This window comes from Pseudoclavibacter caeni, assembly GCF_008831125.1.
Taxonomy (GTDB): Bacteria; Actinomycetota; Actinomycetes; order Actinomycetales; family Microbacteriaceae; genus Pseudoclavibacter_A; species Pseudoclavibacter_A caeni.
Genome location: NZ_WBKA01000004.1, coordinates 56234 through 112908 on the forward strand (window position 1 = coordinate 56234; position 56675 = coordinate 112908).

Sequence of the window (56675 nt, forward strand, 5' to 3'; positions counted from 1 at the left end):
TCGGTCGCGGCGAGCCGGGGCGCCTCCGGGGCACCGAGCCAGGCCGGGTCGAGGTTGCCCTGCACCGGCACGTCCGGGCCGAGCAGCTCGATCGCCCGGTCGAGGGGCGTGCGGTGGTCGACGCCCACGGCGTCGGCGCCCGCGTCCCGCAGGTCGGCGAGCAGCCCCGGGCACACGAGCCCGAAGTGGATGCGCGGCACGCCCCGGCCGGCCGGGTCGACCAGGTCGGCGACGCCGGCGAGCGCCCGGGCGGAGGCGTCGCGCACCCGCGAGCGGTAGACCTCCGGGGCGAGCGAGCCGGCCCACGAGTCGAACAGTTGCACGGCAGAGGCGCCGGCGAGCACCTGGGCGCGCAGGAACGCGGCCGAGTAATCGGCCATCCGGGTCACGAGCGCCCGCCAGGTCTCCGGCTCGGCGAGCATGAGCGTGCGGGCGGCGAGGTGATCCTTCGACGGTCCGCCCTCGACGAGGTAGGCGGCAAGGGTGAACGGCGCCCCTGCGAAGCCGATCAGTGGCACGTCGCCGAGCTCGGCGACCGCGAGTGCCGCGGCCCGGGCGACCGGGGCGAACGCGTCCGTGGGCAGCTCGGGCAGCGCCCGCACGTCGGCCATCGTGCGCACCGGGCGGGCGAGCACGGGGCCGCGACCGGGGACGATGTCGACGTCGACGCCGGCGAGCCGCAGCGGGATGACGATGTCGCTGAACAGCACCGCCGCGTCCACGCCGTGCCGACGCACCGGCTGCAGGGTGAGCTCCGCGGCGAGGTCGGGGTCGAGGCACGCGTCCAGCATCGGCACGCCGTCGCGTGCCCTGCGGTACTCGGGCAGCGAGCGGCCCGCCTGGCGCATGAACCAGACCGGGACGCGGTCGGGTCGATCGCCGCGCAGCGCGCGCACGAGCGGGGCGGACGCGGTGCCGCCGGGGCGGACGAGCGGATGGGATTCGGGGAGCTCCACGAGCCCCATTGTGGCAAACATCTGACGATTTCGGGAATCGACGTCAGACGGCTAGAATCCCACACGTGCTTCTCTGCGTGTCGTCCAGTCACAAGAACGCCCCGTTCTCCCTGCTCGGGAGCCTCTCCGGCGCGCGGGACGCGGCGCGCACGCTGGCGGCCCGGCACGAGTTCTTCACCGGCGCGGTCGCCGTCGCCACCTGCAACCGCTTCGAGGCGTACCTGGACGTCACGCAGCCGACGGGCACGGACCCCCGGTTGGCCGTCGCCGCGGCCTGGCAGGCGATCTCCGAGCACACCGGCGTCGACGTCGCCGATCTGCGCGCCCACTCGGCCGTCTACGTCGACGATGACGCGGCCGAGCACCTGTTCTCCGTGGCCGCGGGGCTCGAGTCGCTCGTCGTGGGAGAGACGGAGATCTCCGGCCAGGTGGCCGACGCGCTCGCCCGCGCACGCGAGCTCGGCACCACTTCCCCCGGCCTGGAGCGGTTGTTCCAGACTGCCGCGCATACCTCGCGCGAGGTGAAGAACCGCACCGGGATCGGCCGGATGGGCCGCTCGATCGTCCGCCTCGCACTCACCCTCTGCGACAGCCGCATCGTCGACTGGTCGGCGCTGCGGGTGCTGCTCATCGGCACCGGCCAGTACGCCCGGGTGACCGTGGCGGCGCTGCGCGACCGGGGCGTGCGCGACATCGCCGTGCACTCCGCGTCGGGGCGCGCCGAGACGTTCGCCCGCCCGCGCGACCTGCGCCCGGTGGACCCGGCCCAAGTCGGCGACGAGGTGGCCGCGGCGGATCTCATCGTCACCTGCACGACCGCCCCGCGGACGGTGCTCGATGCCGCGACGCTCGTCGCCGCGCGCGACGCCGCCGCCCAGCCCGCGGTCGGCCCGACGGCGGTGCCGGAGCGTCCGTCCCGGCAGCTCGTGATCGATCTGGGGATGCCCCGCAACGTCGCCGTGGACGTCGCCGACCTGCCGGACGTCGACCTGCTCGACCTCGAGACGATCCGCCTGCACGCCCCGCTCGACGAGCTGCGCAGCGACGAGGCCGCCCGCGAGCTCGTCGACGCCGCCGCCCACGACTTCCACGAGCAGCGCAACCAGCAGCGGGTCGGCCACGGGCTCGCCCGGCTGAAGTCGCTGTACTTCGACGTGCTCGATGAGGAGATCGCCCGGGCCGCCCACCACGAGCCGAGCGCGCAGGCCACGGAGAAGGCGCTGCGGCATCTCACCGGGCGGCTGCTGCACGTGACCATGCGCCGCTCCCGCGAGCTCGCCGCCCGGGACCGGCACGACGAGGTGCTCGCCGCGCTCGACGCCCTGTACGGCATCACCGCCGAGCAGGCCACCCCCGCCTCGCGGTGCGGAGCCTGCCCGATCGCCCACGAGCTGGGCGGCGGTCACCAGGCCGACGCGACCGCCGCCGAGGACGACGCGGCCGCCTCCGCCTGACCCCGCTGCCTCCGCGAGGCAGCGCGTGGGGCGGCTCGCTCAGTCGCGCGCGACAACCGGGTTGACCAGACTGCCGATGCCGGAGACCGTGCAGGTGACGACGTCACCAGGGGTGATCGGCCGCACGCCGGCGGGCGTGCCGGTGAGGATGACGTCGCCGGGCAGCAGCGTGAACGCGTCGCTGATCGTCTCGACGAGCGTGCCGAGGCGGAAGATCAGGTCGCGGGTGGAGCCGTGCTGGGCGGGCTCGCCGTTCACCTGCGAGCTGACCGTGACGTCCTCGGCGTCGAGGTCGGTCTCGACGACGGGGCCGAGCGGGCAGAACGTGTCCATGCCCTTCGCGCGCGCCCACTGCCGGTCGTCACGCTGCAGCGTGCGCGAGCTGACGTCATTCGCCACGGTGAACCCGAACACCGCCTCGCGCCAGCGGTCGGCGGGCAGGCGGCGGGTGGTGCGACCGATCACGAGCGCCAGCTCCGCCTCGAGCTCGACGGTGCCGGCGAACGGCGGGATGCGGATCGCGTCGCCGGGGCCGATCACCGCCGTGTTCGGCTTGAGGAACAGCAGCGGGTGATCGGGCACCTCGTTGCCCTTCTCGGCGGCGTGCGCGGCGTAGTTGCGGCCCACGCACACGATCTTGGAACGGGGGATCACTGGGGCGAGCAGCCGCACGGCCGTGATCGGCACCCGCTCCCCCGTCGTCTCGTACCCGTCGAACAGGGGATCGCCCCGCAGCACCACCAGGTCGGTGTCGTCGAGCACGCCGAACCGCGGTGCGGCGTCCTTCGTGACGAAGCGGGCGATCTTCATGGGCGGACCTCCAGAGACGACGCGGGCCCGGGCGGCCCGGGCGGGAACGAGGTCATCCTAGTCGCCCGGACCCCGAGGCGCGGCGTCGTCCGGCCGCCGGCCCGGAGAGACGGGACGGGCCCCGGACTCCGCGGGGAGTCCGGGGCCCGTCGACGCGAGCGGACGCGATCAGCGCGCCGGCGCCAGCTGCACCATCCAGCCGCGCCTGTCGGGCACGCGGCCGAACTGGATGTCGGTGAGCGCCTTCCGCAGCCCCATGGTCACCTCGCCGCCGGTGTTCCGGGCGGCCGGGATGGAGACCGTGCGGCCCTTCAACGCGGCGAGCGGATTGATCACCGCGGCCGTGCCGCAGGCGAAGATCTCGGTGAACGTGCCGTCGGCGACGCGCTCGCGCCACTCGTCGAGCGACACCGCACGCTCCTCGACCTTCAGGCCGAAGTCCTCGGCGGCGATCGTCAGCAGCGACTCGCGGGTCACGCCATGCAGGATCGAGCCGGTGAGCTTCGGGGTGACGAGCACGTTGTCATCGGTGACGAACATGATGTTCATGCCGCCGAGCTCGTCGACGTTCGTGTGCGTCTCGGTGTCGAGGAACAGCACCTGCGCGCAGCCGTTCGCGTGGGCCTCGTTCTCGGGCTCCAGGCTGGCCGCGTAGTTGCCGCCGCACTTCGCCTCGCCCGTGCCGCCGAGCGACGTGCGGGCGAAGTCCTCGCTCAGCCAGATGTCGACGGGCTTGACCCCGTCGGCGAAGTACGGGCCGGCCGGCGAGGCGATCAGCACGAACTTGACCTCCTGCGCGCTGCGCACGCCGAGGAACTGCTCGGTGGCGAACATGAACGGCCGCAGGTACAGGCTCTTCTCGCCCTCGGGATCCGGCACCCAGTCACGGTCGACGGTGCCGAGCTGGCGCAGCGACTCGACGAACAGGTCGGTCGGCAGCTGCGGCAGGGCCAGCCGCTCGGCCGACTTCTGGAACCGGGCGGCGTTGCGCTCGGGACGGAACGTCCACACCGAGCCGTCCGCGTGGCGGTAGCCCTTCAGCCCCTCGAAGATCTCCTGGGCGTAGTGCAGCACCGAGGCACCCGGGTAGACGGCCAGCGGCCCGTACGGGAGCACCTGGGCGTCGTGCCAGCCGTGCTCGACGTCGTAGTCGATCGTGACCATGTGGTCGCTGAAGTGGACGCCGAAGCCGGGGTCGGCGAGGATCTCGGCACGCTTCGCGGGGTCGGTGGGATGGGGGTTGGGGGTGTGCGCGAACGTCAGCGCATCCGTCGTGTCGCTCATGTCTTCCTTCACTTCGAACGAGGTCTCGTCACGCCGTGACACGCGAGCTCTGTGTGCGGGCCGGGGCGCGGGGACGGGGGCGCGCGATCGTGTCGCGCGGGAACGGCTCAGCCGTCCGTCTCTCAGGATACTCTGCCCCGGCCCCGGACGCCCGGTGATCAGCCGAGTCGGGCGAGGATCGCGTCGCCGATCTCGGCCGTGCCGCGGGCGGCGTCCCCGCGCGCGGCCGTGTCGGCCCGCACGGCCTGCCGGATGCGCTCGGCCGGCCCGGGGTGGCCGAGCGTGTCGAGCATGAGGGCCACCGACAGGATCGCGGCGGTCGGGTCGGCGACGCCCTGCCCGGCGATGTCGGGCGCCGACCCGTGGATCGGCTCGAACATGCTGGGCGCCGTGCCGTCGGGGTTGATGTTGCCCGAGGCGGCCAGTCCGATGCCGCCGGTGATGGCCGCGGCGAGATCGGTGAGGATGTCGCCGAACAGGTTGTCGGTGACGATCACGTCGAACCGGCCGGGGTCTGTGACGATGAAGATCGTGGCCGCGTCGACATGCAGGTAGTCGTGGGTGACGTCCGGGTGCGCGGCGGCGACCTCGTCGACGAGCCGCTGCCACATCCCGCCCGCGTTGACCAGCACGTTCTTCTTGTGCACGAGGGTGACATGCCGGCGCGGCCGTCGCTCGGCGAGGGCGAACGCGTGCTCGATGAGCCGCCGGGCGCCGAAGGCGGTGTTCACCGACACCTCGGTGGCGACCTCGTGGGGCGTGCCGACGCGCAGGGCGCCGCCATTGCCGGTGTACAGCCCCTCGGTGCCCTCACGCACGACGACGAAGTCGATCGGCCCGGGATCTGCCAGCGGGGAGGCGACCCCGGGGAACAGCTCCACCGGGCGCAGGTTCACATAGTGGTCGAACGCGAAGCGCAGACGCAGCAGCAGCCCGCGCTCGAGCACCCCGGCGGGCACCCGGCGGGGATCGCCCACCGCGCCGAGCAGCAGCGCGTCATGCCGACGCAGCTCGGCCATCGTCTCGTCCGAGAGCACCTCGCCGGTGCGCTCGTAGCGCCGCGCGCCCAGGTCGTACTCGGTCGTCGTGATCGCGAGCCCCGCATCGCCGGCCACCCGCGCGAGCACGCGCAGCCCCTGCTCGACGACCTCCGGCCCGATGCCGTCGCCGGGGATCACCCCGAGATCGATCGTGGTGTCGCTCATCCTCTTGAACCTCCCTCCGCGCGCCCGCTCGGACGCGCCCACGCCGCTGCCCGGACACGGATCCCGGGCTCCCGCCCACGCGGGCCGCAGCGGCTACTGCTGTACGAGGACGTCCTCGAGAAGCGTCCCCAGAATCAGATCGTTCACGGCGGGCACGGACATGACCGCCTGCTGAGCTGACACGACCACGACGGGCACGAGCGCGAGGCCGGCGAGCAACACGAGCGCCCGCTGCCACCACGCCCGCCCGCGCGACACCCCCCAAGTGCCGACGAGCAGCCCGACGGGCACGAGTGCCGAGACAGCGAGCAGCGCCCACCGCGTCCACCCGAACGTGGCGAACACGAGCTGCCAGCCGGTGTCATCGTTGGCGAACGCGAAGGCGAACGCCTGCCACACCGGGTAGGCGAACGCGAGCGCGCCGATGACGAGCCAGACCACGTCACCGCGGGTGACGCGGGCATGCCGTGCCCCCGACCGCGCGACCAGCCCGTCGGAGCGGGCGTCGGCCGGCCGGGAGCGGTCCACTGCCGCCGCGACGGCTGTGTCGTCACGCTGCTCGTCCATGGTGCTCTCTCCGCGCCCCCGTCGCGCGCTCAACGGCCCGCTCCCGCCGCGATGATCAGCGTGAGGATCCACGGCCAGGGGGCCAGCAGCACGAGGCCGGCGACGCCCCACAGCGCCTTCCACGGCCAGCGGCGGCCGGGCAGCAGGATGAGCCCGGCGACGCCCCACAGCAGCGGGGCTCCGACGCCGAGCACGAGCTGCACCCGGTCGAGCCCGTCGAGCAGGGGCTGCGGCGGGGTGTCGAGCCGGCCGAGCAGGATGCTCGCCCAGGCGACGGTGAACAGGACGAGCACGCCGAGGACGACGCCCACCCCGATCAGCGCCGGCGCGGGCAGCCGGTCGAGCGCGGCGAGGCCGCCCGCAGGGGCGTCCTCCGCCGCATCGGTCGCGCCCGAGACGTCATCCGCCCCCGGGACGTCATGCTCACCGGCCATAGCCAGCTCCTCTCCGATCGCGGCCCGTCCGGACCACTGTCTCAGGTCACCATGATACGGGCCCAGCCGCGCGGCCGGATGGCAGCGCCCCTGACCGCCGCGGGAGGGACGCCGCCGAATCCGTCCCGAGACGGACGATGGGCCGCACCCGTGAGGGCGCGACCCATCGGACCGGCGTTGCAGACGACCCCGGTCATGCCGCTCGAACCCGGCGGATCAGGCGTGGCGGTCGACGTGCCCCTCGACGTAGTCGGAGTCGACCGGCTTCGACCAGGCGAACAGCGCGCGCAGCTTCGGGCCGACCTTCTCGATCGGGTGCTCCTCCTCCTTGGCGCGCAGCGCCTTGAACTCGGGGGCGCCGGCCTTCTGGTCGTCGACGAAGCGCTTGGCGAACGCGCCCGACTGGATGTCGGCGAGCACGCCCTTCATGTTCTCCTTGACGTGGGCGTCGATGACGCGCGGGCCGGAGACGTAGTCGCCGTACTCGGCGGTGTCGGAGATCGACCAGCGCTGCTTCGACAGGCCGCCCTCGTTGATGAGGTCGACGATCATCTTCAGCTCGTGGCAGACCTCGAAGTAGGCGATCTCTGGCTGGTAGCCGGCCTCGGTGAGGGTCTCGAAGCCCGCCTCGATCAGGTGCGACACGCCGCCGCAGAGAACGGCCTGCTCGCCGAACAGATCGGTCTCGGTCTCCTCGGTGAAGGTCGTCTTGATCGCGCCGGCGCGGGTGCCGCCGATGCCCTTGCCGTACGACAGGGCCGTCTCGAAGGCGTGACCGCTCTCGTCGCGCTCGACCGCCACGAGCACCGGCACGCCGCGGCCGGCCTCGTACTCGCGGCGGACGATGTGCCCCGGGCCCTTCGGCGCGATCATCACGACGTCCACGCCCTTGGGCGCGTCGATGTAGCCGAAGCGCACGTTGAAGCCGTGTGCGAACAGCAGCGTCTTGCCGGGGGTCAGGTTCGGCTCGATGTCCTTCTTGTACAGGTCGGCCTGGTACTGGTCGGGGGCGAGGACGACGATGACGTCGGCCCACTTGGTGGCCTCCGCGTTGCTCACGACGGTGAAGCCGACCTCCTCGGCGTGCTTGCGGGTCTTCGACCCCTCGCGCAGGGCGATGCGGACGTCGACGCCCGAGTCACGCAGGTTCATCGCGTGCGCATGCCCCTGCGAGCCGAAGCCGATGACCGCGACCTTCTTGCCCTGGATGATCGTCAGATCCGCGTCGTCGTCATAGAAGATCTCTGCTGCCATGGTGTCTCCATTCTGTTGATGTGGTGGTGGGTGTGGTGGGCCCGTCGTCGCGAACGCGCCGGCGGACGGTGTGCCCGGCCCGCACCGACCGGGCCGGAGCGGCGGGTCAGCCGCGGGCGACCCGGTCGGTCATCGAACGGGGCCCCCGTGCGATCGCGAGCAGCCCGGACTGGACGAGCTCGCGGACCCCGTAAGGCTCGAGCAGGCGCAGCAGCGCGCGATTCTTCTGCGCGTCGCCGGTCACCTCTATGACCAGAGCGTCCTGCGAGACGTCGACGACCCGGGCCCGGAACAGCTCGGCGATCTCGACGATCTGCGAGCGTGAGCCGGCGTCGGCGCGCACCTTCACGAGCATGTGCTCGCGCAGCACGGAGCTGTCGGCCTCCAGTTCGACGATCTTGATCACGTTGACGAGCTTGTTGAGCTGCTTGGTGACCTGTTCGAGCGGCTGGCGCTCGACATCCACGACGACGGTGATGCGCGACAGCCCCTCGACCTCGCAGTTGCCGACGGCCAGCGAGTCGATGTTGAACCCACGCCGGGCGAACAGCCCCGCCACGCGGGTGAGCAGGCCGGGGCGATCCTCGACCAGCAGGGAGAGCACGTGCTTGCTCATGGTCATTCCTCCCCTTCGAACGCGGGCGACTCGTCACGCGCGTACTGGATGAAGTCGTTGCTGACACCCTGCGGCACCATCGGCCACACCATCGCGTCCTTCGACACGACGAAGTCGATGACCACCGGCCGGTCGTTCACCGACAACGCCCAGGTGATCGCGTCGTCGATCTCGTCCGCCCGCTCGACCCGGCGGCTCGCGCAGCCGTAGGCCTCCGCGAGCTTCACGAAGTCCGGCACGCGCTGCGTGCCCGCGCCGGTGTTCAGCTCGGTGTTCGAGTACCGCTCGTCGTAGAAGAGGGTCTGCCACTGCTTGACCATGCCGAGCGACGAGTTGTTGATCACGGCGACCTTGATCGGGATGCCCTCGATCACGCAGGTCGCGAGCTCCTGGTTGGTCATCTGGAAACAGCCGTCGCCGTCGATCGCCCACACGACCCGGTCGGGCTCGGCGACCTTCGCGCCCATCGCCGCCGGCACCGCGTAACCCATCGTGCCCGCGCCGCCGGAGTTGAGGAAGGAGTTCGGCCGTTCATAGCGAATGAACTGCGCGGCCCACATCTGATGCTGGCCGACGCCGGCCACGTACACCGCCTCGGGGCCGGTCAGCTCGCCGATGCGCTGGATGACCCGCTGCGGGGCGAGCAGCCCGTCGCTCGGCTCCGTGTACCCGAGCGGGTAGTCCTCGCGCAGCCGGTTGAGATGCTCCCACCACTGCGAGAGGTCGGGGGCGCCCTCGGCGGTCTCCGCCTCGTACTGAGGCAGCAGCTCGTCGAGCACCTGGCGCAGGTCGCCGACGATCGGCACGTCCGCATGCCGGATCTTCGAGATCTCCGCCGGGTCGATGTCGACATGGATGATCTTCGCCAACGGCGCGAACGTCTTCGCGTTGCCGGTGACCCGGTCATCGAAGCGGGCGCCGAGGCTGACGATGAGGTCGGCCTGCTGCAGGGCCAGCACCGCCGGCACCGTGCCATGCATGCCGGGCATGCCCAGATGCTGCGGATGCGAGTCGGGGAACACCCCGCGCGCCATCAGCGTGGTGACGACCGGGGCGCCGGTCGCCTCCGCGAACGCCTTCAGCTGCGCGGCCGCACCCGAGCGGATCACACCGCCGCCGACATAGAGCACGGGACGCTGCGCGTGGGCGAGCAGCTCCGCCGCCGCCTGCACCTGGCGGCCGTGCGGCTGCGTCGCCGGGTGGTAGCCCGGCAGAGACACCTGCGGCGGCCACTGGAAGTCGGCCAGCCCCTGCTGGGCGTCCTTGCTGATGTCGACGAGCACCGGGCCGGGACGACCGGTCGTGGCGATCTCATGGGCCGCGGCGATCGCACCGGCTACCTCGTCTGCGCTGCGCACGAGGAACGAATGCTTGGTGATCGGCATCGTGATGCCGACGATGTCGGCCTCCTGGAACGCGTCGGTGCCGATCAGGGTCGAGAACACCTGGCCGGTGATCGCCAGCAGCGGCACCGAGTCCATGTACGCGTCGGCGATCGCGGTGACGAGATTCGTCGCGCCCGGCCCGGACGTCGCGATGCACACGCCGATGCCGCGGCCGGTCGAGGCGTACCCCTCGGCGGCGTGGCCAGCGCCCTGCTCGTGGCGGACCAGGTAGTGGCGCAGCCCCTTCGCGTCCATGAGCGGATCGTAGGTCGGCAGGATCGCCCCGCCGGGAAGCCCGAAGACGTCCGTGACGCCGAGTCGACGCAGGGAGGCGATGACGATCTCGGCACCGGTCATGCGCGTGTGCGCGGCGCCGGGTGACGGTTTCGGGGTGGGAGTCATGATGGAACGCTCCTCGGAGATGATGATGGTCCTCGTGGGCTCGATCGGTGCTGTCACCCGCTGGCCGGAACGCTGGGCGAGGAGATCAGCGCCACCCGGTCAGCGGCCGAGAATGAGCAGGAGGACGAGAAGAAGGACGACCAGGGAGGGAATGATGAGAGAGGAGACGAGCGCTCGTGGCGAGACGGAGGACATGCGGCCAGCGGAGAGCACGGCACGGGTCATGGCTTCCGCTCACTCTCCTCGTCTGCTCACCGCGCGCCTGATGCGGCGCGGCTCCCTCTGATCGATAAGCGGGGACCTCGGCGGATCTCGCCGACCCCGCGATATGCCACCCTAGCACACCGGGACGAGCCGGCTCAGTCCCGCAGCATCGCGTGTCGTCGGCGCAGCCCGCTGAGCGTGAGGAGCACCCCGGCCAGGGCGCGGGGCCCGACCACCCGGTAGGCGGCCAGCGACTCCCCCGGCCCCACATGCACCCCCACGTCATGTGGCTCGAGCACACGGAAGACGTCCTCGTCCGTGCGGTCGTCACCGGCGTAGAAGACCGTGTCGGCCCCGGTGCGCTCGCGCAGCGTCCGCACCGCCCGCCCCTTGTCCGTCCGCCGCAGCGAGAACTCGAGAACGTCGTGGCCCGGGATCATGCGCGCGGCCGGCACCCGCTCCGCCACCCGCTCGCGGGCCAGCAGCTGCAGCCGCTCGGCCGCGGAACGGTGCACCGTCCGGGTGTGCAGCACCGCGCCCACCGGCTTGTGCTCGACCCAGGCGCCCGGGGCCTCGGCGGCGACCTGCTCCAGCAGCTCGCCGACCGCGGCCACGTCACTGATGCCCCCGGCGCTCAGCGGCTGCGGGTCCTCCCCCTCGCCCAGCTGCATCTGCGCGCCGTGCGAGCCGACCAGCAGCATCCCCGGCGGGGCGTCGCTGACCTGGCGCAGCGAGTCGAGCGCACGACCGGAGACATAGGCGACATCCGTGTCCGGGGTATCCCACAGCCGGATGACGGCCAGATGCGCGTCCGCCAGCGAACGCGAGTCAGCCGGGTCGTCGGTGAACGGTGCGACCGTGCCGTCGAAGTCGAGCGCGACGAGTAGATGCGGCACCCGCGCGATCCGACGCAGCGCGGCGTCCAGCTCCGGGGTCACGCGCGCCCTCCGCCGTCGGCCCGCGATCGCGCCCCACGCCGTGAGCCGTCCTCGGCGGCGAGCCCCTGCCGGTTGTCGTCGCTGACCGCGCGCAGCCGGGCGAGGAACGCATCCGACCACCGCTCCACGTCGTCCTCGCTCACCCGTCGCCGCATCGCCCGCATCCGCCGGGAGACCTCCGCCGGGGACATCTCCATCGCCTGCACGATCGTGTCCTTCAGCCCGTCGATGTCGTGCGGGTTGATCAGCAGCGCCGTCTTCAGCTCGTCGCTGGCTCCGGCGAACTCGCTGAGCACGAGCACCCCGTCGTTGTCGACATGCGTGGCCACGAACTCCTTGGCCACGAGGTTCATCCCGTCACGCAGCGCCGTCACCAGCAGGATGTCGGCGGCGAGGTAGAACGCGGCCATCTCGCGGCGGGGGAAGCTGCGATGCAGATACTGGATCGCCGGCCGGCCGATCACGCTGTGATCGCCGTTGATGCGCGCGACCGTCAGCTCGATGTCGTCGCGCAGCCGACGATACGTCTCGACCCGCTCGCGGCTCGGCACCGCGATCTGGATGAGCGTCGTGTCCTCCACGTGCACGCGCCCCTCGTCGAGCAGCTCGCCGTACGCCTTCAGCCGGTGACGGATGCCCTTCGTGTAGTCGAGCCGGTCGATGCCGAGCAGCACCCGGTGCGGGTCGCCCAGGTCGTGCCGGATGCGCCGTGCGCGCTCTCGGATCTCGGGGTCACGGCCCAGTTGCTCGAACTCGTGGGCGTCGATGGAGATCGGATAATCGTCGAAGACCGCCAGGTGCGCGCCCATGCCCGACTCCGGATCGGCGGGCACCTCGATCGTGCCCCGGCGTGAGGACAGCCCGAGCAGGCTGCGCACCGCACGAGAGAAGTTGCGCGCGTCCTCCGCGCGCTGGAATCCGATCAGGTCGGCGCCGAGCAGCCCCTCGAGGATCTGACGCCGCCACGGCAGCTGGGCGAACAGCCCGTACGGCGGGAAGGGGATGTGGTCGAAGAACCCGATCGCGAGATCTGGCCGCAGCCGGCGCAGGATGCGCGGCACGAGCTGCAACTGGTAGTCCTGCACCCACACCGTCGCCCCCGGTGCGGCGATCTCGGCGACCCGCTCGGCGAAGCGGCCGTTGACCGACCGGTAGCTCTCCCACCACACCCTGTGGTAGAGCGGCTGCGCGATCACGTCGTGGTACAGCGGCCACAGCGTCGCGTTCGAGAACCCCTCGTAGTACCGCTCGAGCTCCTGCTCGCTCAGCGAGACGGGGAAGACGTGGAAGCTGCCGCCGCGTGAGCCGCCCTGCGCCACGAACGGCTCGAACTCCTGATCCGGCACCCCGGGCCAGCCGACCCAGGCACCGTGGGAGAGCTCCATGACCGGCTCCAGCGCAGTGACCAGACCGCCCGGCGAGCGCCGCCACCCGGAGGTGCCGTCGGGGCCGACCGTGCGGTCGACGGGCAGCCGATTGGACACCACGACCAGGTCGAAGCGATCCGCTGATGCGCTCATGCGATCTCCCCTTCCGTGGGCGGCGTGGGCCACCACGATGGTATCGCACCCCTCTGACCGGCCTGCGTGCACCCCCTCCGGCGCCCCCGCGGGCCGCAGACCTGTCTCCCCCGGCTCCCACAGACCCAGGCGGTCCCGGCGGAGGACGCCTCGGACCGCCCCGACGCCCCACGGCGACGGGATCAGCGTTCGCCGGCGTCCGACCCCATCTCCGCGGGGGCGCGCCGGGCGTGCACCCGGTGCACGACGAAGACCGCCACGGCGACACCGACCACGGCGAGCACCACCCACTGGAACGCGTCCACGAACGCGATGATGCGGTCCAGATGCTCGCCGAGCAGAAACCCACCCAGCACCAGCGCCGTGTTCCAGACCAGCGACCCGACCGCCGTGAGCGGCACGAACACCGCCATGCGCATCCGCTCGACCCCCGCCGGGATCGAGATCAGGCTGCGGAAGACGGGCACGAGCCGCCCCACGAGCACGGTCGCCGGCCCATGACGGACGAACCAGCGGCGGGTGCGCTCCACATCCTGCCCGCTCAACAGCGGGATGCGGTCGGCCAGCCGCACCAGCCGTTCGTGCCCCAGCCAGGCCCCAAGCCCGTACAGTGCGAGGGCGCCCGCCACCGACCCCACGGTCGCCCAGACGATGACGGCGACGAGACCGAGCTCGCCTCGCGCAGCCGCGAACCCCGCCAGCGGTAGGATCGCCTCGCTCGGGATCGGCGGGAACAGGTTCTCCAGCGCGATGAGCAGGCCCACACCCGGGGCGCCCAGCGCCGCCATCACGTCGGCGACGAACGCGGCGATCACGCCCGCATCACCCCCGGCGAGCACGGCGGCCGCCGGCACCGCGGACGGGGCGAAGCCCGCGGGCATGGCGGCGGGCGCGAGCGGGGCGGAGACGGACATGCGGCTTCCTTCGATCGGGAACGGGGCGTCGGCCTCACGATAGCAGAGGACGGGGCCCCGGCCATGCCCGAGGCACCCGCGGGCGCCGGCGGCCGGGGCGGCCGGGGACCGATCCCCTCCCGCGAGACGCCCGGCTCGCCCGACCCCGCTGCGCTAGGCTACGAGGCGGTGTCGGCACGAGTCCGGCGCCACCGGCACGCCGCTCCGCTCCCCCGGCGCGGACGCGGGCGCCGGGGGAGCGGAGCACACGGAGGCGAGATGTCGGACGGACGGTCACCCTGGCAGCTGCGGACGGCGGGGACGCTGCTCGCCCTCGAGGGCCTCGGTGCGCTCGCGCTGGCCGTCTGGGCGCTCGTGGAGGCCGTGACCGGCGGGGGCGCCATCGCGTCCACCATCGCGCTCGCCGTGATCTGCGCCGGATTCGGCACGTGGATCCTGCTGGCCGCCCGCCGGCTGCGCCGCGGCCGCTCCTGGGCGCGAGCAGCCGGGGTGTTCGTGCAGCTCGTGCTCGTCGCGATCGCCGCCGGCAGCCTCGGCGGCCCGGAGAGCAGCCTGCCCGCGTTCATCGCGCTGCTCGTGCCCGCGCTGCTCACGGGCGTGCTGCTGTTCACCCGGCCGGTCATCGAGGCGACCCGCGAGCGCTGAGCCCGAGCAATCGCGGCGAGGTCGCCGCGTCCCGGTCCTCGGACCGGATGCGCCCGGCCACTGACGCCCCAGCGCTCGCCCCGGGGTCTGGTCGCCCGGGCCGGGTCGAGGCTCAGACCTCGGGGATCTCCAGCGCACGCCGCAGGGACGCGACATGTCCCTTCGCGCGCACGTTGTACCGGGCGAGGGTGATGATCCCTTGCTCGTCGATGACGAAGGTGGAGCGGATGACGCCCTGCACCTCGCGGCCGTACAGCCGCTTCGTCCCATAGGCCCCGTACGCGCGGTGCACGTCGAGTCCCGGATCGCTCAGCAGCGGGAACGACAGCGCATGATGCTCGCGGAAGCGCTGCAGCTTCGCCGGCGCGTCCTTCGACACCCCGAGCACGGTGTACCCCTGGGCCTGCAGCTCCGCGAGACTGTCGCGGAAGTCGCAGGCCTCCGTGGTGCAACCGGGGGTCTCCGCCGCCGGATAGAAATAGAGAATGACCCGGTGCCCGCGCAGCCCGGCCAGCGACACCTCACGGCCATCCGCATCGGGCAGGGTGAGATCGGGGGCCGGCTGGCCGGCCTGCAGACGCTCGGGATGCTCCGTCTGAGTGCTCATGCGCGTCGCCTCGTGATCCCTCAGCTGGCCCGCCGAGCGCGCGCCGCGCGGCGCTTCAGCGCACGCCGCTCATCCTCGCTCAGGCCGCCCCATACCCCGGCGTCCTGGCCGGTCTCCATCGCGTAGTGCAGACAGGCGTCGGTCACCTCGCACTCCGCGCACACGATCTTGGCCCGCTCGATCTGGTCGACGGCGGGACCGGTGTTGCCCACGGGGAAGAACAGCTCGGGATCCGCGGCGAGACATGCGGCGTGATCGCGCCAGTCCATAGCACTCCTTGTCTGAGAACGAACGCTCGCGGTCGCGGCGCGGCCGCGGAGATGAGTCCGCGACGGGAACGCTTCCGCCCGTGGAGCATCTGCATCTTTTCACAGCGGGGTCATCGACGCAAGAGGTCGGCGAGGGGCCCCGCCGCCCCTCGGAGGCCATAGACTGGCCGCTGATGCCCCCGACTCCCGTCCGCGCCACGCTCGCCCGACTCACCCCCGCGCTGCGTGGATTCCGCGCACCCACGGCCGCCGCCGTCGTCTGCACCGTCGGCGAGGTCGCGGCCGAGATCGCCATCCCCTTCCTGATGGCCTCGCTCATCGACGACGGCATCCAGGCCGGGGACCGGACGCATGTGGTGCGCCTGGGCGCGGTGCTCGCCCTGCTCGCTGTCGTCGCACTCGCCTGCGGCGTGCTCGCCGCCCGGTTCGCCGCCCGCGCCGGCGCCGGACTGGCCCGAAACCTGCGCTCCGACGAGTTCGCCGCGGTGCAGCGCTTCTCGTTCGCGAAGCTCGACGACTTCTCCGAGGGCAGCATCATCACCCGGCTGACCACCGACGTCACCAACGTGCAGACCGCGTTCATGATGGGCGTCCGCATCGCCGTGCGCGCGCCCGCCACGCTCGTCTTCGCCCTCGTCATGGCCTTCGCCGTCGACCCGGGGCTGGCCGGGGTGTTCCTGCTCGTGGTCCCCCTGCTGGGCGGCGCGCTGGCGCTCATCGCGACCCGGGCCCATCCCGTGTTCACCCGTGTGTTCCGCACCTACGACCGGCTCAACACGACCGTGCAGGAGAACATCCGCGGCATCCGCGCCGTCAAGGCGTTCGTGCGCGGCCCCGAGCAGGAGGCCCGCTTCACCGCCTCGTCGGCCGCCATCCAGCGTGACTTCACCACCGCCGAGCGCATCCTCGCGTTCAACATGCCGACCATGCAGTTCGCGATCTACCTGTGCCTGCTGCTGATCGCCTGGATCGGCGCGCACCAGATCGTGGGCGGGGCGCTCACCACCGGCGAGCTGGTGAGCATCATCTCGTACGCCATGCAGATCCTGATGAGCCTCATGATGCTCACGATGGTGCTCGTGCTCGCCACCATCTCCTGGGCGTCAGCCGAGCGCATCGGCGCGATCCTCGCCGAGCGGCCCAGCCTGGTCAGCCCGCCCGAGGCGGTGGACGTCGTGGCCGACGGCTCGGTCACCCTCCGCCACGTCGGCTTCGCCTACGACTCCGACGGCGACGAGCCCGTGCTCGTCGACGTGAACCTCGAGATCCCCTCGGGGCAGACCGTCGGCATCCTCGGCGGCACCGGCTCGGGCAAGTCGTCACTCGTGCAGCTGATCCCCCGTCTGTACGACGCCACCGCCGGCCAGGTGCTCGTCGGCGGCCACGACGTGCGCGAGTACTCGCTCACCGCCCTGCGTGACGCGGTGGCCATCGTGCTGCAGAAGAACGTGCTCTTCGCGGGCACGATCGCCTCGAACCTGCGCTGGGGCGCGCCCGACGCCGACGACGCCGCGCTCACCCGCGCGCTCGAGACCGCCCAGACCGCCGAGTTCGTCGACGCGCTGCCCGACGGCCTCGACGCCCGGGTCGAACAGGGCGGCGCGAACTTCTCGGGCGGGCAGCGTCAGCGGCTGTGCATCGCACGGGCGCTGCTGAAGACCCCGCGCATCCTGATCCTCGACGACTCCACCAGCGCGGTCGACACCGCCACCGAGGCCCGCATCCGCGCCGGCCTGCGCCACGCGCTGCCCGGCACCACCAAGATCGTCATCGCCCAGCGCGTCAGCTCGGTGCAGCAGGCCGACCAGATCGTGATGCTCGACCGGGGCCGCGTGATCGCCTGCGGCACGCACGCGCAACTGCTGGCACACTGCCCCGAATACCGCGAGCTGCACGACTCCCAGGCCGCGCAGGTGCCGGCATGAGCGGCATGATGCGCGGACCCCGCGGCGGGCGGGGCGGACGAGGCGGACCGCTCACCCGCCCGGCCCCGGGCACGGTGCACCGGCTGCTGCGCCTCATCCTCTCGGCCGGCGGCTGGCGCGGCCCCGTCGTGCTCGCGGCCATCCTCGTCAGCGCGGCCGCGGGCGTCGCGGGCGCGGTGTTCACCCAGGCCCTCATCGACGACTTCATCACGCCCCTGCTCGACCGGGCCGACCCCTCGTTCGCGCCCCTGGCCCGAGCGCTCACCGGCATGGCCGTGCTCTACGCCGTCGGCGTGGGCGCCACGCTGCTGTACAACTGGCTCGTCGTGGCGATCGCCCAGCGGCTGCTGCGAGACGTGCGCGACCGCATGTTCTCTCACCTGCAGCGCCTGCCGCTGCGCTTCTTCGACACCACGAGCCACGGCGACGTGATGAGCCGGTTCACCAATGACACCGACACCCTGCGCCAGATGGTCGCCCAGGCCGCCCCACAGCTCATCTCGTCGGCGGCGACGGTCGTCACCGTGTTCGTCACCATGGTCGTGCTCAGCTGGCGGCTCTCCCTGTTCGTGCTCGTCGGCGCCGCGGTGCTCGTCATCGCCACCCGCCTGCTGCTGCGGCGCAGCGGCGAGGGGTTCCGCCGCCAGCAGACCTCCATCGGGGCCCTGAACGGGTTCGCCGAGGAGACCGTCAACGGCCAGCGCGTCGTCAAGGTCTTCAACCACGAGCAGGCCAGCCAGCGCCGGTTCGACGAGCTCGACGAGCGCTGGTACCGCGACTCCGACCGCGCCAACGCCTTCGCCAACGTGCTCATGCCGACGGCGGGCGGCATCGGCAACCTGCTCTACGTGGTCGTCGCCGTCGGTGGCGGGATGCTCGCGCTCGGGGGCGCGCAGGGACTCACCGTCGGCGTGATCGCCGCCTTCCTGCAGCTGACCCGCTCGTTCACCATGCCACTCGCGCAGATCTCCCAGCAGTTCAACGCGGTGGTGATGGCGCTGGCCGGCGCGGAGCGCATCTTCGCCCTTCTCGACGAGCCGGTCGAGCCCGATGACGGCGACGTCCGCCTGGTCGAGGTGACGGATGCGGCCGGCCCGGATGGCGCGGATGCGGGCGGCTTGGACGTGGGCGGCACAGACACGGATGGCACAGACACGAGGCGGGTCGCCCGACGCTGGACCTGGCAACTGGCCGACGGCACGCGCATCCCGCTGACCGGTGACGTGCGTCTCGACCACGTCACCTTCGGCTACACCCCAGGCCACCCGGTGCTGCACGACATCAACCTGCACGCCGAGCCCGGCCAGACGATCGCGTTCGTGGGGTCGACCGGCGCCGGCAAGACGACGATCACCAACCTGCTCACCCGGTTCTACGACCCGGACGCCGGCACGATCCGCCTCGACGGCATCGACCTGGCGCGGATGCGCCGGGACGACCTGCGCCGCTGCTTCGGCATGGTGCTGCAGGACACCGCACTGTTCACCGGGACGGTCGCCGAGAACATCCGCTTCGGCCGCCCCCACGCCACCGACGCCGAGGTGCGCGCCGCCGCGCGGCTGGCCTGGGCCGACGTGTTCATCCGCACCCTGCCGCACGGCTGGGACACCGAGATCTCGGGCAGCACCGACAACCTCTCGCAGGGGCAGCGGCAGCTGCTCGCGATCGCCCGCGCGGCCATCGCCGACCCGCCGGTGATGATCCTCGACGAGGCGACCTCGAGCGTCGACACCCGCACCGAGCTGCTCGTGCAGCAGGGCATGGACGCCCTGATGCGCGCGCACCGTGTTCGTGATCGCGCACCGGCTGTCGACCGTGCGCGATGCCGACGTGATCATGGTGCTCGAGCACGGGCGCATCATCGAGCGCGGCAGCCACGACGAGCTGATGGCCGCCCTCGGCGCCTACTACCGGCTGCGCACCGGGGCCGAGGAGCTGCGGTAGGGCCCGTCCGGACGCGTGCCAGCGGTCGCCGGACCGGGCGCCGCGGTGCGGGGACGCACCACGGGGAGGACCGACGGAGGCCCATCAGGGGCTTCTGGATGCGTTCTTGGCGGTCACGACCGAATCTGACCGCCTGGAGATCCCTGAAGAGACGAAAAGGCCCGGAATCCCGGACCTCAGCGTGCGCCCCGTGGGACTTGAACCCACAACCCGCTGATTAAGAGTCAGCTGCTCTGCCAATTGAGCTAGAGGCGCATGATCACGATGCGGGCGAACCTGCCGCCTCATCGGAACCAAGAGACAACGATAGCGCACCTGTCGACATCCGGCAAGTCGGCGTGTCGTCAGCCGACGGCGCCCAGCGCGCTGACCGGGATGGTGATCGTGACTTCCGTGCCCGAGCCGGTGAGCGTGTGCCAGTCGATCGTGCCCTTCAGCTCGCCCTCGATGAGGGTGCGGACGATCTGCGTGCCCAGCCCGGCGCCGACCCGCCCCTCGGGCAGGCCGCCGCCGTCATCCCCCACCACGACGCGCAGCTCGTGCTCATCGCGCTCGGCGGTGACCCACACCTGCCCGTCGGCGCCGGAGAGCCCGTGCTCGACGGCGTTGGTGACCAGCTCGGTCAGCGCGAGCGCGAGCGGCGTGGCCGACCGCGAGGGCACCACGCCGAAGCTGCCGGAGAACGTCGGGTACACGCGGCCGTTGTCGACGGACGCGACCTCGGTGATGAGCCGGAGCACCCGCTCGAACACCTCGTCGAAGTCGACCGACTGCGACAGCCCCTCCGAGAGCGTGTCGTGCACGACGGCGATCGCCTCGACCCGGCGCATGGCCTTCAGCAGCGCCGACCGGGCCTCCTCGGTCTGCGTGCGCCGGGCCTGGATGCGCAGCAGCGACGAGACGGTCTGCAGGTTGTTCTTCACCCGGTGGTGGATCTCGCGGATCGTGGCGTCTTTGGTGAGCAACTCCTGCTCCTGTCGACGCACCTCGGTGACGTCGCGGCAGAGGATGATCGCGCCGATGCGCCGGTGGGCGCGACGCAGCGGGATCGCCCGCAGCGTGATCGTGGCGCCACCACCCTCGACGTCGGTGCGCCAGGAGGCCTTCCCACTCGTGACGACGGGCAGACTCTCGTCGGCGACGCTGCGCCCGGAGACGAGCCCCGCCGTGATCGCGGTGAGGTCGCCGCCCTCCAACTCACCCTCGAAGCCGAGCCGGTTGTACGCCGAGAGGGCGTTGGGGCTCGCGAAGAGCACCTCGCCGGTGCGGTCGAGCCGGATGAGCCCGTCGCTCACCCGCGGCGCGGCCCGACGCGGCCCCGTCGGGGCCGAGAGATCGGGGAAGTCACCCGCCGCGATCATGTCGAGCAGGTCGCTCGCGCAGCCGAGGAACACGAGATCCTGCCGGCTCGGGGTGCGCGCCTCGGCCACGTTCGTGTGCCGGGTCACCACCGCGATCGGCGCCGTGGTCTCGACGCTGTCGCCCTCGCGGCGGATGCCCCGACGAACGGGCACCGCGCGCAGCCGGGTGGGCGAGTGCTGGGTCCAGTCCGGGTTCTTCGAGATGTGCCCGACCCCCTGCACGTACGTCTCGTCAATGATCGCGGCCCAGGCGTCGGGGGCGCGCATGCCGATCACGTCGTGCGCGAACGCGGTCGGCGACCCGCTCGGCCGGGCATGCGCGACGGCGGCATACCGGCCATCGGCCGTGGGCAGCCAGAGGATCAGATCGGCCAGCGCCATGTCGGCGATCATCTGCCAGTCGCCGATCAGCGAGTGCAGCCAGTCGAGGTCCTCGGGCAGCAGCCCGGGGTTCTGCTCCGCGAATTCCGAGAGGGTCGACACCCGGCAAGTCTACGCGTCCGGCTGCACGCCGCCCGGCGCCCGGCCGACAGCGCGGCCCACGAGGGCCGACGCGCCCCGAGCCGTCCCGTCCCCACCGGCCGCCGTCAGCTGTCCACAGGGTTCTCCACAGCGGCCGCGCGCTCCGCGGCGTCGCCCCGCATAGCATGCACACAGCGTTTCATGACGGGACGGACCCCGCATCGACGCGAGGAGGGAGACCCCATGCCCCACCATCAACGCGAGCACCCCCGCTGGCGACGTCCCGAGGACGAGGAGCGGTTCGTGCGGCAGCTGCTGCGGCTCTTCCAAGCCGTGCACGAGGTGGACGCCGGGGTGCGCCCGGTGCAGCAGCTCGCCCGCTGGTTCACGGAGGACGCGCTGCTGAAGATCCGGGTGTGGGCAGAGCTGGCCAGCCGGCACCGGCGGCTGCACCACATGCGCCCGCGCCGCCCCGATGTGCGGGTGGTGCGGACGATGGCAGTGCCCACGCACGATCGCTCCCGCATCGACTGCGTGATCGTCTACGCCACCGGCGCGCACCGCACGCGCGTGGCCTCCGTGGTCGTGCACCCCCACCGCGACCGGTGGATCATCAGCGACCTGGCCCTGCTGTGAGCGCGACCGCTCAGCGCCGGCGGCGCTTCGCCGCGCGACGCTGCGCCCGGTTGCCCTTCTCCTCGGGCGTGCCCTGCTCGCCGTCCTCGGCGACGCCGTTCGGGTCGGAGGCGGCCGTGTAGCGGTAGTCCGCCTCGCTGCTCGCGCGCTCCAGTCCCTTCGCCGCGACCTGCACGTCGGGCACGCCGTCACCATCGACGTCTTCGTGTCGCACCTGCACCTCGAGGTGGAAGAGGAGCCCGATCGCCTCCTCCTTGATGGCGCCCATCATCTGCGTGAACATCGCGAAACCCTCGCGCTGGTACTCGACGAGCGGGTCGCGCTGGGCCATCGAGCGCAGCCCGATGCCCTCCTTGAGGTAGTCCATCTCGTAGAGGTGGTCGCGCCAGCGGCGGTCGAGCACGGAGAGGACGACGCGACGCTCGAGCTCGCGCATCGCCTCCTCGCCGACCTCCTCCTCGCGGCGGGCGTAGGCGAGGCGGGCGTCGGAGACGAGCTGCTCCTTGAGCATCCGCTCGCCGACCCGGCCGATGTCGCCACCGGCCTCGTCGACGATCTCGTCGACCGTAACGCCCACCGGGTACAGGCTCTGCAGATCGCGCCACAGTCCGTCGAGATCCCACTGGGCGGCGGAGCCCGCGGTGATGTGGCTGTCGACGACGGCCTCGACCGTGTCGGTGAGGAACCCCTGGACCTGCTCGGCGAGGTCCGCGCCCTCGAGGATGCGGCGACGGTCAGCGTAGATCGCCTCGCGCTGGCGGTTCATCACGTCGTCGTACTTGAGCACGTTCTTGCGGATCTCGGTGTTGCGCGCCTCGACCTGGCTCTGCGCACTCTCCACGGCGCGGGAGACCATGCGCGACTCGATCGGGGTGTCGTCCTCGGGCGACGTGCGCGCCATGAGCGCCTCGGCCGCCGAGGAGTTGAACAGCCGCATCAGGTCGTCCTCGAGCGACAGGTAGAAGCGCGACTCGCCGGGGTCGCCCTGACGGCCGGAGCGGCCGCGCAGCTGGTTGTCGATGCGCCGGGACTCGTGCCGCTCGGTGCCGAGCACGTACAGTCCGCCGGCCTCGGCGACCTGCTCGGCCTCCTCGGCGACGCGCTCCTTCACCTTCGCGTAGGCCTCGTCCCAGGCCTGCTCGTACTCCTCCGGTGTCTCCTGGGGCGACAGCCCCCGCTCGGCGAGTGCCTGGACTGCGAGGAACTCGGCGTTGCCGCCGAGCATGATGTCGGTGCCGCGGCCGGCCATGTTCGTGGCGACGGTGACGGCGCCGAGGCGACCGGCCTGGGCGACGATCGCAGCCTCGCGCGAATGGTTCTTCGCGTTGAGCACCTCGTGCTCGAGCCCGCGCCGCGCCAGCAGCCGGGAGAGGTACTCGCTCTTCTCGACGCTCGTGGTGCCGACGAGCACCGGCTGGCCCTTCTCGTGCCGGGCGACGATGTCGTCGGCGACAGCCTCGAACTTCGCCTTCTGCGTGCGGAAGATGAGGTCGGGCCGGTCGTCACGGATCATCGGCTTGTTCGTCGGGATCGGCACCACACCGAGCTCGTACGTGCTGGAGAACTCGGCCGCCTCGGTCATGGCCGTGCCCGTCATGCCGGCGAGCTTGTCATAGCCACGGAAGTAGTTCTGCAGGGTGATCGTGGCGAGGGTCTGGTTCTCGGCGCGCACCTGCACGCCCTCCTTCGCCTCGATCGCCTGATGGATGCCCTCGTTGTACCGCCGGCCGGGCATGATGCGCCCGGTGTGCTCGTCGACGATGAGCACCTCGCCGTCGAGCACGACGTAGTCCTTGTCACGTTTGAACAGGGCCCGCGCCTTGATCGCGTTGTTCAGGAACGAGATGAGCGGGGTGTTCGCCGACTCGTAGAGGTTGTCGATGCCGAGGTAGTCCTCGACCTTCGCGATGCCCGGCTCGAGCACGCCGATCGTCCGCTTCTTCTCATCGACCTCGAAGTCGACCTCGGGGGTGAGCCGGCGGGCGATCTTCGCGAACTCGGTGAACCACCGGTTCGCCTCGCCGTCGCCGGGGCCGGAGATGATCAGCGGCGTGCGCGCCTCGTCGATGAGGATCGAGTCGACCTCGTCGACGATCGCGTAGTGGCGCTCACGCTGCACCAGGTCGGTCTTCTGCCAGGCCATGTTGTCGCGCAGGTAGTCGAAGCCGAACTCGTTGTTCGTGCCGTACGTGATGTCGCAGGCGTACTGGGCGCGCCGCTCCGCGGGGGTCTGCCCGGTGAGGATGCAGCCGGTCGTCATGCCCAGCGCGCGGAAGACGCGACCCATCAGATCGCTCTGGTACTTCGCGAGGAAGTCGTTGACGGTGACGATGTGGACGCCCTTGCCGTCCAGCGCGTTCAGGTACGCCGGAAGCGTGGCCACGAGGGTCTTGCCCTCACCGGTCTTCATCTCGGCGATGTTCCCCTGGTGCAGCGCCGCACCGCCCATGATCTGCACGTCGAAGTGCCGCATGCCGAGCGTGCGGTCGGCCGCCTCGCGCACGGCGGCGAAGGCCTCCGGCAGCAGATCGTCGAGGGTCTCGCCGCCCTCGAGGCGCTCGCGCAGCCGCGCAGTCTCCTCGTGGAGCTCCTCATCGCTGAGCGCCCGGTAGTCGTCCTCCAGCGCCCCCACCTGGGCCGCGATCCGCTTCAGCCGTTTCAGGACGCGCCCCTCGCCCATGCGCAGGATCTTCTCGACGATTCCAGCCACGTGTTCCACTCTCTCTCGGTCTCGGCTCCCCGCAGGACGGCCTGCGCGGGACGGCCTGCACCCCGCGCGGGCAGACTGGGCCATTCTATCCCGCCCGCGGCGGGATGCGTCGGCCGATTCCCGGCACGCGCCCCCCGCCCCGGCAGTGCCCGACGCCCCGGAGCCCGGCGGGGGAGATTCCGACGCCGTGACCGTCCCCGCGGAAGGCGACGAGCGCCCAGGCGAGCCCGGCCGGCGGGGCCGCTCAGCGCTCGCGGGGCACGGCGGCGAGCACGACCACGCCCACGGGGCGCCCGCCCGCCCGACGCAGCGCCGCGACGGCCGCCGCGAGGCTCGCCCCGGTGGTGGCGACGTCGTCGACGACGAGAATGCGCCTGCCGGCCACCCCCGGTGACGCCGCGAGTCCGTCGACGAGGTTCCGGGCTCGCGCACCCCGACCGAGACCGCGCTGGTCGGCCACGGCGCGCACCCGCCATAGCGCGCGCTCCTGCACGCCGGGGCCGAACGCCTCCGCGGCCACGGACAGCCCGCGTCGTCGTCGAGCCCCCGGCGCCGAGGGCACGGCGACCGGGGTCGCGTCGCCGACGCCGCGGCGGGCGAGCCGCAGCAGGCGATGGCCGTGCACGCGCAGCAGCGGCAGCAGCACGGTGCGCGCGTCGTCCTTCACCGCCGCGACGGTGCGGCGCAGCACTCCGGTGTCATCCCAGCCGGCCCAGCCGGACAGCCCGGCGAGCTCGACCCGACGGGGGTCGGCGCCGAAGGCGCCGAGGCACCCCGGGCACAGCGACGCGACGCTCGCCGTGCCACAGGCGAGACAGGCCCCCGGCAACAGCGCCGTGCGCACGATGCGGGCGAGAACGGCCGGGACGCGGGTTCTGGACATGCCCTCAGTCTCGCGCCGGCCCCTCGGCCTCCACGAGGCCGGCGCCCGACCGTGGAGGGATCAGCTCCACACCCAGGCCAGTGCCGACGCGGCACGCCCGGTGTCACCCCACTGACCACTGCCGAGCTGCAGCACCCGACCGCCGACGACGCCGCGCAGCGCCCCGCCGGCGGGGTCGCCGACGAGGTCGGTGACGACGCCCCCGCCGGTCGTGCGCTGGGCGCGTCCGCTCAGCGCGGGGATGACCACCGTGCCGCCGTCGGCGTCCGAGGCAGCCGCGACCTGGTCGTCCCCCTGCCAGGCGAGCCCGGTGAGCGTCCCGTCGATCCGGCCCAGATCCGTCGTCGCGCCGAGGCCCTGCGGTGTGCCGTCCGCGGCGCGCACGATCCCCGCCGCGTGCAGCGTCGCCCCGGTGCCATCCGGCTGGGCCCAGGCCACCCGGGCGCCGTCGACCGACACCGCGGCGGCGAGCACGCCGGCCGACAGCGCGAGCGTCGCGTGCGACCCGTCGCCCGCCAGCCAGGTCAGCGCCCCGTCGACGATCCCCCAGGCCCGCCCGGTGCGATCGAGCGTCACCGGCCCCTGGAGCCGGCCGGCCAGCAGGTGGGCCGCCCCTGACCCGCCGGCGACGAGCAGCCCGTCCCCGGTGCCGGCGGCGAGACGCCCGGAGACGACCGCGATCGACCCGACCTGCCGGCCCTGCAGCGTCCGCAGCGCGTCGGTCAGCCCGCTGTCGCCGCTGCGGTCCATCCAGCTCTGCTCGTCGACGATCCGGGCCCCGTCATCGTCGACGACCGCCATCCGCCCGTCCGAGACCGACGGGAAGTCGAGCTCCTCGGTCGACCGTGTGGACGCGTCCAGCCGCAGGCTGTTGACCGTCACCTCGATCCGCCCGACGCCGTCGATCTGGTCGAGGGAGCGCTCGAGCAGCGTCTTGAAGTCACGCTGGCCGTCATCAGACAGCGAGGGGTAGTCGCCGGTGAGCGACACGGTCGCCGTGCCACCGCTGATGGCGACCGAGTCCACGGTCAGATGCAGGTCGGCCGTGGGCAGCGGGCGCGTCCCGGAGCGAACAGGGTCGACAGCCCCGGCGAGGAACGCGCGCGCCACCCGTGTGGCCATCTGGTCGCCCGACTGGAACCAGCGCACGTCCGGCACGAGCGTCTCCCCATCCGGGGAGAGATAGGCCAGCCGGATCGCCCTGAAGGTGAGCTCGAAGCTCGACCGGGTGATCGTCACGCCGTCCGGCGCCCGGGCGATCCGCCACTGGCCGTCCTCCTGCACCAGGCGATACTCCTGCCGCACCGGGCCGGACCCGTCATGGTAGACGCCCGCGGCGTCGACCGTGCCGTCCCCCTCCCCCGAGGCCGTCACCGCGCCGGGGTCGGTCACGTCGACGCCGGGCAGACCGGTGAGGATCTGCACGCCCGCATCCGGCTGCCACTCGGGGGCGAACGACTCGGTGAGGTACTCCCGGGCCACCTCGTGGGAGCCACGCGTGTCCGCCGAGGCCAGCAGGAACCCGTTGACAATGTCGGCCGGGCTCGCCCCGTCCGCGGGGCCCGACGCGTTGACGACGTAGCCGCCCGTGTCGTCCCCCTGCGTCGTGTCCACACGATGCGTCTCGCCGGACTCGGGCAGGCGCAGGCAGCCGGCGAGCGCCAACGCCGCGGTCGCGAGCAGGGCGACCAGGGCGAGCGCATGACGCGTCGACCTCGCGATCCCGGTCATCGTCGTCTCCCCTCGATCGGCTCGGCCAGCGGATCTGCCGCCGCGCCGGCGGCGTCGAGCGGCAGCAGGATCGTGAACGTCGCGCCGTGCCCCTGCCGCGAGGCCGCGATCACCGTCCCACCGTGCAGCCGCACGTCCTCGCGCGTGATCGACAGGCCGAGCCCGGTGCCGCCGAGTGTGCGCTGGCGGGAAGCGTCCGCACGCCAGAAGCGGTCGAACACGTGGCCCAGATCCTCCGGGGCGATGCCGGGACCGGCGTCGGTCACCCGGATGCGGGCCAGCCGCCCGCCTCCCCCGGCGTCACCCCCGGGCTCGGCCGACACGTCCGCCGCCGCGCCCCCGGGGTCCGCCGCGGCCGGCGCGAGGAGCTCCCCAGCCGGTCGCGCCCCGACGTCCCCGGCCGCGACCGTGTCGACACGCACCGCGATCGGATGCCCCGCCCCATGCTCCAGCGCATTGGAGAGCAGGTTGCGCACCGCACGGGTGATCCGGCCGGTGTCGACCTGCACGTCGATGACCGCGGGGTCGGCGGTCACCGTGATCGGGGCCCGGCGCTCGCGGGCGATCGGCTCGCAGTCGAGCGCGACCTGCCGCACCAGGGCGACGAGATCCACACACGTCAGCGAGAGGGTCACCGCGCCGGCGTCGATGCGACTCGTCTCGAGCAGGTCGGCCAGCAGCCGCTCGAAGCGCTCGACCTGGCCGAGCAGGATCTCGGCGGAGCGTCGCCCCGGCTCCGCGAGCTCGTCGCGCTGCCCGTTGACGACCTCGGCCGCCAGCCGGATCGTGGTGATCGGGGTGCGCAGCTCGTGGGAGACGTCGGAGACGAACCGGCGCTGCAGCGTCGACAGCCGACGCAGCTCCGTGATCTGCCGCTCCAGGGAGTCCGCCATCCGGTTGAACGAGCGGCCGAGCCGCACCGCCTCGTCCGCGCCGGTCGTCGGCAGCCGCTGGCCGAGATCTCCCTCGGCCAGCCGGGTCGACACGGCGACGGTGCGCCGGATCGGCCGCAGAATCGCCGTGGCGGAGAGGACGGTGATGCCCACGCTGGAGAGCACGAGCAGGCCGGCGGCGAGTGCGAGCATCCACTGGACGAACTCGAGGGTGTGCTGCTCGGGGGCGAGCGTGTGCTCGATGTAGATCTCCTGCTGGCCGGAGAGCGGCATCGTGAACACGCCGCCCACGATCACGGCCGGCTGACCATCCCCGCCGCGCACCGACTGCCAGAAGACCGCCTCGGGCGCGGCGGCCACCTGGTCGCGCAGCTGCTGCGGGATGCTCTGCACGTCGAGCGACGCGCTGATCAGGTCGGGGCTGCTGATCACCGCGTTCTCGCCCTCCGTGTGCAGCAGGGCGACCTGCTGGGAGCCGGAGAGCGACTCGGCACTGCGCAGCATCGACGCCTTGAGCGTCTGCAGCCCCTGCTCGTCCGGGGCGGTCGACGCGAGCCCCATCGACCGGATCTGCTCGATCGCGGTGCTGCTCAGGCCGACGACGGTGTCCGACCGCGAGCGGAACAGCTCCGACGAGATGCGCAGCGAGACGAGTCCGAAGACGATCACGCTCGTGACCGTGCTCAGCACGAGGGAGAGCACCATCGCGCGCGCGACGAGGGAACGGCGCAGCCAGCGCATCACCCCGTCGAGCGCCGGCACCCGCGGCAGCCGCCTCACCGCTCGCCCGCCGTGTAGCCCACGCCGCGCACGGTGCGCACGAGCCGGGGATGCTCGGGGTCGTCCTCGATCTTCGCGCGCAGCCGCTGCACGTGCACGTTCACGAGCCGGGTGTCGGCCTTGTAGTGGTACCCCCACACCCGCTCGAGCAGCTCGTCGCGGGTGAACACGACGCCGGGGTCGGCGCTGAGGGTCGCCAGCAGGTCGAACTCGATCGGGGTGAGCGACACGGGTCGGCCGCCCTTGGTGACGGTGTGCGCCGCCGTGTCGATCTCCAGATCGCCGAGCCGCCGCACCGCGGCCACCGCGGGCGGCAGCCGGCGCAGCCGTGCCTCGACCCGAGCGACGAGCTCCTGCGGGGCGAACGGCTTGGCGATGTAGTCATCCGCGCCGGCCGCCAGCCCGGCCACGACGTCCGTGGTGTCGGAGCGGGCGGTGAGCATCACGATCGGCACCTCGGAGCGGGCGCGGATGCGCCGGGCGACCTCGACGCCGTCGAAACCGGGCAGCATCACGTCGAGCAGCACGAGATCGGGGGCCGTGGCCTCGAACGCGGTGACGGCGCTCGGCCCGTCCTGGGCGGTGGTGACCGTCCAGTCGTGCCCGGAGAGGATGATCTCGATCATCTCCAGCAGGTCGCGGTCGTCGTCGACGGCGAGGATGCGATGTCCCATCCTCCTGAGCTCCTCTCCCCTGCGCGCCGCGCAGGCTCACGTGCCGGCCCGGTCGCCTCGGTCAGTACCGGTAGTGCTCCGGCTTGTACGGCCCCTCGACGGGCACGTCGAGGTAGTCGGCCTGCGCCGAGGTGAGCTCGGTCAGCCGCACGCCGAGCGCGTCCAGATGCAGGCGGGCGACGAGCTCGTCGAGCGTCTTCGGCAGCCGGTGCACGCCGACGGCGTGGCGGTCGGGGGCGGCGAACAGCTCCATCTGCGCGAGCACCTGGTTCGTGAACGAGGTGCTCATCACGAAGCTGGGGTGGCCGGTCGCGTTGCCCAGATTCAGCAGCCGCCCCTCGCTCAGCACGAGGACGCTGCGGCCGTTCGGCAGCCGCCACTCGTCGACCTGCGGCTTGATGCGCACGCGCTCCGCCCCGGGCAGCGCCTCGAGCGCGGCCATGTCGATCTCGTTGTCGAAGTGACCGATGTTGCCGACGATCGCGTGGTCCTTGAGCGCGAGCAGCACGGGCACGGTGACGACGTCGCGGTCGCCGGTGGCGGTGATGAGGATGTCGACCTCGCCGGCGACGTCCTCGAGCCGGGCGACCTGGAAGCCGTCCATCGCCGCCTGCAGCGCGCAGATGGGGTCGATCTCGGAGACGATGACCCGGGCACCCTGGCCGCGCAGCGCCTCCGCGGCACCCTTGCCGACGTCGCCGTAGCCGCACACGAACGCGACCTTGCCGCCGATGAGCACGTCCGTGCCACGGTCGAGGCCGTCGGGCAGGGAGTGCCGGATGCCGTAGCGGTTGTCGAACTTGCTCTTCGTGACCGAGTCGTTGACGTCGATGACCGGCCAGCGCAGCCGCCCGATCCGGTCGAGATGGGCGAGCCGGTGGACGCCGGTGGTCGTCTCCTCGGAGGTGCCGATGATGCCGGCGGCCGCGCCGGTGAACCAGCCGGGCCGGTCGGCGAGGATCCGGTCGATCTCGGCCCACAGGGCCTGCTCCTCGACACCGGGGCGCTCGGGGCGGCCGGCGTCCTCCGGGACCTGCTCGGCCCGGGCGCCGAGGTGCAGGAAGGCGGTGGCGTCGGCGCCGTCGTCGAGGATCAGGTTCGGCCCGATCCAGTCGGCGCCCGCCCGGGCCGCCTCACCGGACCAGTCGAAGGCGCGGCCGAGCAGCCGCCAGTACTCGTCGACGGTCTCGCCCTTCCAGGCGAAGACGGGGACGCCGCAGGGGTCATCCGGGGTGCCGTCGGGGCCGACGACGACCGCGGCGGCGGCCTCGTCCTGCGTGGAGAAGATGTTGCACGAGCTCCAGCGCACCTGCGCGCCGAGCGCGACGAGCGTCTCGATGAGCACAGCAGTCTGCACCGTCATGTGCAGCGACCCGGTGATCCGCGCCCCCTGCAGCGGCCGTTCGGCGGCATGCCGGCGCCGCAGCGCCATCAGCCCCGGCATCTCGTGCTCGGCGAGGCGGATCTGATGGCGGCCGGCCTCGGCGAGGCCGAGATCGCGCACCTGGTGATCGATGGGTGCCGCGGGATGGGTCATGGGCGTCGTGCTCCTCGGATGGGGTCTCGGGTCGCCTCCACTGTAGCCGCTCGACGCCGCGCCCCGACCCCGCCGGCCCCGGGTAGGATGCCGGCATGGCCTTCCCCTCCCGCTCCGGGCACCGTTCCCGCCACCGCCGGCTGCGCAGCCGCGTCGGCGGGCCGTGGCTGCCCGCGCTGGACTCCCGCCGCGACCGGATCACTGACCAGGTGGCGCGCGCGACGGCCTGGGTGCGCGGACGCTGGGCGCCGGAGCTCGACGACGTGACGGTGCTGCTGAGCGACATGCCCCGTGAGCCGGGCGACGGCCACGATCCCCGCTGGAGCGTGCTGCCCGAGCGACGCGTCGTCGTGCTGCACCGGCTGCCGCTCACCTACGGGTTCGAGGTGGAGGACGCCGACGAGACGGAGCGGCAGGCGACCGTCGAGCACTGCGTGTTCGCGGCCTTCGCCGAGCTCACCGGCCGTCAGCCCTGGGAGATGTCCGGCGACGACCGCTGACCCCGCGGCGGCCTGACCGTCAGCGAGCGAGCACGTCGACCGCGCCGCCCTGCTGGACGCTCTCGAGCGCCGTGGCCGCGATGCCGCCGCCCCGCGTGGTCGTCAGCGCCACCCGCACCGGGTCGTCCGCGGTCAGGACGACCACCTGCCGGGCCGAGACCGGCAGGCTCGCCAGCCCCGCGTCGTCCAGATCGAGCCGGCGCTCGGCCCCGTCGACCGTGACGGTCACCGATCCGCCCGCGGCCCCGGCGACCCGCAGCGTGGTCGCCTCCGCCCCGTCGGGCACGGCGACCCGCACCCGCGAGGTCGCCTCCGCGCTCTGCAGCCAGGTGAGGTCGCCGTCGTCCCGGCCGCCCGAGGTCACCCGCGCGGCCGCCACGACGGGCACGTCCGCGGTGATGTCGATGCGGTAGTCGCCGTCGGGCAGGTCGCCCAGCGGGGAGTCGACGACGGTGCCCGCGGCGAGCGGCACGGTCAGATCACGCTCGGCGGCCCCGCTGATGTGCACGGTGGCCGTCCCCCCGGCTTCCGGGGCGAGCAGGCGCAGCACCGGCTGGGTGTCCTCCCACCCCGCCTCGGTGGAGACCTGCGCCCGGGCCTCGGCGCCCTGCACGCTCATCCCGACGATCGTCTGCGACGTGGCCGGCCCGGCGCCGGGCCCCTGCACGTCGGCGCCGCCCGGGGTGAGCGTGCGCGTGGTCGTCTGCTGCAGGAACACCGCGACCGGGGCGCGCACCGCGGTGACGTGCACGAACAGCGCCTGGTCCGTGGTCGTCAGCGCCGACAGCGGGAGCACGCGCTCCCCGCCGGCGGGCACGGTCAGGTCCTCGGCGCCGGCGGCGAGCTGGCCCTGCCCCGTGTAGGCGGTGAGGGTCACGGTCGCCTCGAGGTCGCTGGGGTTGACGAGCCGGACACTCGTGGACCGGCCGGTCTGCTGCGCGCCGCCGCCGATCCACCGGTCGAAGCCGGGGCTCACGCAGCCGGTCAGCAGCGTCCCGCGCACCTGTCCGGCGTCCACCCGCTGGGCGCTCACGCCGGCGAGCCCGCCCTCGGCGTCCGCGTCGCCGGTGCGCACGATCGTCGCGTCGTCGAGCCCGCCCACGAACACCCCGTCGGCCGCGCCCTGCACCTGCCCGGCCTGCTGGCCGAGGCGCTGCACCGTCACTGTCGTCGCGGAGCTCGCCGCGAGGTCCCCGGCGCCGGTCGCCGTGCCGGCGTCCAGACTCGTCATCGAGCCGCCTGTGCGCAGCCCGGTCGCGCACACCCGCGTGCTCTCCACCGCGTCCGGCACCACCGAGCTGGCCGTGCGGCTGAGATCCGCCAGCACGCCCGGGTACCAGGCGGACACGGCCCAGCCGCCGGCGGCGAGCAGCACGACGGCGGCGATGGCCAGACCGGCGCGACCGATCCCGGCGAGCACCCGGCCGGCGGCGCGACCGCGGCCCCCGGCTGCGGCCCCGGGCTCCTGCGGCTCAGGCCGCGGCGTGAACTCCTCGGTCATGATCGATCATCCCCGTCCAGCAGTGTCAGCGCGGCCGATGCGCCCTCCCCGTCGCGATCACGCGCGATGGGCAGGGCGAGCAGACCGAAGAACAGCAGGGCGACCAGACCGAGCGCCGGCGCCCACCACACGCCGCCGGCGGCCTCGGCGGAGGCCGTCCGATCAGTGCGCCACAGCCGGCCGGCGTCGCTCGTGCCCGCCGGCTCCAGCGCGGCGTTCGCGTCGAGCACCGACACCGTGTCCTGCACGTCCACGGTGCTGTCCGCGCCGCGCAGCAGCACGAAGCGCACGCCCAGATCGGCCAGCGCCTCGTCCGGCTCGTAGCCGCTGAAGCTGACCAGATTGGCCACGACCGTCTCGGTCGCCTCCCGGCCCACGTCACGCGTGCGCGCCGCGTCGACCTGCCGGTGCCGGGCCTGCATCGTGCCGTAGAGCCGAGCCGGCACGACGGTCGCATCCAGCGACCCGTCGGCGTTCACCACGATGTCGAGCACGCGGGCTCCGGGCTCGGCACGCTCCTCGGCGGTGACGAGCGCGGGCGCGGCGGCGTCGACCGGGGCGACCGCCCCGTGGCCGAGCAGCGCGACCGCCCCGGGGACCGCGCCGACCGTGCCGACGGCGACGACGAGCACCGCGCTCAGCACCCGCCCGCCGTGCACCGCGCCGGACGTCGCGGACGCGGCGACGACCAGCCCGAGCGCGCCGAGATCGACGAGCCCGGTCACGTCAAGGGCGAGTCCTCCAGTGGCGCGCGAGGCCACCGGCACCGCCAGGACGGCCAGGGCCGCGACGGTGGCCGCGGCGAAGACCCCGACCCCGACGAGGGCGCGACGCCAGCGGGCGGAGAGCAGCCCGAGCAGGGCGAGGACCACGAGCAGCGCACCGGATCCGAGGGCGAGCAGCGTCGTCAGCGTCGGGCGGTCGGCGAGCGCCGGGACGAGCGTGCGCCAGAGGTCTCCGGTGACCCCGGGGAGCACCGCCTGCAGCACGTCGTCCGCGCCGCGCTGGCGCAGGCCGTCACCGACCACGAGCAGCCCCGCCCAGTCTCCGGTGACCGCCGCGTCGCGCACCGGCGCCACCCACAGCGCGACGCTCGGCAGCAGCATCGCCCACAGCGTCCGTCGCACCGGCGCCCGCCACACGGCCATGACGAGCGCGACGACGACCGCGAGCAGCCAGGCGACCGGCGAGCAGGCGGAGACGACCGCGAGCCACAGCCCGGTCGCCGCTGCCCGGCCGAGGCGGCGCTGCCGCCCCGCGTGCCGGTCGAGCACGCCGAGCAGTCCGCCGACCGCGAGCGGCAGGGTGAGGTGCAGGAGCACGGTGTCCACCGCGCCCTCGGCGAGCGCCTGGAGCAGCACCGGCTGCAGCGCCCACAGCAGGCCGCCGACGGTGCGCACCCGTGCGCTGCCGGTCAGCGTGCGCAGCGCGTGCCAGCCGGCCATGAAGGCCAGCGGCAGCGCGGTGAGCATGAGGATCACGACGATGCTCGAGGGATGCCAGAAGGTCAGGGTCGACAGGAGCGTCCAGACCATCGCCGTGGGATCGGTCGCGAGCGTCGCGTCCAGCGCGCCGATCCGGTGACCGGCGAACAGGTCGCCGATCGCCGCCCACCAGTCGTCGGGCAGCGGCCGGGCCTCGCCCCCGGAGACCGCGCCGACCGCGATCAGTCGCCACCACAGCAGCGCGTCGAGGCCCCACAGTGCGAGAGCGACCAGCGGCGCCTTCGTGGTCCAGAACGGCGCCGGGTCCTCGACCTCCTGGTCAGGCTCGGAGAACAGCGCCTCCTCGCGCTGCCCCGCGCGCAGTCGGCTCACGCTGCCGGCGGAGACCAGCAGCGGCTCGAGCGTCGACCACGGGGCGATCGTCGTGTCGCGGATGGCCCGACGATGCGCCCGCACGAGGCCGGCGTCGCCGAGGATGGACAGCGTCGCCGCCCACTCGCCGCCGATGAGCCCGGGACGTTTCTCGAACAGATGCGCCACGCTGCGCCCGAGCGCGAGCAGGGGGAGGAGCAGCCACAGCAGCATCGCCTGCCCGCGGGTGGCATAGCCGAGCCTGCGGTACAGCTGGGCCCAGCGCACATCCCGGTAACTCGGTCGACGGGTGCGCGCCTGCTGAGCGGTGCCCCGCTCGCTGAGTCGGCCATGCCGCACGCGCGCCCTCGGCACGGTGACCACACGGGCGCCGGCCAGCCGGGCGCGGACACCGAAGTCGAGGCCGTCGTCGCTGAACGCGAGCGACCGGTCGAGCCCGCCCAGCCGGCGCCACAGGCCGCCCTGCACGAGCATCCCCGCGGTGCCGACCGCGAGCACGTCGGACTGCGTGTCGAACTGCGCCTGGTCGAGCTCGCCCGCCGCGGGGCTGATCCGCTCGCCGCGCGGGGTCATGGTCAGGCCGAACTCATCGATCGTTTCGGGCTGGCCGGCCACCACGAGCTTCGGCCCCAGCACGAGCGCGCTGGGCGAGCGCTCCTGCTCGGCGACGAGCTCGGCGAGGGCGTCGGGCTCCGGCGAGCTGTCGTCGTGCAGCAGCCACAGCCAGTCGTCGGCGGCGAGGTCGGGCAGCACCGCGGTGACCGCGGCGTCCACGGCGGCGCCGAACGGGGTGTCCTCACCGGTGCGCACGAGATAGTCGACGCCGCCGGCGCGCGCGACCGCGACGGAGTCATCCGTGGAGGCCGTGTCGACGACGATGACCGGCACCGGCCGCGTCTGCCGACGCAGGCTGGCGAGGGTGTCGGCCAGCGCCCGGGCGCCGTTGTGGGCGACGACGACGGCGAAGACGCGAGCGCTCATCGACGACTGCCGCCCTCAGACGGCGCGGCGGCGCAGCTTCCGCCGCTCCCGCTCGCTGAGACCACCCCATATGCCGAATCGCTCATCATTCTCAAGAGCATACTCAAGGCACTGGGCGCGCACGGCGCAGGACTGGCAGATCCGCTTCGCGTCCCGGGTCGAGCCGCCCTTCTCCGGGAAGAAGGCCTCCGGATCGGTCTGGGCGCACAGGGCCTCGGCCTGCCAGTCGAACCCGTCCTCAGCAGCCTCCGGGGCCTCGAGGCCGGCCACGCCGCGCAGCACGGGGTCGTCGAACCAGTCGTCCGGGACGGCGGTCAGCCGGTTGTCTCGCATGCGCTGCCTCTCGTGCTCGCGAACAGGTCTCCGTGGGATCTCGCCGAACCGCGATCCACAGGCGCGGCCGACTCCATAATTACACTCGTGTGATTCCCCGGCGTCAAGTCGGCCCCGTCCCGACGCGTGGATGCCGCCGCGAGCGCCGCATCGGTATAGTTGTACTCCATGAGCACACTGGTCACCGGCGGAGCCGGATACATCGGCGCGCACGTCGTGCGCCTGCTGCAGGAGCGCGACGAGCGCGTGATCGTGGTCGACGATCTCTCCACCGGCGACGCCGACCGCGTCGGCGACGCCCGGCTCGAGCAGTTCGACATCGCCGCGCCCGACGCGCGCGACCGGCTGGCCGCGCTCATGCGCGACGAGCACGTGGAGGCCGTGATCCACTTCGCCGCCAAGAAGCAGGTGGGCGAGTCGATGGAGCGCCCGCTGTGGTACTACCGGCAGAACCTCGACGGGCTGAACAACGTGCTCGGCGCGATGGTCGACGCTGGCGTGCCCTCGGTCGTCTTCTCCTCCTCCGCCGCGGTGTACGGCGAGCCGGACGTGCCGGTCGTCACGGAGGACTATCACTGCCGCCCGATCAACCCGTACGGGCAGACGAAGTTCGCCGGCGAGTGGCTCATCGACGCGGCCGCCCGCGCCCACGGCCTCCGCGCGGCGAAGCTGCGCTACTTCAACGTCGCCGGCGCCGGGTGGGAAGACCTCGGCGACCCCGCGGTGCTGAACCTCGTGCCCATGGTGTTCGAGCGGATCACCCGCGGCGAGGCGCCGCTCATCTTCGGCGACGACTACCCGACCGCGGATGGCACCTGCGTGCGCGACTACATCCACGTCTACGACCTGGCCGACGCGCATCTGGCCGCGCTCGACCGACTGCACGAGGGCCCGCTCGAGGAGTCGACCCTCAACATCGGCACAGGAACCGGCTACAGCGTCCGGCAGGTCGTCAACGAGATCCTCCGAGTCACCGGCAGCGATCTCGTCCCCGAGGTGCGGGGACGTCGCGCGGGCGACCCGCCGCAGCTCATCGCCGACAGCTCGCGCGTCGGCCGCGTCCTCGGCTGGCACGCCTCGCACGACCTGGCCGACATCGTCACCAGCGCGTGGTCAGGCTGGTGCGTCCGGCATCCGGAGGCGCGCCGGGCCTGATCGCGGTCCTCCCCGCCCATCCGCCCGAGCCCACCTCTGAGGAGCAGTGCACATGACCCACCTGCGCGTGATCGTGGACAACCTCTTCGACACGGCGCCGACCGGCGTCACCCGGTACACCGCGGAGCTCGCCCGCGCGCTCGTGCGCACGGCCGACGCGGACGACCGCGTCACCGGCGTGATCGCATCCCACCCCGCGGAAAGCGTCGACCGGCTGCGGACCCAGCTGCCCACGCTGACCGACCTCGCCGCGCTGCCGGCGACCTCCGGCCAGCTCGCCCTCGCCTGGAACCTCGGCATCCCGCCGCGGATGCTCTCCGACGGCGCCACGCACTCGCCGACGATGCTCGCCCCACTGTTCTCGCACAACCGCCTGCTCGAGCCCGGGGTGCACACGGTCGTCACCCTGCACTCCACCGCCTTCTGGACGGCCCCGGAGCGGCTCTCCCGCCGCGCCCGCGCCCGGTTCGGGCGGATGCTCACCCTGGCGGAGCGACATGCGGACGCGGTGGTCGTCAGCCACCACGGCGTCGCCGACCTCCTCGACGAGCGCACCGATCTCGGCAACCGGGTGCACATCGTCCCGGTCGCCCCCACCCGACGACTGATCGCCAGCGAGCCCTTCGAGCCCCGGCTGCGCGCGCTGGGCCTGCCGGAGCGGTTCCTGCTCGCGTTCGCCTCGGAGACCGAGGCCGCCCTGCGGCTGGTCCTCTCCGCCCTGGCCCGCAGCAAGGTGACCGTCCCGCTGCTTCTCGTGGGGCGCCAGCAGCCCGGGCAGGTCCCCGCGTCCCGCCTGATCGCCGAGGCCGGGCTCGGCCCCGACCGCGTGCAGCTCGTCGGCGAGGTCGAGGACGACGTGCTCGCGCTGCTGAACACGGCGGCGCTCGGGCTCGTCTACTTCGGCGACGACGACTCGCTGGGCCTGCCGCTGCTGGACGCGATGGCCGCGCGCACGCCGATCATCTACCCCAGCACCGATGGCCTGCTCGAGATCACCGGCAACGCCGGCCTGAGCGTGGACGTCGACGGCCGGTCCGCGGTCGACGAGCTCGTCGACGCGCTGCGCGCCGTCACCGGTGACGAGGAGCGCGCCGCACGACTCGCCCAGGAGGGCGCGGACCGGGCCCGCTCGTTCGACTGGGACGACTCCGCCCGGACCGTCTGGGACATTCACCGGGCCCTGGCCTAGCCGCGACGCCTCACTCCCGGCGCCCGCACCCCGTCCCCGATGCCGTCGCACGCTCCGACGGCGCTACTCTTCCCCCTTCGAGCGGCTGATCACGTCCTCGACCGCCGCGTCCACCTCGGTCCAGTCGAGGTTGCTCTCGGCGAACTCGGGCGGGGTGAGCTCCAGTGTGTTGATCGTCTGCGTGCGCGTGCGGTTCGCGAGGGCGACGAGCGTGCCGACCGAGTCGCGGGGGATGTCAGTGTTGACGAACTCGGGGCTCGCCTCGGCGATCGCCTGGAACTTCGTCAGCAGGGTCGCGGGCGTGAACTGCTGGATCAGCGCCTCCTGGACCTGCCGCTGCCGCTTCATGCGATCCCAGTCGCTCGTCGTCTTGCGACTACGCGCGTACCACAGCGCGGTCTCGCCGTCCATGTGCTGCCAGCCGGCCTCGACCGACCCGTGGTAGACGTGGTGCTCGTCAGAGCCGTCGACGAAGTCCAGGTGCTCGGGCACGTCGATGTCGATGCCGCCCAGCGCGTCGACCATCTGTGCGAAACCGCTCATGTCGATGAGCACGTAGTACGACACCGTGAGTCCGGTGACGCCCGAGGCGATGTCCTTCATCGCCTGGATGCCCTGGGTGAAGCCGGTGTCGTCGTCGATGCCGGAGTACACGCTCCGGTTCACCTGCGACGCGTAGGTGTAGCCGCCGTTGGCCTTCCAGCTCTTCGGGTACACCCCGTGCAGCGGCGAGCTCGTGGGCAGCCGCACCGGGTGCATGTCACGGGGGATCCCGATGATCGCGGCCTGGCCGGTCTTCGCGTCGACGCTCACCACCGAGATCGAGTCCGGCCGCATGCCCTCGCGCCCGGCGCCGGCGTCGGCACCGAGGAGGACGAAGTTGTAGCGTCCGTCGACCGCCTCGAGGCGCCCGCTGCCGCCGAAGACGCCGCCGAGCGCGCTGCGGGCCGCGTTGAGGTCCATCACGCCCACGGCCGCCCCGGCCACCCCGGCGACGAGGGCGACGACGGTGACCAGCGAGATGGCCACCCGGGAGCGCACCCGCACCCGGCCCAGCCGGGCGGTGCGGAACGTGTCGACGACGAGGACGAGCCACAGCGCCGTCCAGGCCACCAGGACCGCCTCGATGCCGAGGAGTGCCCACGGGTCGAGCAGGACGGTGGCCGCGGCCGCCGTGTCGGCGCGCGCCCACAGCCACACGGCGACGACCGCGGCGATGCCGCCGAGCCACGCGATGAGCCCGATCCGGCCGAGCCGGCGGCGCCCGGTGAGCAGCTGCGGCAGCCCCGGCAGCACGAGGCCGAGCACGACGAGCCACCAGGCGCGCCGGCGCATGAGCGGCTCGTCGCGCTGGTCAGGGGTGCGCAGCGGGGTCTTGTAGCTCATGCGGTCAGGCGAGCCGGTCTCGCAGCCGCAGGTTCTTCTCGGCGACGAGCTCCTCCAGCTCCGCGGCGTACTCCCGCAGCGCCCGGCGCAGCACCGGGTCGCCGGCGCCGAGGATGCGCACGGCCAGCAGGCCCGCGTTGAACGCGTTGCCGATCGCGACAGTGGCGACCGGGATGCCCGCGGGCATCTGCACGATCGACAGCAGCGAGTCGAGCCCGTCGAGGCGCTTGAGCGGCACGGGGACGCCGATGACCGGCAGCTCGGTGACGGCGGCGAGCATGCCGGGCAGGTGGGCTGCGCCGCCGGCGCCGGCGATGATGGCCCGCAGCCCGCGCCCAGCGGCCTCGGAGCCGTACTCCATCAGCCGGCGGGGCGTGCGGTGCGCGGAGACGACCTCCACCTCGTGGGCGACGCCGAAGCGGTCGAGCGCCTCGACGGCCTTCGCCATCGTCGGCCAGTCGGAGTCCGATCCCATGACGACCCCCACCCGGGCGACGTCGCCGCCGGTGCCGGGCGTCGGGTCGGGGCGGGTGTCGGGATGCGATGCGGTGGTGAGGTCAGACATGTCACCCGAGCCTACACGGAGAGTCTGTCGACGACCTCGGAGCCGAGCAGTCGCGCCGCCTGACGGGCGCGGGCCCGCACCTGCGCCGGATCGTCGCCGCTGACGTTCACATGCCCGACCTTGCGCCCGGGGCGGTACGTCTTGCCGTACCAGTGCACCTTCGCCTCTGGCACCGCGGCGAGCGCCGCGCGCAGGTCAGACTCGTGCTCGACCCCGTCGTGGCCGCCGAGCACGTTGACCATGACGGTGCACGGGGCGATCGGGTCGGTCGCGCCGAGCGGCAGGTCGAGCACGGCGCGCAGGTGCTGCTCGAACTGGCCGGTGACCGTGCCGTCGACGTTCCAGTGCCCGGAGTTGTGCGGGCGCATCGCCAGCTCGTTGACGAGCACGCGGCCGTCCGGCGTCTCGAACAGCTCGACGGCGAGCACGCCGGTGACGTCGAGACGCTCGGCGAGCGTCATGGCGATGCGGGCGGCCTGCTCGGCGACCGCCGGCGTGGTGTCGGGCGCCGGGGCGATGACCTCCGCGCACACGCCGTCGACCTGCTCGGAGGCGACCAGCGGCCACAGCGCCGTCTGCCCGGAGGGGCGGCGGGCGATCTGCTGCGACAGCTCGCGGCGGAAGTCGACGGCCTCCTCGAGCAGCAGCTCCCCGCCCACGGCGGCGAGCACGTCGTCGGCGAGCCAGTCGGCGACCTGGTCGGCGGCGGTGACCAAGCGCACCCCGTGACCGTCGTAGCCACCCCGCGGCGTCTTCACGATCGCCCGGCCGCCGTGCGCGGCGAGGAACGCGGCCACGCCCGCGGCGTCGGACGCGGCGGCCCAGTCCGGCTGGCCGAGGCCGAGCTCGGCCACCCGCCGACGCATCACGAGCTTGTCCTGCGCGTGGCGGAGCGCCGCCGGGCCGGGTCGCACGGCCACGCCGTCGGCCTCGAGCCGGGCGAGCACCGTCTGGGGCACGTGCTCGTGATCGAAGGTGATCACGTCGACGTCCCGGGCGAACGCGAGCACCTGCTCGGCGTCGACGTGGTCGCCGACCACCGTCGTCACGAGCGACGCGGAGGCGCCCGCCGCCTCCGCGAAGACCCTGAGGTCGATGTCCAGCTCCACCGCCGCCGGCGTCATCATCCGCGCCAGCTGTCCGGCCCCGATCACTCCCACGCGCAACGTCATCGCTCGTGCACCCGCTCTCTTCTCGTCATCGTCCGTTCCTCTCCTCGGTCCGCTCACCGGACTCCGTCACCACGGCCCCGGGGCCCGCGAGCAGCGGGCGGCCGGCAGCCCGGGCGGCGCCGGCCAGCAGCGCCGTCTGCAGCAGCGTGGGGGCCGGCATCCGCGGCAGCCGCAGCGTGGTCGCGCCGGCGCGCACGTCGACGTGTCCACTGCCCCAGAACCGCTGCAGCACGCCGCGATGCACCGTCACCCCGGTGATCGCGGCGAGCGGCACCGCCTGCTCGCTGCGGCGGAGCACCCCTCGCCGCAGCGTCACGGCCCAGGCGTCCACGGTGCACACCGTCGTCCACCAGCGCAGCCAGGACACCGCGAGCAGCAGCACGGCGAACCCCACGAGCGCGACCAGCGCCGACCGGCCGGCCCCGCCGTCCGCGTTCCAGTGCTGCGGCACCAGCCAGGCCGCGGCCCACACGAGCGCCACCGGCCAGAACAGCCGCGCCGCGCGTGGCCGCAGCCGCACCGGCGCGCGCGGCGCGTCCTCCACGTCGTCCATGCCTCCGAGCCTAGCGATCCGCCGCGCGCACATGCGTCACGTCGCCGGCGGCGAGCTCGTGGACGTCGCCGGCGACGTCGCGCACCCGCAGCCGGCCGTCGCGGCACAGGCCGATCGCCGTGCCATACAGCGCGGCGCCGTCGGGCAGCTCGACCCGCACCGCGCGCCCGATCGTGTCGCAGGACGCGGCGACCGCGGCGGTCACCGCGGCGAGCCCGGCCGGGTCGGCGACCGCCCGCGTCCATAGTGCGTCGAGCTCGCCGAGCAGGGCCGCCAGCAGGCGGTCGGGGTCGGGGTCGCCGCCGGCGAGCGCAACCGAGGTCGCCCGTCCGGCGGGCAGTCCCGCAGCGGCGAGGTCGGCCTCGGTCTGGGCGAGGTTGATCCCGAAGCCGACGACGAGCGGCAGCGCGCCGTCGACCGGTCTGGCGGTCACGAGCCGGGCGAGGATGCCGGTGATCTTCGCCCCGGAGACGAGCAGGTCGTTGGGCCACTTGATCGTGGCCTCCACCCCGGCCGCGGCGAGCGCGCGCCGGCAGGCGAGGCCGCTGACCAGCGACGCCCAGGGCAACGCGGCGAGCCGATCGGCGGGCACCGCGAGCAGGGTCGAGACAGCCAGCGCCCGCCCGCGCGGGGTCGTCCAGCCACGGTCGAGCCGGCCGTGGCCGGCGCGCTGGTCAAGCGTGACGACCGTCGTCAGCGGACGCGGGGGACGCCCTGCGGCGACGCGGTCCCGCACGAGGCCGGCGAGCACGTCGTTGGTCGATCCCGTGTGATCCAGATCGACGAGCTCGGGGCAGATCCGGGCGGCCTCGGGGTAGGGCATGGCGGCATCCTACCGCGACCGCGCCGGCTGCCGGAATGCCACAAAGTCCCCGGGACGGGCTTGCACATCCGCTACAGGCCGCCGCCCGCACCCCGTCGATAGACTCGTCGACGATCGAGTGCGAGGAGACTCTGTGACAGCGAACGACTCCACGGGCGCCCAGCGGGCGCCGGAGACCACGGCCGGCCGCATCGACGACCTGATGGACCGTCGCCGCGAGGCGATCGAGGCACCCGAGGCCCAGGCCCGGGCGAAGCAGCACCGGCGCGGCAAGCAGTCTGCCCGGGAGCGGATCGACCAGCTGCTCGATCCCGGCTCGTTCGTCGAGCTGGACGCCTTCGTGCGTCATCGCACCCACGCGTTCGGCATGGCGGAGAAGCGCCCCTATGGCGACTCGGTCGTGGTGGGCACCGGCACGATCCACGGCCGCCGGGTCGCCGTCTACAGCCAGGACTTCACCGTCTTCGGCGGCTCGCTCGGCGAGGTCGCCGGCGAGAAGATCGTGCGGATCATGGAGCTGGCGCTCAAGACGGGCATCCCGATCATCGGCATCCTCGACTCGGGCGGTGCCCGCATCCAGGAGGGCGTGATCGCCCTGTCGAAGTACGGCGAGATCTTCCGCCTCAACACGAAGTCGAGCGGGGTCATCCCCCAGATCTCGATCGTGCTCGGCCCGGCCGCCGGCGGCGCCGTGTACTCCCCCGCCCTGACCGACTTCGTGATCATGGTCGACAAGACCAGCCACATGTTCGTCACCGGCCCGGACGTGATCAAGACGGTCACCGGCGAGGAGGTCTCCTTCGACGAGCTCGGCGGTGCCCGCACGCACAACAAGGTCTCCGGCGTCTCCCACTACCTGGCCCAGGACGAGGACGACGCGATCGACTACGCGCGCACCCTGCTGAGCTACCTGCCGGACAACAACCTCAACGACCCGCCCGTGTACGCCTCCAGCACGCAGCTGGAGATCACCGACGCCGACCGCCGGCTCGACCGGCTCGTGCCGGACTCGACCACCCAGCCGTATGACATGAAGACCGTCATCCGCACGGTCCTCGACGACGGCGAGTTCCTCGAGGTGCAGGCGCTGTTCGCGCCGAACATCGTCATCGGCTTCGGCCGCGTCGAGGGCCGCTCGGTCGGCGTGATCGCCAACCAGCCGGCCGCGATGGCGGGAACGCTCAACATCGACGCCGGGGAGAAGGCGGCCCGGTTCGTGCGCTTCTGCGACGCGTTCTCCATCCCGATCATCACCCTCGTGGACGTGCCCGGGTACCTGCCCGGCACCGACCAGGAGTGGTCCGGGGTCATCCGCCGCGGCGCGAAGCTGCTGTACGCCTACGCCGACGCGACGGTGCCGCTGATCACCGTGATCACCCGCAAGGCATACGGCGGGGCGTACATCGTGATGGGCTCGAAGTCGATGGGCGCCGACATCAACCTCGCCTGGCCGACCGCGGAGATCGCCGTGATGGGCGGCCAGGGCGCGGTCAACATCCTCTACCGCCACCAGCTGGCCGAGGCCGCCGAGCGGGGCGAGGACGTGGAGACGCTGCGCAGGCGGCTCGCCGACGAGTACACCTACAGCGTGGCCAGCCCGTTCCTCGCCGCCGAGCGCGGCGAGCTCGACGGGGTGATCGAGCCGGCGGCCACCCGCGTCGAGATCACCAGGGCTCTGCGGGTGCTGCGCACCAAGCGCGACAATCGCCCCGCCAAGAAGCACGGGAACATCCCGCTGTGACCGGCACGACGAGCGACCCCCGCGACACGGGTCGCCAGCCCGTCATCTCCCCGGCAGCCGCGGAGGCCGACGAGCTCGAGGCGCACCGCCCCGAGGAGTACCTCGCGCATCTCGAGGTGCGCGCCGGCAGCCCGACCCCGGAGGACCTCTCGGCGATCGCCGTGGCCCTCAGCGTGGCCGAGCGGGAGCGTCACCGCGAGCAGCGCCGCCGCGCCGAGCAGGTCCATGAGCCGGACCCCGCCTGGCGGGAGCGCGAGCGCGTCGCCCGGCGCGACCGGCAGCTGTACTAGCCGCCCCGGCCCTGGCCGGCAGGGCTGCAGCCAGCAACTCGACGCTCTGCCTGCCGTGCCACCCTCGAGCCGCCTCTCGCTCAGCGCCGCCGGTCGCCCTCCGGGGCGTCGTCGGCGTCCTCGTCGATCTCGATGACGGTGTACTCGCCGCCGTCGACCGGCTCGGCGGTGATCTCGGTGCGCGCCCGCCAGCTCCCGGCGAGGTCGTCGAGGGAGCGCCGCCCCGCCGTCATGAGCCGGGCGATCGCGATCCACAGGGTCACCACCAGCCCGATCACGAGCAGCACCGCCCGGGGCCAGTCCACCGCGCCGAACGTCGAGGCGACGATCACGAGGACGTCGACGACGAGGAACAGCGCGGCGTCCACGCCGTCGACCCGACCGCGCGGTCGCCCCGGGCGCACGAGCACCAGGACGAGCAGGGCGATGAGCGCCACGGCGAGGAACGGGGCGCCGAACGCGAGCACCACGACCTGCCAGCCCTCCGGCGCCTGCAGCCCGCCGCCGAAGAAGAACCACAGCGGCAGCACGACCGTCAACAGCGGCTGCGCGCGGAGCATGATGCGGCCGAGGCCGGCACTGAAGCGTCGAGCATCCATGCCCGCCAGCCTAGCGGCGCCCGGGGACGCGACCGGCCGCGTCCCCGGGCCGTCCGCTCACGGCGCAATCAGCGCACGAACGAGGCCACCGTCTCGAAGTGGTGGCTGTGCGGGAACAGGTCGAACGCGCGCAGGCGGTCGAGTCGCCACCCGGCGTCGACGAGCAGCCGGGCGTCCCGGACCAGCGCCACGGGATCGCAGGCGACATAGATCACCTGCGCGGGGGCGAGCCGCACGAGATCCGCGATCGCCCGACGGCCGGCGCCGGAGCGGGGCGGGTCGAGCACCACGAGCGAGCGGGCGTACATGCCCGCCGGGGCCTGCTGCGCCTCGCGGCGCAGGAACCGCTCGGCCGGCTCGCAGCGGGCATCGACCCGGCCGAGCGAGGCGGCGTTGCGGGCGGCTAGCTCGCTGGCGCGGGCGTCGGCCTCGACGGTGGTCACCGCGAGCCCGGCGCGGGCGAGCCACACGGCGAACAGCCCCACCCCACCGTAGAGGTCCAGGTGCGGGGCGTCGGCGTCGATGCGGTCGACGTCGACGAGCCCGGCGACCGTGTCGACGAGCGTGGCGGGCGCGTCCCGGTGCACCTGCCAGAACCCGGCCTCGTCGACGGCGAAGTCCACGCCGTGCACGCGGCGCAGGACGGTGCGGCCGCGCCCGCCGTCGACGATGACGCGGGCCCGGCCCGGGGCGTCGAACGGCGCGGCCTCGTCGATGACGAGCTGCACCCGCTCGTGCCCCGGCCAGGGGCGGCGGTGCGCGCCGAGCTCCTCGAGCTCGTCGACGGCCAGCGGCAGCCCGGCGACCGGGACGACCGTGTGGCTGCGGGCGGCATACGGCCCGCAGCGTCCCGCGTCGTCGACGTGCAGGGTCTCGCGGGTGCGCCAGCGGCGGCCCGGCCGGGCGGTGATGTCGAGACCGGGCCGGTCGGTCGCGTCCCGCCCCGCCTCGGCGCCCACCGGGGAGACGGCGAGGCGCCAGCCGGCGACCTCGGCGGCGTCGAACCGCCCGATGCGGGTCAGCGCGTCGGCGAGCACCGTCGCCTTGAGCTCGCGCTGCCGGGGCAGCGCGATGTGGCCGAAGTCGGCGCTGCCCGCCCGCTGTCCCGGGGCCCGGTCGATGCCGCCCTCGGGCAGCACGTGGGGGCGACGGTCCGGCGACGCCTCGAGCACCTCGAGGGCCACCGCGCGGGCGAAGCGCCGGCGCTCCTCGACGATGCGGGCGCGCACCCGCTCGCCCGGGATCGCGTCGGGGACGAAGACCACCCGACCCTCGTGGCGAGCGACGAACACGCCCTGGTGGGCGACGCCGGTAACATCGAGGTCGATCTCGCGGCCGTCGCCGCGATCGCTGATGGGAAGGTCTGGTTCATGCACGACACCGACTCTAGCCGCCCGGCCGCCGCCACTGTGCCGCTCGTGCTCGCCTCCACCTCGCCCGCGCGCCTCGCGACGCTGCGCGCCGCGGGGATCGAGCCGGAGCGGATCGCCAGTCACGTCGACGAGGACGCGGTCGGCCGCGCCCTGCCCGCGGGCGACCCCGCCACGCGCACGGCCCGGCTCGTGCAGGCGCTCGCCCGTGCGAAGGCCCGCGCGGTGCTCGCCGACGACGGCGCCCGGCGCACCGTCTCCGGCCGGCGGATGCGCGACATCGACGGCCTCGTGCTCGGCGGCGACTCGCTGTTCGAGCTCGACGGGGCGGCCCTCGGCAAGCCGCACACGCCCGAGGTCGCCCGCGAGCGCATCCGCCGCATGCGCGGGTGCACCGGGGCGCTGCACTCCGGTCACTGGCTCATCGCCTGGCGTGGCGGCCGCATCGTCGCCGAGGTGGGCGCCGTCGACCGTGCCGAGGTCGCCTTCGGCGACATCTCGGACGCCGAGATCGACGCGTACGTGGCCACCGGGGAGCCGCTGGAGGTGGCCGGCTCGTTCACCGTCGACGGGCTGGGGCAGGCGTTCATCACCGCGGTGTCGGGTGCGCCGAGCTGCGTGATCGGCCTCTCCGTGCCCGTGGTGCGACGGCTCGCCGGCGAGCTGGGCGTCGCCTGGCCCCGGCTCTGGAACCGCTGATCGGGTCCGCCCGACCTGCCCTGCCCGCGCGGCGGACATTGTGGGAGTGCGTGCAACCCCACCGCGGGTTTTTGTGGCGGGGTCACCACGGCCGCGCACGACGGCGCCCCTAGGGTGGAAAACTATGAGCACTGCGCCCCAGACCGTCACGCCCCGACGCATCACGAAGGTCCTCGTCGCCAACCGCGGCGAGATCGCCGTCCGGGTGATCCGGGCGGCGCGGGACGCGGGCATCGCCTCCGTGGCCGTGTACGCCGACCAGGACATCGACGCCGTGCACACCCGGCTCGCCGACGAGGCGTACGCGCTCGGCGGCGACAGCGCGGCCGACACCTACCTCTCCATCGAGAAGCTGCTGTCGGTGGCCCGCCGCGCCGGCGCCGACGCGGTGCACCCGGGCTACGGGTTCCTCTCCGAGAACGCCGACTTCGCCCAGGCCGTCATCGACGTGGGGCTGGTCTGGATCGGCCCCTCCCCGGCGGCGATCCGCGAGCTCGGCGACAAGGTCTCGGCACGACACATCGCCGAGCGGGTCGGCGCGCCGCTCGCCCCGGGCACGAGCGACCCGGTCGCCGGCGCGGACGAAGTGGTCGCCTTCGCCGAGCGGGTCGGCCTGCCCGTCGCGATCAAGGCGGCCTTCGGCGGCGGCGGCCGGGGCCTGAAGGTCGCGCACACGCTGGACGAGATCCCGACCCTCTACGACTCCGCGACCCGCGAGGCGATCGCCGCGTTCGGACGGGGCGAGTGCTTCGTGGAGAAGTTCCTGCAGCGTCCCCGGCACGTGGAGACCCAGTGCCTCGCCGACGCGCACGGCAACGTCGTCGTGGTGAGCACCCGCGACTGCTCGCTGCAGCGGCGCAACCAGAAGCTCGTCGAGGAGGCCCCCGCCCCCTTCCTCACCGACGACCAGCACGACCGGCTCGTGCGCGCCTCGAAGGCGATCCTGCGCGAGGCCGGCTACACGGGGGCGGGCACCTGCGAGTTCCTGATCGGTCAGGACGGCACGGTGTCGTTCCTCGAGGTCAACACCCGCCTGCAGGTCGAGCACCCGGTCTCCGAGCAGGTGACCGGCATCGACCTCGTGCGCGAGCAGTTCCGCATCGCCGAGGGCGGCGTGCTCGACTACCCCGACCCCGTGCCGGTCGGCCACGCCTTCGAGTTCCGCATCAACGGCGAGGATCCGGGCAACCACTTCCTGCCCGCGCCGGGGCGCATCGCCACCTACCACGAGTGCGGCGGGCCCGGCGTGCGCGTCGACTCCGGCGTGCAGGCCGGCGACGTCGTCTCCGGCGCGTTCGACTCGCTGCTGGCGAAGGTCATCATCACCGGCGCCGACCGGCAGCAGGCGCTCGAGCGCAGCCGGCGGGCGCTGGCCGAGTTCGAGATCACCGGGCTCGCCACCGCGCTGCCCTTCCACCGGGCGGTCGTCGACGAGCCGGACTTCGTCGCCGCCGACGGCGACCTGCGCGTGCACACCACGTGGATCGAGAACGACTTCGACAACCGCATCCCCGCCTGGAGCGGCACGCCGGACGCCGACGACTCCGTGTTCGCCGCGCGCAGCGCCGTCGTGCTCGAGGTCGACGGCCGCCGCATCGAGGTGACGGTGCCGGACGTGCTCGTCAAGGGCGACTGGGGCACGGCGAGCCGGCCCGCCCCGCGCCGCCGGGTGCATCCGCAGGACGTCGCCGGCAGCGGGTCGGGCACGGCCACCACCCCGATGCAGGCGAGCGTCGTCAAGGTCGCCGTGACCGAGGGCCAGCACGTGCTCGAGGGCGACCTGCTCGTCGTGCTCGAGGCGATGAAGATGGAGCAGCCGATCACCGCCGAGCGGGCCGGGATCGTCCGCGATCTCGACGCCCCGCTCGGCGAGACGGTGCCCGCCGGGCACGTGCTGCTGCGCGTCGCCGACGAGTGACGCGGGTCGTCACCGCCAGCCGACCCCCGGGGCGACGTCCTCGAGCACGCCGCGCAGCAGATGGACGTTGTACTCCACGCCCAGCGTGCTCGGCACGGTGAGCATGAGCGTGTCGGCCTCCGCGATCGCCTCGTCGTCGGCGAGCTGCTCGACGAGCCGGTCGGGCTCGTCGGCGTAGCTGCGCCCGAACCGGGCGACCGTGTGGTCGTCGATGAACCCGACGGTGTCCTGGCTGTCGTTGCGGTTGGCCCAGAGCCGGCGGTCCAGGTCGGTGGTGATCGGCATGATGCTGCGACTGACGGACACGCGGGGCTCCCACGCCCAGCCGGCCTCGCGCCACGCCGCCCGGAAGCGGCGGATCTGCTCGGCCTGCAGCACGTGCAGCGGCACGCCGGTGTCCTCGGTCAGCAGCGTCGAGCTCATCAGGTTCATGCCCTGAGCCGCCGTCCACTCGGCGGTGCGGCGGCTGCCGGCACCCCACCAGATCCGGCGGCGCAGCCCGGGCGTCTGCGGCTCCACGCCGAGCAGGCCACCCGGGTTCGGGAACATGGGGTGCGGGCTCGGCTCGGCGAACCGCTCCCCGTCGATCGCCGTGAGGAATCGTGCCGTGGCCTCCCGGGCCATCCGGGCGCCGTCGGGGTCGTCCGGCTCGGGCACGTGGCCGAAGTGCCGGAAGCCGTCGACGACCTGCTCAGGGGACCCCCGGCTCACGCCGAGCTGCAGGCGGCCGGCGGCGATCAGGTCGGCCGCTGCGGCATCCTCGGCCATGTGCCGGGGGTTCTCGTAGCGCATGTCGATCACGCCCGTGCCGATCTCGATGCGGGTCGTGGTGGCGCCGATCGCCGCGAGCAGCGGGAACGGGGAGCCGAGCTGCCGGGCGAAGTGGTGCACGCGGAAGAAGGCGCCGTCGACGCCGATCTCCTCGGCCGTCTGCGCGAGCTCGATCGACTGGCGCAGGGCGTCACCGCCAGTGCGCACGGGAGAGTACGGGGAGTCCTGCCAGTGGCCGAACGAGAGGAATGCGATCCGCTTCATGTGTCGCTGCAACCATTGCCGCGGCATGGGCATTCCCGGCGACACACCGTCGGAGACCGCCGCTGCCGAGCCGTCGTCAGGAACCGCATCCGAGCCCCGCACGCCCGCCCCCACCGCGACGTGCGGCCCGTGCCCCGACGAGGTCGACGGTGCCACCTGCCTGGGCGGCGCAGGCCCGCCGTCAGCCCTTCAGCATGTGCAGCGCTCGGGCCGCATCGGTGATCGCCCCGGTCAGCGACGGATAGACCGCGAACGCGTTGGCCACCTGGTCGACGGTCAGCCGCTGCTCGACGGCGAGCGCGAGCGGGAAGATGAGCTCGCTGGCCTTTGGCGCGACGACGACGCCGCCGATGACGGTGCCCGACTGCGTGCGCGCGAAGAGCTTCACGAAGCCGTCGGTGATGTTCTGCATCTTCGCCCGGGGGTTCTCCTCGAGCGGGTACTTGTAGATGACGCCCTGCGCGAGGCCCTCCTCGATCTGCGACTGCGTCCAGCCGACCGAGGCGATCTCCGGGGAGGTGAAGATGTTGGAGGCGACGTTGCGCAGTTTGATCGGCTGCGCGGCGTCCCCGAGCGCGTGGTAGACGGCCGTGCGTCCCTGCATGTTCGCCACGCTCGCCAGCGGGAAGAAGTCGGTGCAGTCACCGGCCGCGTAGATCTCTGGCACCGAGGTGCGCGCCACCCGGTTGACCTTGATGTGCCCGTTCGCCGTGGTCTGCACGCGCGCGCCCTCGAGGCCGAGCCCCGCGGTGTTCGGGATCGACCCGACGGCCATCAGGCAGTGGCTGCCGACGACGGTGGTGCCGTCGGAGAGGGTCACCACGACCTCGTCGCCCTCGCGCACGACGCTCTCGGCGCGCGACTTCGACAGCACGTGCATCCCCTCGCGCAGGAAGACCTCCTCGATCACCCGCGCGGCGTCCTCGTCCTGCCCGGGCAGCACCCGGTCGCGGCTCGAGATGAGCGTCACCTCGCTGCCGAGGTGGCGAAACGCGCTGGCGAACTCGGCGCCGGTGACGCCGGAGCCGACGACGATGAGGTGCTCGGGCAGCTGCTCCAAGTGGTACAGCTGGGTCCACGTGAGGATGCGCTCCCCGTCGGGCATGGCGCTGGGCAGCTTGCGCGGGTGGGCGCCGACGCTGACCACCGTGGTGTCGGCGTGGAACTCGGCGACCTCGCCGTTGCCGAGATCCGCGGCCACCGCGTGGTGGTTGAGCAGCCGGCCGGTGCCCTCGACGATGCGCACGCCCTGCTTCTCGAGCGTCGCGGCCATGTCGAGGCTCTGCTGGCGGGCGAGCTCGAGCAGTCGGCGGTTGACGGTGCCAAGATCGATGCGGTAGTCGGGGGTGATCACCTCGTCGGTGCCCGGGGCGAGGATCTCGACGCCGAGCCGCTGGGCGTTCGCCGCCTGCGTGGCCGCCTCGGCCACCGCGATGAGCGCCTTCGACGGGACGACGTCGGTGAGCACCGCGGAGCCGCCGACCCCGTTGCGCTCGATGAGCGTCACGTTCGCCCCGAGCTGGGCGCCCGTGAGCGCCGCCTCGTATCCGCCCGGACCGCCGCCGATGACCACCAGATCGTGCCTGTCACCGAACTCGTATGCCATCCGTGCTCTCCTTCGCGAGGCGTCTTCTATCGTTATCAGTATGGCAGCTTCCCCCGACTCCCTCGAACCGACCGCGAGCGCCCCGACCTCACCCGCCGCGGACGCCCCGGTACCCGTCCCCCGGACGCCCGACGCCCCGGCCACGCCCGCCCCGCCCGCGGCGGGCGCGACCGACGATGGGGCCGCGCTGGCCCGGGCCGCCGCCGACCGCATCCGCCGGGCTGCCGGCGTCGACCGCGTGGCCGCGGCCGTGGTGCTCGGCTCCGGCTGGGGCGCCGCCGCGTCGCGCCTCGGCGAGACGCTCGTCACCCTCGACGCCGGCGACGTGCCCGGCTTCCACGCCTCGGGCGTGCCCGGGCACGCGGGGACGCTCGCCGTCTCCCGCCTCGCCGACGGCCGCGTCCTGCTGCAGATCGCCGCCCGCACCCACCTGTATGAGGGGCGTGGCGTGGACGCCGTGGTGCACGGGGTGCGCACGGCGGCCGCGCTCGGCGCCCGCACGCTCGTGCTCACGAACGGCTGCGGCAGCACGACCCCCCGGCTGCGCCCCGGCACGCCGGTGCTCATCGCCGATCACATCAACCTCACAGGGATCTCGCCACTGTGCGGCCCCAGGTTCGTGTCGATGTCAGACGCCTACGCGCCCCGGCTGCGCGCGCTCGCCCGCGAGGTCCGCCCGGAGCTGCCCGAGGGCGTGTACGCGCAGTTCCGCGGCCCCCAGTACGAGACCCCCGCCGAGGTGCGCATGGCCCGCGCACTCGGCGCCGACCTGGTGGGCATGTCCACCGCGCTCGAGACCGTCGCGGCTCGCGCCCTGGGACTCGACGTCCTAGGCTTGTCGCTGGTGACCAACGCCGCCGCCGGCTGCGCGCCGGCCGAGGACGCGTCGGGCGAGGCCGCGCCGCTGAGTCACGCCGAGGTACTGGCCACCGGCCGGAACGCCGCGCCGATGCTGGCCGAACTGCTCGCCGACCTGATGGAGAAGATCGCATGACCGCTGAGAACACCGCGCCGAACGCCGCGAGCGAGGAGCTCGCCGCGCTCCTCGACCGAGCCCGCGCCTGGCGCGACCAGGACCCGGACCCGGTCACGTCCAAGCAGCTGGACCTCGCCGTCGAGGCCGCGACCGCCGGGGACGTCGACGCCGTCGCCGAACTGCACCGCGCGTTCGACCGCCGCATCGCCTTCGGCACCGCCGGCCTCCGCGGCGAGATGGGCCCGGGGCCCGCGCGGATGAACCGGGTGCTCGTCGCCCAGGCCGCCGCGGGGCTCGCCTCCTATCTCGTCGAGCACGCCGACGGGGCGCGCCCCACGCTCGTGATCGGCTATGACGGTCGCCACAACAGTGCGGTGTTCGCCCGCGACACCGCGGAGCTCGCCCAGGCCGCCGGCGTCGACGCGCTGCTGCTGCCCCGCGCGCTGCCGACCCCGGTGACCGCCTTCGTGCTGCGGCACCTCGACGCCTCGGCCGCCGTGATGGTCACCGCGAGCCACAACCCGGGCCGAGACAACGGCTACAAGGTGTACCTCGGCGGCATCGACGCCGGCTCGCAGATCATCAGCCCCGCCGACCGACTCATCGCCGCGCACATCGACCAGATCTCCCGCGACTTCACCGTCGACCAGCTGCCCCGCTCCCAGGCCTACCGGGTGCTCGGCGAGGACGTGATCGACGCGTACGTCGACCGCACGGCCCAGGCGGTGGCGGCCCGCGCGCCGCAGGTCGACCCCGCGGGGCTCACCTTCGTCTACACGGCCATGCACGGCGTGGGCTGGGAGGTCGCCCAGCGGCTGTTCGCCCGGCTGGGGCTGCCGGAGCCGGTGATCGTGCCCGAGCAGATCAGCCCCGACCCGGACTTCCCCACCACGCCGTTCCCGAACCCCGAGGAGCCCGGCGCGATGGATCTCGCCTTCGCCCGGGCCCGGGAGGTGCACGCCGATCTGGTCATCGCCAACGACCCGGACGCCGACCGGCTCGCCGTCGGCATCCCGGACGCGACGAGCGAGGCCGGGTGGCGCCGCCTGACCGGCAACGAGGTGGGCTGGCTGCTCGGCGAGCTCATCGCCGCCGGACACACCCCGGGCGAGCCCGGGGCGATCGCGAACTCGCTCGTCTCCAGCCCGCTCATCGGCCACATCGCCGAGGCCCACGGCGTCACCCACGTCGAGACCCTCACCGGCTTCAAGTACGTCAACCGCGTGCCCGACCTCATCTTCGGCTACGAGGAGGCGCTCGGCTACCTGGTCGACCCGGAGCTCGTGCGCGACAAGGACGGCGTCTCCGCCGCGGGGCTGTTCCTGCTGCTGGCCGCCCGACTGCGCGGCGAGGGCCGCACGGTCGCCGACGCGCTGGACGACATCGCCACCCGCTACGGTGCCGCGGCGAGCGACCAGGTCGCGATCCGCGTGGCCGACGTGGCGACGATCGCGCAGGCGACCGCCGAGCTGCGCGCGCACCCGCTCACCGAGATCGCGGGCGTCGCCGTGACCGCGTCGGACGACCTCGCCGAGGGCATCGACGGGCTGCCCCCGGCGGACATCCTCCGCTACCGGCTCGCCGACGGCTCGCGCGTGATCGTGCGCCCCTCCGGCACCGAGCCGAAGCTGAAGATCTACCTCGACGTCGCCACCGACGACGCCGACCCCGCCCGCGCCCGCGAGCGCAACGCCGGTCGGCTCGCCGCCCTGGCCGCCTGGTGGCGGGAGCGGATGCGGCTCGACTGACGTCGCCGGCACGGCACGGACCGTCCGGCGGCGTGTGCCCGCGCCCCGCCGGACGCCGCCGGTGTTCCTCAGCCCTGTCGCGCCCGGTCGAACCCAGCGAGCACGCGATCGGCGAGCTCCTGCCGCTCGGGGGCGGGGAGGAACGCGCCTTCGACCGCGTTGAGGGCGAGCACCGCGAGATCGTCGACCCCGTAGTCGAAGGCTTCGGCGACCCGGGCCCACTCCTCGGAGAGGGTCGTGCCCGACTGCAGCCGGTTGTCGACGTTGACGGTCACGGGGAAGTCCAGCTGGTAGAACAGGTCGAGCGGGTGGTCGGTCAGATCGCCGGTGAGGGCGCCGGTCTGCAGATTCGACGACGGACACATCTCGAGCACGATCCCCCGGTCGCGCACCCAGCCGGCGACGTCGCCGATCTCCGCGACCGTCGTGCCATCGGCGTCCTCGACCAGGTCGACGTCCTCGGTGAGCCGGGTGCCGTGCCCGAGCCGCAGGGCTCGGCCGTCGACGAGCGCCGAGACGATCGAGTCGAGGCCGTCCGCCTCGCCCGCATGCAGCGTGACCGGCATGAACTCGGCGGCGAGCAGGTCGAGGGCCGCTCGATGGTCCGAGGGAGGGAACCCGAGCTCGGGGCCGGCCAGATCGAAGCCGACCACGCCGTCCTCACGATGCCGCAGCGCCAGCTCGGCGATGTCAAGGGAGCGGTCGTTCTGCCGCAGCGCGGTGAGCAGCTGCACGGCCTCGATCCGCGCCCCGAAGGCGGTCGCCGCGCGCATGCCCTGCTCGAGCCCGCTGGCCACCGCCTCGACCGCCTCGTCGAGGGAGAGCCCCTGGGCCAGGTGCTGCTCCGGCGCCCAGCGCGCCTCGACGTACACGACGCCGTCGTCGACCGAGTCCTCGACGAACTCGCGGGCGACCCGCTCGAGCGCCTCGGCGGTCTGCATCACCGCGACGGTCTGGTCGAAGGTCTTCAGATAGGTCGGCAGGTCGCCGGAGCCGGCGGACGCCACGAACCACTCCCCGAGCGCCTCCGGCTCGTCGCGCGGGGTCTCCAGACCGGCCTCGTCGGCGAGCTCGAGGATCGTCTCCGGGCGCAGCCCGCCGTCGAGGTGGTCGTGCAGGCTCACCTTGGGCAGCGTGACGAGGTCGACGCCCTCCAGAGTGAGATCGAGATCGTCGTCAGGCGCCGCGGCGCCGGTCATCTGGTCGCTCATGGGGCCATGCTAGCCGAGCGGCGGGGTCACAGCAGGTCCTCGTTGCCGGTCTGCCGCACCATGTTCACCATCTCCTTGACCCGCTGCGCGTGCGCGCCGGTGGTGATCATCAGCACGTCGTCGGTGTCCACCACGACCAGATCCTCGACGCCGATGATCGCGATCAGCCGGTCGGTCTCGCTGACGAGCACGCCGGTGCTCGACTCGGAGAGCACGCTCGCCTCTCCGAGGATCGCGAGGTTGCCGGGATTGCGCTTGCGCACCTGGCGGGCAACCGCGGCGAAGTCACCCACGTCGTCCCAGTCGAAGGTGCCGGGGATCACGGCCACGTCCCCCTCGGCGGCGACCGGCTCGGCGATCGCGTAGTCGATCGCGACCTTCTTGAGCGTCGGCCACACCCGCGCGCGCTCCGCGTCGCGCTCGTCGGTCCCCCACGCGTCGGCGATCCGGGCGATGCCGGCGGCGAGCTCCGGCTCCTGACGCTCCAGCCAGCCGAGCAGGTCGGCG

The 56675-nt window shown here is 73.1% G+C and carries 49 protein-coding genes, 1 tRNA gene and 1 pseudogene (2 of these 51 running past the window's edge); 15 read left to right on the forward strand and 36 right to left on the reverse strand.

Features of this window, described 5'->3' with window-relative positions; genetic code table 11:
- Positions 1-977 carry the 5' portion of a uroporphyrinogen decarboxylase gene (gene hemE, locus F8O02_RS06105; RefSeq protein WP_179416290.1) on the reverse strand. Its footprint begins 133 nt before the window's first position, so only the first 977 of its 1110 coding nucleotides appear in the window; it begins with the start codon at positions 975-977; its stop codon lies beyond the left edge, outside the window.
- A 44-nt stretch (positions 978-1021) separates the two neighbouring features.
- On the opposite strand from hemE, the gene F8O02_RS06110 reads away from it, so the two are divergent.
- Positions 1022-2410, forward strand: a complete 1389-nt coding sequence (locus F8O02_RS06110) for a glutamyl-tRNA reductase (protein ID WP_158036368.1) — start codon at positions 1022-1024, stop codon at positions 2408-2410.
- A 39-nt stretch (positions 2411-2449) separates the two neighbouring features.
- Here F8O02_RS06110 and F8O02_RS06115 read toward each other — a convergent pair whose 3' ends face one another.
- The 11 genes from F8O02_RS06115 to F8O02_RS06165 all read right to left on the reverse strand — a co-directional run bounded on the left by F8O02_RS06115 (position 2450) and on the right by F8O02_RS06165 (position 13943).
- Positions 2450-3220 (reverse strand): fumarylacetoacetate hydrolase family protein, encoded by a 771-nt coding sequence (locus F8O02_RS06115; protein WP_158036369.1) that lies wholly within the window; start codon positions 3218-3220, stop codon positions 2450-2452.
- Positions 3221-3388: 168 nt separating this feature from the next.
- Positions 3389-4504, reverse strand: a complete 1116-nt coding sequence (locus F8O02_RS06120) for a branched-chain amino acid aminotransferase (RefSeq protein WP_158036370.1) — start codon at positions 4502-4504, stop codon at positions 3389-3391.
- 158 nt (positions 4505-4662) lie between these two features.
- Entirely contained in the window at positions 4663-5709 is a 1047-nt protein-coding gene (locus tag F8O02_RS06125; RefSeq protein ID WP_158036371.1) for a 3-isopropylmalate dehydrogenase, read from the reverse strand.
- Between the two features lie 93 nt (positions 5710-5802).
- Positions 5803-6276, reverse strand: a complete 474-nt coding sequence (locus F8O02_RS06130) for a hypothetical protein (RefSeq protein WP_158036372.1) — start codon at positions 6274-6276, stop codon at positions 5803-5805.
- A gap of 29 nt (positions 6277-6305) precedes the next feature.
- Positions 6306-6710, reverse strand: coding sequence for a hypothetical protein (locus F8O02_RS06135; protein ID WP_158036373.1), 405 nt, complete (start codon positions 6708-6710; stop codon positions 6306-6308).
- 216 nt (positions 6711-6926) lie between these two features.
- Positions 6927-7964, reverse strand: a complete 1038-nt coding sequence (gene ilvC / locus F8O02_RS06140) for a ketol-acid reductoisomerase (RefSeq protein WP_158036374.1) — start codon at positions 7962-7964, stop codon at positions 6927-6929.
- A gap of 106 nt (positions 7965-8070) precedes the next feature.
- Complete coding sequence (gene ilvN, locus F8O02_RS06145; protein WP_158036375.1) at positions 8071-8580, reverse strand: acetolactate synthase small subunit; 510 nt, start codon at positions 8578-8580, stop codon at positions 8071-8073.
- Between the two features lie 2 nt (positions 8581-8582).
- On the reverse strand, positions 8583-10367 hold the full coding sequence (locus F8O02_RS06150) for an acetolactate synthase large subunit (protein WP_158036376.1): 1785 nt from the start codon (positions 10365-10367) through the stop codon (positions 8583-8585).
- A gap of 359 nt (positions 10368-10726) precedes the next feature.
- Positions 10727-11509, reverse strand: coding sequence for a trehalose-phosphatase (otsB, locus tag F8O02_RS06155; RefSeq protein WP_179416289.1), 783 nt, complete (start codon positions 11507-11509; stop codon positions 10727-10729).
- Entirely contained in the window at positions 11506-13029 is a 1524-nt protein-coding gene (locus F8O02_RS06160; protein WP_158036378.1) for an alpha,alpha-trehalose-phosphate synthase (UDP-forming), read from the reverse strand. The genes otsB and F8O02_RS06160 overlap by 4 nt, the downstream gene beginning before the upstream one ends.
- Positions 13030-13211: 182 nt before the next feature.
- Positions 13212-13943 carry a DedA family protein gene (locus tag F8O02_RS06165; protein WP_225734146.1) on the reverse strand — a complete coding sequence of 244 codons (732 nt, stop codon included), beginning with the start codon at positions 13941-13943 and terminating at the stop codon, positions 13212-13214.
- A gap of 258 nt (positions 13944-14201) precedes the next feature.
- Between F8O02_RS06165 and F8O02_RS06170 the strand changes: the two genes are divergently transcribed.
- Positions 14202-14588 carry a hypothetical protein gene (locus F8O02_RS06170; RefSeq protein WP_158036379.1) on the forward strand — a complete coding sequence of 129 codons (387 nt, stop codon included), beginning with the start codon at positions 14202-14204 and terminating at the stop codon, positions 14586-14588.
- Positions 14589-14700: 112 nt separating this feature from the next.
- Here F8O02_RS06170 and bcp read toward each other — a convergent pair whose 3' ends face one another.
- Together bcp and F8O02_RS06180 are read right to left on the reverse strand one after the other, a co-directional pair.
- Positions 14701-15195 (reverse strand): thioredoxin-dependent thiol peroxidase, encoded by a 495-nt coding sequence (gene bcp, locus F8O02_RS06175; protein ID WP_158036380.1) that lies wholly within the window; start codon positions 15193-15195, stop codon positions 14701-14703.
- Between the two features lie 20 nt (positions 15196-15215).
- Positions 15216-15464, reverse strand: coding sequence for a WhiB family transcriptional regulator (locus F8O02_RS06180; protein ID WP_158036381.1), 249 nt, complete (start codon positions 15462-15464; stop codon positions 15216-15218).
- Positions 15465-15637: 173 nt separating this feature from the next.
- On the opposite strand from F8O02_RS06180, the gene F8O02_RS06185 reads away from it, so the two are divergent.
- The 3 genes and pseudogenes from F8O02_RS06185 (at position 15638) to F8O02_RS09210 (ending at position 19333) form a co-directional block, all read left to right on the forward strand.
- The gene (locus tag F8O02_RS06185) at positions 15638-17389 is read left to right on the forward strand and encodes an ABC transporter ATP-binding protein (RefSeq protein WP_158036382.1); all 1752 of its coding nucleotides are present in this window, start codon (positions 15638-15640) and stop codon (positions 17387-17389) included.
- An 8-nt stretch (positions 17390-17397) separates the two neighbouring features.
- A pseudogene (locus F8O02_RS09380) lies at positions 17398-19050 on the forward strand (ABC transporter ATP-binding protein); the annotation flags it as partial.
- Positions 19051-19174: 124 nt separating this feature from the next.
- A complete protein-coding gene (locus tag F8O02_RS09210; protein WP_225734147.1) occupies positions 19175-19333 on the forward strand; it encodes a hypothetical protein in 159 nt (52 codons plus the stop codon).
- 182 nt (positions 19334-19515) lie between these two features.
- On the opposite strand, the gene F8O02_RS06195 is transcribed toward F8O02_RS09210, so the two are convergent.
- Together F8O02_RS06195 and F8O02_RS06200 are read right to left on the reverse strand one after the other, a co-directional pair.
- A tRNA-Lys gene (locus tag F8O02_RS06195) sits at positions 19516-19588 on the reverse strand.
- An 89-nt stretch (positions 19589-19677) separates the two neighbouring features.
- Positions 19678-21177 (reverse strand): sensor histidine kinase, encoded by a 1500-nt coding sequence (locus F8O02_RS06200; RefSeq protein WP_158036383.1) that lies wholly within the window; start codon positions 21175-21177, stop codon positions 19678-19680.
- Between the two features lie 222 nt (positions 21178-21399).
- On the opposite strand from F8O02_RS06200, the gene F8O02_RS06205 reads away from it, so the two are divergent.
- Complete coding sequence (locus tag F8O02_RS06205; RefSeq protein ID WP_158036384.1) at positions 21400-21792, forward strand: Rv3235 family protein; 393 nt, start codon at positions 21400-21402, stop codon at positions 21790-21792.
- A 10-nt stretch (positions 21793-21802) separates the two neighbouring features.
- Here the strand turns inward: F8O02_RS06205 and secA are convergent, their stop codons facing one another.
- From secA to ahcY, 6 genes are all read right to left on the reverse strand, one after another.
- The gene (secA, locus tag F8O02_RS06210; protein WP_158036385.1) at positions 21803-24502 is read right to left on the reverse strand and encodes a preprotein translocase subunit SecA; all 2700 of its coding nucleotides are present in this window, start codon (positions 24500-24502) and stop codon (positions 21803-21805) included.
- Between the two features lie 244 nt (positions 24503-24746).
- Positions 24747-25385 (reverse strand): ComF family protein, encoded by a 639-nt coding sequence (locus F8O02_RS06215; protein ID WP_158036386.1) that lies wholly within the window; start codon positions 25383-25385, stop codon positions 24747-24749.
- A gap of 60 nt (positions 25386-25445) precedes the next feature.
- Positions 25446-27116, reverse strand: coding sequence for a GerMN domain-containing protein (locus tag F8O02_RS06220; RefSeq protein ID WP_158036387.1), 1671 nt, complete (start codon positions 27114-27116; stop codon positions 25446-25448).
- Positions 27113-28789, reverse strand: coding sequence for an ATP-binding protein (locus F8O02_RS06225; protein WP_158036388.1), 1677 nt, complete (start codon positions 28787-28789; stop codon positions 27113-27115). The genes F8O02_RS06220 and F8O02_RS06225 overlap by 4 nt, the downstream gene beginning before the upstream one ends.
- On the reverse strand, positions 28786-29463 hold the full coding sequence (gene mtrA, locus F8O02_RS06230; RefSeq protein WP_158036389.1) for an MtrAB system response regulator MtrA: 678 nt from the start codon (positions 29461-29463) through the stop codon (positions 28786-28788). The genes F8O02_RS06225 and mtrA overlap by 4 nt, the downstream gene beginning before the upstream one ends.
- Before the next feature lie 61 nt (positions 29464-29524).
- Entirely contained in the window at positions 29525-31000 is a 1476-nt protein-coding gene (gene ahcY, locus F8O02_RS06235) for an adenosylhomocysteinase (RefSeq protein ID WP_158036390.1), read from the reverse strand.
- 95 nt (positions 31001-31095) lie between these two features.
- On the opposite strand from ahcY, the gene F8O02_RS06240 reads away from it, so the two are divergent.
- Positions 31096-31500 (forward strand): hypothetical protein, encoded by a 405-nt coding sequence (locus tag F8O02_RS06240; protein WP_158036391.1) that lies wholly within the window; start codon positions 31096-31098, stop codon positions 31498-31500.
- Between the two features lie 19 nt (positions 31501-31519).
- Here the strand turns inward: F8O02_RS06240 and F8O02_RS06245 are convergent, their stop codons facing one another.
- The 3 genes from F8O02_RS06245 to F8O02_RS06255 are packed head-to-tail and all read right to left on the reverse strand — an operon-like array spanning position 31520 to position 36132.
- Entirely contained in the window at positions 31520-33001 is a 1482-nt protein-coding gene (locus tag F8O02_RS06245; protein WP_158036392.1) for a DUF5719 family protein, read from the reverse strand.
- A complete protein-coding gene (locus F8O02_RS06250) occupies positions 32998-35799 on the reverse strand; it encodes a glycosyltransferase family 2 protein (protein ID WP_158036393.1) in 2802 nt (933 codons plus the stop codon). The genes F8O02_RS06245 and F8O02_RS06250 overlap by 4 nt, the downstream gene beginning before the upstream one ends.
- Positions 35800-35814: 15 nt before the next feature.
- On the reverse strand, positions 35815-36132 hold the full coding sequence (locus F8O02_RS06255; RefSeq protein ID WP_158036394.1) for a WhiB family transcriptional regulator: 318 nt from the start codon (positions 36130-36132) through the stop codon (positions 35815-35817).
- Positions 36133-36300: 168 nt separating this feature from the next.
- Here F8O02_RS06255 and galE point away from each other — a divergent pair, with 168 nt between their 5' ends.
- Both galE and F8O02_RS06265 read left to right on the forward strand, forming a co-directional pair.
- On the forward strand, positions 36301-37287 hold the full coding sequence (gene galE, locus F8O02_RS06260; protein WP_158036395.1) for a UDP-glucose 4-epimerase GalE: 987 nt from the start codon (positions 36301-36303) through the stop codon (positions 37285-37287).
- Between the two features lie 52 nt (positions 37288-37339).
- Positions 37340-38476 carry a glycosyltransferase gene (locus F8O02_RS06265; protein WP_158036396.1) on the forward strand — a complete coding sequence of 379 codons (1137 nt, stop codon included), beginning with the start codon at positions 37340-37342 and terminating at the stop codon, positions 38474-38476.
- A 63-nt stretch (positions 38477-38539) separates the two neighbouring features.
- On the opposite strand, the gene F8O02_RS06270 is transcribed toward F8O02_RS06265, so the two are convergent.
- The 5 genes from F8O02_RS06270 to F8O02_RS06290 form a co-directional block, all read right to left on the reverse strand.
- Positions 38540-39862, reverse strand: a complete 1323-nt coding sequence (locus F8O02_RS06270; RefSeq protein WP_158036397.1) for an LCP family protein — start codon at positions 39860-39862, stop codon at positions 38540-38542.
- Positions 39863-39866: 4 nt separating this feature from the next.
- Positions 39867-40337, reverse strand: coding sequence for a 5-(carboxyamino)imidazole ribonucleotide mutase (gene purE, locus F8O02_RS06275; protein ID WP_225734192.1), 471 nt, complete (start codon positions 40335-40337; stop codon positions 39867-39869).
- Positions 40338-40438: 101 nt separating this feature from the next.
- Positions 40439-41599, reverse strand: coding sequence for a 5-(carboxyamino)imidazole ribonucleotide synthase (locus F8O02_RS06280; protein WP_158036399.1), 1161 nt, complete (start codon positions 41597-41599; stop codon positions 40439-40441).
- A gap of 25 nt (positions 41600-41624) precedes the next feature.
- Complete coding sequence (locus F8O02_RS06285) at positions 41625-42152, reverse strand: PH domain-containing protein (protein WP_179416288.1); 528 nt, start codon at positions 42150-42152, stop codon at positions 41625-41627.
- A 10-nt stretch (positions 42153-42162) separates the two neighbouring features.
- On the reverse strand, positions 42163-42975 hold the full coding sequence (locus F8O02_RS06290; protein ID WP_158036401.1) for a biotin--[acetyl-CoA-carboxylase] ligase: 813 nt from the start codon (positions 42973-42975) through the stop codon (positions 42163-42165).
- 202 nt (positions 42976-43177) lie between these two features.
- On the opposite strand from F8O02_RS06290, the gene F8O02_RS06295 reads away from it, so the two are divergent.
- Both F8O02_RS06295 and F8O02_RS06300 read left to right on the forward strand, forming a co-directional pair.
- Entirely contained in the window at positions 43178-44716 is a 1539-nt protein-coding gene (locus tag F8O02_RS06295) for an acyl-CoA carboxylase subunit beta (RefSeq protein WP_158036485.1), read from the forward strand.
- On the forward strand, positions 44713-45006 hold the full coding sequence (locus tag F8O02_RS06300) for a hypothetical protein (protein ID WP_158036402.1): 294 nt from the start codon (positions 44713-44715) through the stop codon (positions 45004-45006). The genes F8O02_RS06295 and F8O02_RS06300 overlap by 4 nt, the downstream gene beginning before the upstream one ends.
- 80 nt (positions 45007-45086) lie before the next feature.
- On the opposite strand, the gene F8O02_RS06305 is transcribed toward F8O02_RS06300, so the two are convergent.
- The gene (locus tag F8O02_RS06305) at positions 45087-45605 is read right to left on the reverse strand and encodes a hypothetical protein (protein WP_158036403.1); all 519 of its coding nucleotides are present in this window, start codon (positions 45603-45605) and stop codon (positions 45087-45089) included.
- Between the two features lie 68 nt (positions 45606-45673).
- Positions 45674-46981, reverse strand: a complete 1308-nt coding sequence (locus F8O02_RS06310; RefSeq protein ID WP_225734148.1) for a class I SAM-dependent RNA methyltransferase — start codon at positions 46979-46981, stop codon at positions 45674-45676.
- On the opposite strand from F8O02_RS06310, the gene F8O02_RS06315 reads away from it, so the two are divergent.
- Both F8O02_RS06315 and F8O02_RS06320 read left to right on the forward strand, forming a co-directional pair.
- Positions 46976-47674: a Maf family protein gene (locus F8O02_RS06315; protein WP_158036404.1), complete on the forward strand. Its 699-nt coding sequence runs from the start codon at positions 46976-46978 to the stop codon at positions 47672-47674. The two genes, F8O02_RS06310 and F8O02_RS06315, sit on opposite strands and share 6 nt — an antisense overlap.
- A 124-nt stretch (positions 47675-47798) precedes the next feature.
- Complete coding sequence (locus tag F8O02_RS06320) at positions 47799-49592, forward strand: acetyl/propionyl/methylcrotonyl-CoA carboxylase subunit alpha (protein ID WP_158036405.1); 1794 nt, start codon at positions 47799-47801, stop codon at positions 49590-49592.
- 9 nt (positions 49593-49601) lie between these two features.
- Here F8O02_RS06320 and F8O02_RS06325 read toward each other — a convergent pair whose 3' ends face one another.
- Positions 49602-50627, reverse strand: a complete 1026-nt coding sequence (locus F8O02_RS06325; protein WP_158036406.1) for an LLM class flavin-dependent oxidoreductase — start codon at positions 50625-50627, stop codon at positions 49602-49604.
- A gap of 181 nt (positions 50628-50808) precedes the next feature.
- A complete protein-coding gene (locus tag F8O02_RS06330) occupies positions 50809-52233 on the reverse strand; it encodes an NAD(P)H-quinone dehydrogenase (RefSeq protein WP_158036407.1) in 1425 nt (474 codons plus the stop codon).
- 40 nt (positions 52234-52273) lie between these two features.
- On the opposite strand from F8O02_RS06330, the gene F8O02_RS06335 reads away from it, so the two are divergent.
- Both F8O02_RS06335 and F8O02_RS06340 read left to right on the forward strand, forming a co-directional pair.
- Positions 52274-53227 (forward strand): purine-nucleoside phosphorylase, encoded by a 954-nt coding sequence (locus tag F8O02_RS06335; protein WP_158036408.1) that lies wholly within the window; start codon positions 52274-52276, stop codon positions 53225-53227.
- Complete coding sequence (locus tag F8O02_RS06340) at positions 53224-54957, forward strand: phospho-sugar mutase (RefSeq protein ID WP_158036409.1); 1734 nt, start codon at positions 53224-53226, stop codon at positions 54955-54957. The genes F8O02_RS06335 and F8O02_RS06340 overlap by 4 nt, the downstream gene beginning before the upstream one ends.
- A gap of 68 nt (positions 54958-55025) precedes the next feature.
- On the opposite strand, the gene F8O02_RS06345 is transcribed toward F8O02_RS06340, so the two are convergent.
- Positions 55026-56168: an adenosine deaminase gene (locus F8O02_RS06345; protein WP_225734149.1), complete on the reverse strand. Its 1143-nt coding sequence runs from the start codon at positions 56166-56168 to the stop codon at positions 55026-55028.
- Positions 56169-56194: 26 nt separating this feature from the next.
- On the reverse strand, positions 56195-56675 hold the 3' portion of the coding sequence (locus F8O02_RS06350) for a mannose-1-phosphate guanylyltransferase (RefSeq protein WP_158036410.1). 659 nt of this gene lie beyond the right edge of the window; only the last 481 of its 1140 coding nucleotides appear in the window; the start codon falls outside the window, past its right edge; its stop codon occupies positions 56195-56197.

What these genes read in the sequence shown, in the direction of transcription:
- F8O02_RS06115 (WP_158036369.1), bottom strand. Translation starts at nt 3,220, where the DNA reads ATGAAGATCGCCCGCTTCGTCACGAAGGACGCCGCACCGCGGTTCGGC.
- F8O02_RS06120 (WP_158036370.1), bottom strand. Translation starts at nt 4,504, where the DNA reads ATGAGCGACACGACGGATGCGCTGACGTTCGCGCACACCCCCAACCCC.
- F8O02_RS06125 (WP_158036371.1), bottom strand. Translation starts at nt 5,709, where the DNA reads ATGAGCGACACCACGATCGATCTCGGGGTGATCCCCGGCGACGGCATC.
- F8O02_RS06130 (WP_158036372.1), bottom strand. Translation starts at nt 6,276, where the DNA reads ATGGACGAGCAGCGTGACGACACAGCCGTCGCGGCGGCAGTGGACCGC.
- F8O02_RS06135 (WP_158036373.1), bottom strand. Translation starts at nt 6,710, where the DNA reads ATGGCCGGTGAGCATGACGTCCCGGGGGCGGATGACGTCTCGGGCGCG.
- ilvC (WP_158036374.1), bottom strand. Translation starts at nt 7,964, where the DNA reads ATGGCAGCAGAGATCTTCTATGACGACGACGCGGATCTGACGATCATC.
- ilvN (WP_158036375.1), bottom strand. Translation starts at nt 8,580, where the DNA reads ATGAGCAAGCACGTGCTCTCCCTGCTGGTCGAGGATCGCCCCGGCCTG.
- F8O02_RS06150 (WP_158036376.1), bottom strand. Translation starts at nt 10,367, where the DNA reads ATGACTCCCACCCCGAAACCGTCACCCGGCGCCGCGCACACGCGCATG.
- F8O02_RS06160 (WP_158036378.1), bottom strand. Translation starts at nt 13,029, where the DNA reads ATGAGCGCATCAGCGGATCGCTTCGACCTGGTCGTGGTGTCCAATCGG.
- F8O02_RS06165 (WP_225734146.1), bottom strand. Translation starts at nt 13,943, where the DNA reads ATGTCCGTCTCCGCCCCGCTCGCGCCCGCCGCCATGCCCGCGGGCTTC.
- F8O02_RS06170 (WP_158036379.1), top strand. Translation starts at nt 14,202, where the DNA reads ATGTCGGACGGACGGTCACCCTGGCAGCTGCGGACGGCGGGGACGCTG.
- bcp (WP_158036380.1), bottom strand. Translation starts at nt 15,195, where the DNA reads ATGAGCACTCAGACGGAGCATCCCGAGCGTCTGCAGGCCGGCCAGCCG.
- F8O02_RS06180 (WP_158036381.1), bottom strand. Translation starts at nt 15,464, where the DNA reads ATGGACTGGCGCGATCACGCCGCATGTCTCGCCGCGGATCCCGAGCTG.
- F8O02_RS06185 (WP_158036382.1), top strand. Translation starts at nt 15,638, where the DNA reads ATGCCCCCGACTCCCGTCCGCGCCACGCTCGCCCGACTCACCCCCGCG.
- F8O02_RS06205 (WP_158036384.1), top strand. Translation starts at nt 21,400, where the DNA reads ATGCCCCACCATCAACGCGAGCACCCCCGCTGGCGACGTCCCGAGGAC.
- F8O02_RS06215 (WP_158036386.1), bottom strand. Translation starts at nt 25,385, where the DNA reads ATGTCCAGAACCCGCGTCCCGGCCGTTCTCGCCCGCATCGTGCGCACG.
- F8O02_RS06220 (WP_158036387.1), bottom strand. Translation starts at nt 27,116, where the DNA reads ATGACCGGGATCGCGAGGTCGACGCGTCATGCGCTCGCCCTGGTCGCC.
- mtrA (WP_158036389.1), bottom strand. Translation starts at nt 29,463, where the DNA reads ATGGGACATCGCATCCTCGCCGTCGACGACGACCGCGACCTGCTGGAG.
- ahcY (WP_158036390.1), bottom strand. Translation starts at nt 31,000, where the DNA reads ATGACCCATCCCGCGGCACCCATCGATCACCAGGTGCGCGATCTCGGC.
- F8O02_RS06240 (WP_158036391.1), top strand. Translation starts at nt 31,096, where the DNA reads ATGGCCTTCCCCTCCCGCTCCGGGCACCGTTCCCGCCACCGCCGGCTG.
- F8O02_RS06245 (WP_158036392.1), bottom strand. Translation starts at nt 33,001, where the DNA reads ATGACCGAGGAGTTCACGCCGCGGCCTGAGCCGCAGGAGCCCGGGGCC.
- F8O02_RS06250 (WP_158036393.1), bottom strand. Translation starts at nt 35,799, where the DNA reads ATGAGCGCTCGCGTCTTCGCCGTCGTCGTCGCCCACAACGGCGCCCGG.
- F8O02_RS06255 (WP_158036394.1), bottom strand. Translation starts at nt 36,132, where the DNA reads ATGCGAGACAACCGGCTGACCGCCGTCCCGGACGACTGGTTCGACGAC.
- galE (WP_158036395.1), top strand. Translation starts at nt 36,301, where the DNA reads ATGAGCACACTGGTCACCGGCGGAGCCGGATACATCGGCGCGCACGTC.
- F8O02_RS06265 (WP_158036396.1), top strand. Translation starts at nt 37,340, where the DNA reads ATGACCCACCTGCGCGTGATCGTGGACAACCTCTTCGACACGGCGCCG.
- F8O02_RS06270 (WP_158036397.1), bottom strand. Translation starts at nt 39,862, where the DNA reads ATGAGCTACAAGACCCCGCTGCGCACCCCTGACCAGCGCGACGAGCCG.
- purE (WP_225734192.1), bottom strand. Translation starts at nt 40,337, where the DNA reads ATGGGATCGGACTCCGACTGGCCGACGATGGCGAAGGCCGTCGAGGCG.
- F8O02_RS06280 (WP_158036399.1), bottom strand. Translation starts at nt 41,599, where the DNA reads ATGACGTTGCGCGTGGGAGTGATCGGGGCCGGACAGCTGGCGCGGATG.
- F8O02_RS06285 (WP_179416288.1), bottom strand. Translation starts at nt 42,152, where the DNA reads ATGGACGACGTGGAGGACGCGCCGCGCGCGCCGGTGCGGCTGCGGCCA.
- F8O02_RS06290 (WP_158036401.1), bottom strand. Translation starts at nt 42,975, where the DNA reads ATGCCCTACCCCGAGGCCGCCCGGATCTGCCCCGAGCTCGTCGATCTG.
- F8O02_RS06295 (WP_158036485.1), top strand. Translation starts at nt 43,178, where the DNA reads ATGGACCGTCGCCGCGAGGCGATCGAGGCACCCGAGGCCCAGGCCCGG.
- F8O02_RS06305 (WP_158036403.1), bottom strand. Translation starts at nt 45,605, where the DNA reads ATGGATGCTCGACGCTTCAGTGCCGGCCTCGGCCGCATCATGCTCCGC.
- F8O02_RS06315 (WP_158036404.1), top strand. Translation starts at nt 46,976, where the DNA reads ATGCACGACACCGACTCTAGCCGCCCGGCCGCCGCCACTGTGCCGCTC.
- F8O02_RS06320 (WP_158036405.1), top strand. Translation starts at nt 47,799, where the DNA reads ATGAGCACTGCGCCCCAGACCGTCACGCCCCGACGCATCACGAAGGTC.
- F8O02_RS06325 (WP_158036406.1), bottom strand. Translation starts at nt 50,627, where the DNA reads ATGAAGCGGATCGCATTCCTCTCGTTCGGCCACTGGCAGGACTCCCCG.
- F8O02_RS06330 (WP_158036407.1), bottom strand. Translation starts at nt 52,233, where the DNA reads ATGGCATACGAGTTCGGTGACAGGCACGATCTGGTGGTCATCGGCGGC.
- F8O02_RS06335 (WP_158036408.1), top strand. Translation starts at nt 52,274, where the DNA reads ATGGCAGCTTCCCCCGACTCCCTCGAACCGACCGCGAGCGCCCCGACC.
- F8O02_RS06340 (WP_158036409.1), top strand. Translation starts at nt 53,224, where the DNA reads ATGACCGCTGAGAACACCGCGCCGAACGCCGCGAGCGAGGAGCTCGCC.
- F8O02_RS06345 (WP_225734149.1), bottom strand. Translation starts at nt 56,168, where the DNA reads ATGAGCGACCAGATGACCGGCGCCGCGGCGCCTGACGACGATCTCGAT.